The sequence below is a fragment of the Bacteroides sp. ET336 genome, from assembly GCF_024733815.1.
Classification (GTDB): domain Bacteria; phylum Bacteroidota; class Bacteroidia; order Bacteroidales; family Bacteroidaceae; genus Phocaeicola; species Phocaeicola cellulolyticus.
In genome coordinates this window covers 1-57671 of sequence record NZ_JANRHK010000004.1, presented here as the reverse complement: position 1 = coordinate 57671, position 57671 = coordinate 1, and the positions used below count along the sequence as shown (strand labels likewise).

The 57671-nt window shown below is 37.6% G+C and carries 43 protein-coding genes and 2 tRNA genes (1 of these 45 running past the window's edge); 34 read left to right on the top strand and 11 right to left on the bottom strand.

The window, feature by feature from the left end:
• Nucleotides 1–477, top strand: partial view of a GH92 family glycosyl hydrolase gene (locus NW213_RS05915; RefSeq protein WP_258322153.1) — the end only. The gene continues 1755 nt to the left of window position 1, outside the view; 477 of the gene's 2232 nt are visible here — the last part of the coding sequence; its start codon lies off the left edge, out of view; the stop codon is at nt 475–477.
• Between the two features lie 106 nt (nt 478–583).
• On the opposite strand, the gene NW213_RS05910 is transcribed toward NW213_RS05915, so the two are convergent.
• Nucleotides 584–1216, bottom strand: coding sequence for an HU family DNA-binding protein (locus NW213_RS05910; RefSeq protein ID WP_154043808.1), 633 nt, complete (start codon nt 1214–1216; stop codon nt 584–586).
• Nucleotides 1217–1900: 684 nt separating this feature from the next.
• Between NW213_RS05910 and NW213_RS05905 the strand changes: the two genes are divergently transcribed.
• From NW213_RS05905 to NW213_RS05885, 5 genes are all read left to right on the top strand, one after another.
• Nucleotides 1901–5194: a helicase-related protein gene (locus NW213_RS05905; RefSeq protein ID WP_258322152.1), complete on the top strand. Its 3294-nt coding sequence runs from the start codon at nt 1901–1903 to the stop codon at nt 5192–5194.
• 11 nt (nt 5195–5205) lie between these two features.
• Nucleotides 5206–8271 (top strand): Eco57I restriction-modification methylase domain-containing protein, encoded by a 3066-nt coding sequence (locus NW213_RS05900; protein ID WP_258322151.1) that lies wholly within the window; start codon nt 5206–5208, stop codon nt 8269–8271.
• 246 nt (nt 8272–8517) lie between these two features.
• Nucleotides 8518–9444, top strand: a complete 927-nt coding sequence (locus NW213_RS05895; protein ID WP_258322150.1) for a hypothetical protein — start codon at nt 8518–8520, stop codon at nt 9442–9444.
• A 16-nt stretch (nt 9445–9460) separates the two neighbouring features.
• Nucleotides 9461–10435, top strand: a complete 975-nt coding sequence (locus NW213_RS05890) for an AAA family ATPase (RefSeq protein WP_258322149.1) — start codon at nt 9461–9463, stop codon at nt 10433–10435.
• Nucleotides 10436–10444: 9 nt separating this feature from the next.
• On the top strand, nt 10445–11371 hold the full coding sequence (locus NW213_RS05885; RefSeq protein WP_258322148.1) for a DUF4435 domain-containing protein: 927 nt from the start codon (nt 10445–10447) through the stop codon (nt 11369–11371).
• A 249-nt stretch (nt 11372–11620) separates the two neighbouring features.
• On the opposite strand, the gene ribD is transcribed toward NW213_RS05885, so the two are convergent.
• Complete coding sequence (gene ribD / locus NW213_RS05880; protein WP_258322147.1) at nt 11621–12658, bottom strand: bifunctional diaminohydroxyphosphoribosylaminopyrimidine deaminase/5-amino-6-(5-phosphoribosylamino)uracil reductase RibD; 1038 nt, start codon at nt 12656–12658, stop codon at nt 11621–11623.
• A gap of 32 nt (nt 12659–12690) precedes the next feature.
• Between ribD and prmC the strand changes: the two genes are divergently transcribed.
• The 8 genes from prmC (at nt 12691) to NW213_RS05840 (ending at nt 17683) form a co-directional block, all read left to right on the top strand.
• Nucleotides 12691–13530: a peptide chain release factor N(5)-glutamine methyltransferase gene (gene prmC / locus NW213_RS05875; RefSeq protein WP_258322146.1), complete on the top strand. Its 840-nt coding sequence runs from the start codon at nt 12691–12693 to the stop codon at nt 13528–13530.
• Nucleotides 13527–13991: a regulatory protein RecX gene (locus NW213_RS05870; protein WP_258322145.1), complete on the top strand. Its 465-nt coding sequence runs from the start codon at nt 13527–13529 to the stop codon at nt 13989–13991. Before prmC ends, NW213_RS05870 begins: the two co-directional genes overlap by 4 nt.
• Nucleotides 13991–14683, top strand: coding sequence for a ComF family protein (locus tag NW213_RS05865; RefSeq protein WP_154043817.1), 693 nt, complete (start codon nt 13991–13993; stop codon nt 14681–14683). Before NW213_RS05870 ends, NW213_RS05865 begins: the two co-directional genes overlap by 1 nt.
• A 108-nt stretch (nt 14684–14791) precedes the next feature.
• Complete coding sequence (gene pyrE / locus NW213_RS05860; RefSeq protein ID WP_154043818.1) at nt 14792–15427, top strand: orotate phosphoribosyltransferase; 636 nt, start codon at nt 14792–14794, stop codon at nt 15425–15427.
• Nucleotides 15428–15532: 105 nt separating this feature from the next.
• Nucleotides 15533–15964 (top strand): SRPBCC family protein, encoded by a 432-nt coding sequence (locus NW213_RS05855; protein WP_154043819.1) that lies wholly within the window; start codon nt 15533–15535, stop codon nt 15962–15964.
• 37 nt (nt 15965–16001) lie between these two features.
• Complete coding sequence (gene argH, locus NW213_RS05850; RefSeq protein ID WP_258322144.1) at nt 16002–17342, top strand: argininosuccinate lyase; 1341 nt, start codon at nt 16002–16004, stop codon at nt 17340–17342.
• Nucleotides 17343–17509: 167 nt separating this feature from the next.
• Nucleotides 17510–17582: transfer RNA gene (locus tag NW213_RS05845), tRNA-Gly, on the top strand.
• Nucleotides 17583–17598: 16 nt separating this feature from the next.
• Nucleotides 17599–17683, top strand: a tRNA-Leu gene (locus NW213_RS05840).
• On the opposite strand, the gene NW213_RS05835 is transcribed toward NW213_RS05840, so the two are convergent.
• Nucleotides 17646–19187: a recombinase family protein gene (locus NW213_RS05835; protein ID WP_258322143.1), complete on the bottom strand. Its 1542-nt coding sequence runs from the start codon at nt 19185–19187 to the stop codon at nt 17646–17648. The genes NW213_RS05840 and NW213_RS05835 overlap by 38 nt on opposite strands.
• 226 nt (nt 19188–19413) lie before the next feature.
• Between NW213_RS05835 and NW213_RS05830 the strand changes: the two genes are divergently transcribed.
• The 3 genes from NW213_RS05830 to NW213_RS05820 all read left to right on the top strand — a co-directional run bounded on the left by NW213_RS05830 (nt 19414) and on the right by NW213_RS05820 (nt 23870).
• Nucleotides 19414–20004, top strand: a complete 591-nt coding sequence (locus NW213_RS05830; RefSeq protein ID WP_258322142.1) for a tyrosine-type recombinase/integrase — start codon at nt 19414–19416, stop codon at nt 20002–20004.
• 371 nt (nt 20005–20375) lie between these two features.
• The gene (locus tag NW213_RS05825; RefSeq protein WP_258322141.1) at nt 20376–21566 is read left to right on the top strand and encodes a hypothetical protein; all 1191 of its coding nucleotides are present in this window, start codon (nt 20376–20378) and stop codon (nt 21564–21566) included.
• Nucleotides 21567–21593: 27 nt separating this feature from the next.
• Nucleotides 21594–23870 carry a WG repeat-containing protein gene (locus NW213_RS05820; RefSeq protein ID WP_258322140.1) on the top strand — a complete coding sequence of 759 codons (2277 nt, stop codon included), beginning with the start codon at nt 21594–21596 and terminating at the stop codon, nt 23868–23870.
• A 298-nt stretch (nt 23871–24168) separates the two neighbouring features.
• On the opposite strand, the gene NW213_RS05815 is transcribed toward NW213_RS05820, so the two are convergent.
• The 4 genes from NW213_RS05815 to rsmI form a co-directional block, all read right to left on the bottom strand.
• The gene (locus NW213_RS05815) at nt 24169–25110 is read right to left on the bottom strand and encodes a hypothetical protein (RefSeq protein WP_258322139.1); all 942 of its coding nucleotides are present in this window, start codon (nt 25108–25110) and stop codon (nt 24169–24171) included.
• A 101-nt stretch (nt 25111–25211) separates the two neighbouring features.
• Nucleotides 25212–25379, bottom strand: a complete 168-nt coding sequence (locus tag NW213_RS05810) for a hypothetical protein (RefSeq protein WP_258322138.1) — start codon at nt 25377–25379, stop codon at nt 25212–25214.
• A 531-nt stretch (nt 25380–25910) separates the two neighbouring features.
• Nucleotides 25911–26765, bottom strand: a complete 855-nt coding sequence (locus NW213_RS05805; protein ID WP_154043830.1) for a hypothetical protein — start codon at nt 26763–26765, stop codon at nt 25911–25913.
• 5 nt (nt 26766–26770) lie between these two features.
• Entirely contained in the window at nt 26771–27466 is a 696-nt protein-coding gene (gene rsmI, locus NW213_RS05800) for a 16S rRNA (cytidine(1402)-2'-O)-methyltransferase (protein WP_154043831.1), read from the bottom strand.
• A 194-nt stretch (nt 27467–27660) separates the two neighbouring features.
• Between rsmI and NW213_RS05795 the strand changes: the two genes are divergently transcribed.
• Nucleotides 27661–28785, top strand: coding sequence for an AI-2E family transporter (locus tag NW213_RS05795; RefSeq protein ID WP_204394612.1), 1125 nt, complete (start codon nt 27661–27663; stop codon nt 28783–28785).
• Between the two features lie 54 nt (nt 28786–28839).
• Here the strand turns inward: NW213_RS05795 and NW213_RS05790 are convergent, their stop codons facing one another.
• Together NW213_RS05790 and NW213_RS05785 are read right to left on the bottom strand one after the other, a co-directional pair.
• Nucleotides 28840–30198: an MFS transporter gene (locus NW213_RS05790; protein ID WP_258322137.1), complete on the bottom strand. Its 1359-nt coding sequence runs from the start codon at nt 30196–30198 to the stop codon at nt 28840–28842.
• Nucleotides 30199–30256: 58 nt separating this feature from the next.
• Entirely contained in the window at nt 30257–31849 is a 1593-nt protein-coding gene (locus NW213_RS05785; protein ID WP_258322136.1) for a DUF6377 domain-containing protein, read from the bottom strand.
• Between the two features lie 248 nt (nt 31850–32097).
• Between NW213_RS05785 and NW213_RS05780 the strand changes: the two genes are divergently transcribed.
• The 14 genes from NW213_RS05780 to NW213_RS05715 all read left to right on the top strand — a co-directional run bounded on the left by NW213_RS05780 (nt 32098) and on the right by NW213_RS05715 (nt 55696).
• Nucleotides 32098–33951: a glycoside hydrolase family 13 protein gene (locus NW213_RS05780; RefSeq protein WP_258322135.1), complete on the top strand. Its 1854-nt coding sequence runs from the start codon at nt 32098–32100 to the stop codon at nt 33949–33951.
• Between the two features lie 190 nt (nt 33952–34141).
• The gene (locus tag NW213_RS05775) at nt 34142–36322 is read left to right on the top strand and encodes a glycoside hydrolase family 97 protein (RefSeq protein WP_258322134.1); all 2181 of its coding nucleotides are present in this window, start codon (nt 34142–34144) and stop codon (nt 36320–36322) included.
• A gap of 186 nt (nt 36323–36508) precedes the next feature.
• On the top strand, nt 36509–39526 hold the full coding sequence (locus tag NW213_RS05770; RefSeq protein WP_258322133.1) for a TonB-dependent receptor: 3018 nt from the start codon (nt 36509–36511) through the stop codon (nt 39524–39526).
• A 24-nt stretch (nt 39527–39550) separates the two neighbouring features.
• Nucleotides 39551–41104, top strand: a complete 1554-nt coding sequence (locus NW213_RS05765) for a RagB/SusD family nutrient uptake outer membrane protein (protein ID WP_258322132.1) — start codon at nt 39551–39553, stop codon at nt 41102–41104.
• Nucleotides 41105–41143: 39 nt separating this feature from the next.
• A complete protein-coding gene (locus NW213_RS05760) occupies nt 41144–42271 on the top strand; it encodes a SusF/SusE family outer membrane protein (RefSeq protein ID WP_258322131.1) in 1128 nt (375 codons plus the stop codon).
• Nucleotides 42272–42326: 55 nt separating this feature from the next.
• A complete protein-coding gene (locus tag NW213_RS05755) occupies nt 42327–43448 on the top strand; it encodes a SusF/SusE family outer membrane protein (protein ID WP_258322130.1) in 1122 nt (373 codons plus the stop codon).
• Nucleotides 43449–43531: 83 nt separating this feature from the next.
• Complete coding sequence (locus NW213_RS05750; RefSeq protein WP_258322129.1) at nt 43532–45907, top strand: alpha-amylase family glycosyl hydrolase; 2376 nt, start codon at nt 43532–43534, stop codon at nt 45905–45907.
• Between the two features lie 5 nt (nt 45908–45912).
• Nucleotides 45913–47835: a glycoside hydrolase family 13 protein gene (locus tag NW213_RS05745; protein WP_258322128.1), complete on the top strand. Its 1923-nt coding sequence runs from the start codon at nt 45913–45915 to the stop codon at nt 47833–47835.
• A gap of 33 nt (nt 47836–47868) precedes the next feature.
• Nucleotides 47869–49863 (top strand): type I pullulanase, encoded by a 1995-nt coding sequence (pulA, locus tag NW213_RS05740; protein ID WP_258322238.1) that lies wholly within the window; start codon nt 47869–47871, stop codon nt 49861–49863.
• A 127-nt stretch (nt 49864–49990) separates the two neighbouring features.
• Nucleotides 49991–51355, top strand: a complete 1365-nt coding sequence (locus NW213_RS05735; protein ID WP_258322127.1) for a hypothetical protein — start codon at nt 49991–49993, stop codon at nt 51353–51355.
• A 207-nt stretch (nt 51356–51562) separates the two neighbouring features.
• Nucleotides 51563–52450 (top strand): electron transfer flavoprotein subunit beta/FixA family protein, encoded by an 888-nt coding sequence (locus NW213_RS05730; RefSeq protein ID WP_235340548.1) that lies wholly within the window; start codon nt 51563–51565, stop codon nt 52448–52450.
• A 4-nt stretch (nt 52451–52454) separates the two neighbouring features.
• Complete coding sequence (locus NW213_RS05725; protein WP_154043844.1) at nt 52455–53474, top strand: electron transfer flavoprotein subunit alpha/FixB family protein; 1020 nt, start codon at nt 52455–52457, stop codon at nt 53472–53474.
• Entirely contained in the window at nt 53474–55180 is a 1707-nt protein-coding gene (locus NW213_RS05720; protein ID WP_258322126.1) for an acyl-CoA dehydrogenase family protein, read from the top strand. Before NW213_RS05725 ends, NW213_RS05720 begins: the two co-directional genes overlap by 1 nt.
• Before the next feature lie 114 nt (nt 55181–55294).
• On the top strand, nt 55295–55696 hold the full coding sequence (locus tag NW213_RS05715) for an FKBP-type peptidyl-prolyl cis-trans isomerase (RefSeq protein ID WP_258322125.1): 402 nt from the start codon (nt 55295–55297) through the stop codon (nt 55694–55696).
• A gap of 3 nt (nt 55697–55699) precedes the next feature.
• Here NW213_RS05715 and NW213_RS05710 read toward each other — a convergent pair whose 3' ends face one another.
• Both NW213_RS05710 and NW213_RS05705 read right to left on the bottom strand, forming a co-directional pair.
• Nucleotides 55700–56095, bottom strand: a complete 396-nt coding sequence (locus tag NW213_RS05710) for a hypothetical protein (protein ID WP_154043847.1) — start codon at nt 56093–56095, stop codon at nt 55700–55702.
• Nucleotides 56095–56646 carry an RNA polymerase sigma factor gene (locus NW213_RS05705; RefSeq protein WP_235340551.1) on the bottom strand — a complete coding sequence of 184 codons (552 nt, stop codon included), beginning with the start codon at nt 56644–56646 and terminating at the stop codon, nt 56095–56097. The genes NW213_RS05710 and NW213_RS05705 overlap by 1 nt, the downstream gene beginning before the upstream one ends.
• 146 nt (nt 56647–56792) lie before the next feature.
• On the opposite strand from NW213_RS05705, the gene NW213_RS05700 reads away from it, so the two are divergent.
• Both NW213_RS05700 and NW213_RS05695 read left to right on the top strand, forming a co-directional pair.
• Nucleotides 56793–57185: a DUF6249 domain-containing protein gene (locus NW213_RS05700; protein ID WP_258322124.1), complete on the top strand. Its 393-nt coding sequence runs from the start codon at nt 56793–56795 to the stop codon at nt 57183–57185.
• 94 nt (nt 57186–57279) lie between these two features.
• A complete protein-coding gene (locus NW213_RS05695) occupies nt 57280–57465 on the top strand; it encodes a type II toxin-antitoxin system HicB family antitoxin (RefSeq protein ID WP_154043850.1) in 186 nt (61 codons plus the stop codon).
• The last annotated feature ends 206 nt before the right edge of the window (nt 57466–57671 follow it).

Below are 57671 nucleotides of genomic sequence, written 5' to 3'. Positions count from 1 at the left end.
AAGAAAAAGTTTGTAGATAAGCTCCAGATGATATTCGACAAGGGATATTACGACCCTGCCAACGAGCCGGACATAGCCTATCCTTATCTTTTCAGTTACTTTAAAGGTGAAGAATGGAGAACGCAGAAGACTGTCAAAATGTTGCTTGAAAAATATTTCAAACCAACTCCCGACGGTATTCCTGGAAATGATGACGCAGGAACAATGTCGGCATGGGCGATATTCAGTATGATGGGATTCTATCCTGATTGTCCTGGAGTGCCGGAATATACTCTGACTGCTCCTACTTTCGACAAGATAACCATAACTCTGAATCCAAAGTTCTATAAACAGAAACAGCTTGTAATAGAGGTCGTGGATGATGAAAAGAATACCGACGGGTATATAAAACGTATCGAAATGGGAAATTCATCATGCGGATATAGAGTGAAGCATAATTCGCTGGTAGAATCTGGAACTTTAAGGTTCCACAAGTAATACGAACTAAACTTTATTGGACAGTATTTTCAGGAAAAATACTCATAAGGAGGAGGGCATGTCGCAGCAGATATGCCCTCTTCTCGTATCCTGTCTAATTATCAGTTTACTCTTCCTTAGTTTCGAAACTCTCCGGCGTCGGAATATACAGAGGATGATTCTCGAAACCTACATTGACCAGTTTCCCGCTTTCGGTCAGACGCTTGATCTGCCGCATGGCCATATATCTCGTCGTCGAGCAGATGTCTTGCAGCTTTGGGCGAGTGATAGCTTTATTTGTGCTGAAATAATTTGTCAGTATTCTATCGACTTTCTCGTCTGTGATAGCGTCTGAATGTATTGCCGTAACCTTTTCCATTCCGTTCTTTGCAGCCAATTCCTTTACCCTTTCCGTAAATTCCTTTTCCGGATTGATATTGACAGATTTCACCTCAATAGCCTTTCCTGTCTCTTTACCTGTACACGTCCCGTTGGCGGATTTAAGACTGATATTGAAACTGCATAGCCCTTCCAGTTTCACAATGTTTCCTTTTGCCAGCTGATTGGCTATCTCTTCCTGAAAAGCGAAGATTACAGCATTAATGTCCGCCGGTGTAAGAGTGCAGGCATTGTGTATCAATTCTACAATCCTCTTAGTGCTGATGGTTTGCTGTTCGCAGACTCTTATGTGGTATTCCGATTTGCTGTTTTCACTATTTACGTTCGGATTAGTGTAGAAATCATATTTTATTCTTCCCATATAGTATTTGTTTTATGTTTAAATGTTTTGGTGCTGACTGTAGTCGGCAGCACTGCTCACTGTTGTCGGCAGAGGTGTCCACTATAGTCGGCAGCATTGCCCACTGTAGTCGGCACCAAACGATGTCAGGCTTCTTCTCTATTAGCTTTCTGAACACAAAAGTACGTAATTGGTTTTTTATAATGTCTGCCTTTGTCAGTCTATTTTGATATTCCTTCATCGTTTTAGTGAAAACTCGGATTGTTTTATTACCTTTGCACAGTCCCGCGCCGCCGGACGCTTTATCATGGAGCGTAGGAAGGGAGGGACAAGACATATTGAAAGGCGTTTACTACGCTTTGGTTTTGGCGTTCTGAAATCCTGGAAAAATTTCAAATTGTAAGTCAAAAACAAGGCAGCGTGAATGCCCCGTGGGTGTGCTATATACATACCTGAACTATGCCGTACAGCCAATGGTGTATCCATACATTGTTAGCTAAGTTGCGGTATATAGGTGCGTTATACATATCGGCGTGGGGCTTCGGCGTTGCTCGTTTCGACTTACAGGGCAATTTCCAGGAGCCTCAGAACGTGGAGCGAGCGACAATGCAGGGCTTCACGCTTTTTTTATGTCTTTACGCGAAGTGGTATTAATGAAAAACATGGGTTGCCGGAGTCCTGAACCCTGAAACTTTGACAGACGCAGTGAGTACAAAGTTTTTCAACAACGGACAGGGCAATACACTTTTCGACAAACTCAAAGGTATAGCCTCTGAGATGACAGCATTCGACAGGTTTCTTGCCGTGGCAGGCTTTTTCCGCTCATCCGGTTATTTCAGGCTCCGAAAAGAGTTGGGTGACATATCGGAAATAAAAATCCTCGTAGGAATAAATATCGATGACATATTCCGCAGTCACAACAAGGCTTTGCTTATGCTTGCCGATGAAAATAAGGCGAAGGAAGTATATCAGACAGGTTTTAAGGAAGATATTGTCAGTGCGTCGTATTCTCCTGAAGTGGAGGAAGGCATACTCCGGATGTGCGACGACCTGCTGTGCGGAAGATTACAGATGCGAATACATGCCACAAAGAACCTTCATGCCAAGTTCTACCTTTGTCTGCCGGAGAAACACAGCCCTAACAGCGACGGATGGGTGATAATGGGTTCATCCAATATTTCAGAGTCAGGCATGGGCATATCCTCGGCGCCACGTTACGAACTGAATGTGGCAATGAAGGATTACGACGATGTAAGCTATTGTTACGACGAATTCTGTAAGTTGTGGGAAGAAGCCGTACCGTTGACTGCCGACGATATAGAGTCTTATAAGAAACATACATACCTTGGCTGTCAGCCTACACCATACGAACTTTATATAAAGGTACTGATTGATACATTCGGCGACCAGGTGGAAGACGATTTCTCCCTGCAGCTTCCCGACGGTGTGAAAGAACTGAAGTATCAGAAAGATGCCGTAATACAAGGCTTCCAGATGCTGATGAAGCATAACGGGCTGTTCCTTGCCGATGTTGTAGGTTTGGGAAAAACCATGATTGCCACGATGATAGCAAAACGTTTTGTCGAGGCAAACGGCAGGAACACCAATATACTTGTGGTCTATCCTCCGGCGTTGGAAGACAACTGGAAGAATACGTTCAGGCTTTTCGGGATATACAGGAAGGCGCAGTTTATCACAAACGGCAGTCTCTCAAAAGTACTTGAAGGACGCGACCAGTATAAAGACAAAGAAGAGTTCGACCTCATCATTGTAGATGAGGCTCACGGATTCCGTAGCGATACCTCAGGCAAATACGACGAGTTGCAAAAGATTTGCAAAGCACCTTGCACTAATATCGGACTTCTGAAATCCCTGCAGAAGAAAGTTATGCTTCTTTCTGCCACCCCTTTGAACAACCGTCCGGACGACTTGCAGAATCTTCTGCTTTTGTTCCAGAACAGCCGTCATTGTACCATCGACGGAATACCAAATCTCAAATCCTTCTTTTCGCCGCTCATTCAGGATTATAACAAGCTTATGCGTGAGCGCGACCATAGGGATGTCACTACAGATGTAGATGATATTTACGAAAAAATAAGAAGCAATGTCATAGACAAGATTACTATACGCCGCACAAGAAACAATATCCTGAACGACCCCGACTATAGGGCAGACATACGTTCGCAAGGAATAGTGTTTCCGGATATACTTCCTCCCAATGAGCTGGAATACCGTATGAGTGCGGCGACTAATAACCGTTTTTATGAAACCTTAAAGCAGCTGACCGACGGAAAATCGGAAAGAAATCCCGGCGGTACAGGACTTGACTATGCCCGCTATCGCGCGGTGGAGTTTCTGAAACCTGAACACCGAAACAAATACCGTAATGCCGAACATATAGGTCAGACCTTGGCAGGCATTTATCGTGTTCACATGGTGAAACGCCTCGAAAGCAGTTTCTATGCTTTCAGAAAATCGCTTCGCACACTTCAGCGTATCACTACCGATATGATAAAGATGTTCGGCGAGGATAAAGTCATCATCGCTCCCGACCTAAAGGTTAAAGACCTTCAGGCAAAGGATATGGAACTGGACCAGATTATCGAATATGCAGTGTCAAAAGGTTACGTGGTTGAGGATATAGTATTCCCTGCAGATGCCTTCAAGCCGGAATTCCTTCAGATGCTTTACCACGACGCCCGGATACTGGAGCAACTTAATGCTGACTGGGAAAACGAGACTGCTGACCCTAAATTCGACCTTTTCGCTGCAAAGCTGAAGAACGAGTTTATGAATAAGTCAATCAATCCGTCAGGCAAACTTGTATTGTTCTCCGAGAGTGTTGACACGCTGACATATCTCCACACCCGTATAACAGCGGAATTAGGCCGTAACGACGTTCTTATGGTAACGGCTGCCAACCGTAGCCGTCTGGGGCAGACCATTAAGGAAAACTTTGATGCCAACTATCCTGCGGATGCTGGCAGGTATAATATCATCCTGACTTCTGATGTACTTGCAGAAGGTGTAAACCTCCATCGCTCCAATGTCATAGTCAATTACGATTCCCCATGGAATGCCACAAGACTTATGCAGCGCATAGGACGTGTAAACCGTATCGGTTCTTCCGCACCGCATATCTATAATTATATGTTCTATCCTTCCCGTCAGGGAGATAAGGAAATACAGCTCTATAAGAATGCTCTGGTAAAATTGCAGGGCTTCCATTCCGCGTTCGGCGAAGATGCGCAGATCTATTCGCGAGAGGAAATTGTAAAGCAGTTCACACTGTTCGACAGCAACATAAAGAACAGTATAGACCGAAAAATAGCATTGTTGCGCGAGGTACGTGAAATCTATACCAACGACAGAAAACTGTATCACAAAATCAAGTCCTTGCCGATGAAAAGCCGTGTGATGCGAAACACCGGAAAGCACAGTAGTGAGTCGGTAATCTTCGTTTCGTCCGATGTAAAGACCGAATTCTATTTGGCTACAAAATCCGGAATCAGGGTAATAGATTTCCTTGATGCAGTGAAATACCTGAAAGCCAAACCGGAAGAACAGGCAGCACCATTCACGGACGATACGCTTCATTACCATCATGTAAACAAAGCTCTGCGGCAATATGCGCAAGAGTATATACAGGCGGCTGATACATCTACTGTCAACCGTCAGGACCTGGACCGTACATCCCTCGAAGCTATAAACTTCTTGCGTACTCTGAAACAGCAAATTACGGACAATGAACTCCGTACGAACTGTGATATCCTTACAGGCTATATCAACGAAGGAATCTATTCACAACTACCACGTTATCTGAAAACATTGGCACGCGAATATAGAAATGACCGTGCGGGCATTCGCAGGGATGAATACAAGTTACAGAATGAGATCAGCAGTCTGCTTGACCGGTATCGTACCAACGGAAAAGAACAGCAAAAAGATAACCGTGAAATCTCAGATCCGCGAATCATAATATCCGAAACATTCATTTAAAAATCATTATCATGGCAAGCACTTATACCAAAGATACATTGAGAGAAATGTTCCGTTCGGCATTCGACATGACCGGATGGTATTCTTTTGTCCGTGACTTTTTTCACGCTACCGAACTGAAACTTACTCCTGAAAGATTTTCCACTGCTCATTCCACAGAGGAAGGCTATTACATTGGCAGTATTGATACATCGGATTACTTCCGCATCGGACTGTTCTGCTACAGCATAAATCAAGGCTCTGTGGCCAACAGGCGTGTTGGACTTCGTAATCTGGTCAGATCATTCATAAATCCCCGTTGGGGAGCGTTTGATGCCGCTTTGGTGGTGTTCTACAGCCATGATCACTGGCGTCTCTCATTTATATGCGATATCAAGGAGGAGTCAACATCGCCCAAACGATACACCTACGTTTTCGGTAGCAGAGAACTACTGTACAGAACACCTATCGAACGTCTTCTTAATCTTCAGAAAAAAGGTATATCGTTCGAAAATCTGAAGACCGCTTTCTCTGTTGAGGCTCTCTCCGATGAGTTCTTCGACCGTTATCGTGAGCAGTATGCCGATTTCATTCAGTATGTCACCGGCAAGCGTTTCGTAAAATCCGGCAGTAAATGGGTGGAAAAGGATATGGGAAATCCCAGTCCTGCTCTGATGCGTGCATTCGGCAATGATGAGAAGAAAATACGCGATTATATAAAGAAGATGATGGGGCGTATCACCTTCCTGCATTTCCTACAGCGCAAAGGATGGATGAATGGCGACCTCAACTATATGCAGAACCTCTTTGAACGTTCACGTTATAAGGATGATTATCTGGATTCCGTGCTTGAACCATTGTTTTTCGGCATACTGAATACTAAGCCTTCGGAGCGTGAAAGCCTTTTCGATTATTATAGTTGGGACAAGACTCTGCTGATGGAGTGGAAAGACATACCGTATCTGAATGGAGGACTTTTTGAACGTGATGAAGATGATGAACCAGAGAGTGTGTTTCCTGCGGAATATTTCAGACGTCTGTTTCAGTTCTTCAGCGAATATAATTTTACCATCGACGAGAACGACCCTAACGATGCCGAAGTAGGTGTGGACCCGGAAATGCTCGGAAAGATATTCGAAAATCTTTTGGAGGACAATAAGGATAAAGGCGCATTCTATACTCCGAAAGAGATAGTGAGATATATGTGTCAGGAATCGCTGATAGCCTATCTTGAAACAAATACCAAAGTGGCAAAGGACAAGATACGTGCTTTTGTTCTTTCGCCCGAAGAAGCTGTTTCGGATATTCCGGAAAGCAAGAAACCCAAACTACAGACAGCACTGGAGGAAGTAAAGATATGTGATCCTGCCATTGGCTCCGGTGCTTTCCCTATGGGATTGCTAAACGCCTTGTTGCGCTGTCGTGAAGCATTGAGCGGAGAACGTTATGACCGTTCCGAACTGAAAAAGAGTATCATACAGAACAACATCTATGGTGTGGACATAGAGAAAGGAGCTGTCGATATTGCCCGTCTCCGTTTTTGGCTGTCAATAGTAGTGGATGAGGAAACACCGTCGCCGCTCCCAAACTTAGACTATAAAATCATGCAGGGAAACTCTCTGATAGAAAGTTTCATGGGTGTTGATTTGAGCAAACTGACTTACGAGAAGGAACATAAAAAGGACAAAGGCGAAATCTCACTATTCGACAATGAGAAAAACCGACTTCAGAAAACGGTCTCAAACCTCTTGAAAGTATATTATTCATGTTTCGACCATAACCGAAAAGTCAAGTTGCAACGTGAAATATCGGAAACTATAAACAGGCAGTTGGAAGTTTGTTTTGTGGATAGTGCAATCCTTGAAAAGCTGAAAGGTATAAACCTCGCAGAGAATAATCAGTTTTTCCTCTGGCATACTTGGTTTAGCGATGTGTTTAGCCGTGAGGATGGAAGGAGTGGATTTGATATTGTGATTGGGAATCCGCCGTATATTGACTCTGAAACAATGACATTATTAGGACAAACTGAATTACGTGAATATATAGCGCGAAACTATAAATATATTAAAGGAAATTGGGATATATACATGGCCTTTCTTGAATTTGGATTGTCTATATCAAATAATTGTTTGTGCTTTATAACCCCAGACAAATGGCTTTCTAAACCTTTTGGTAGTAAATTTAGGGAATATTGTATGATTCCTAGAATGAGTAAGATTGTACATACTGGTAATAAAACTTTTGAAAGTGCAATGGTTGATGCTATTATTACACTTTTCGTTGAGAGAACTGATAATATAAGTTCTTATAAATTTGTAGGAAATAAAGATATAGTACATGTTAATACTGTTTCATCATGTTCAATAGCCAAACCTTATTATATTGATTCTTTATTTAGTGAAAATCATTATTTGATAAAAAAGATTGAAGATGGAAAAGCTATGCTAAACACAATAGCAGAGTGTGAAAATGCTTGTTCAACGCATGATGCTTATGAATTATCGTCGTTTGTGCACAATCAGACTTCTGATTCTAATGTAAGTGGAAATTTACGATTAGTAAACACTGGTACTATTGATAAATTTTCAAATAAATGGGGAATAAAAGAAATAACATATTTGGGTTCTAAGTATATTTATCCCGTTGTTAATAGATGCGCTTTTACTAACTATTTTGGTAATGCTTATGTTCGGAAAGGGACCTCTCAAAAATTGATTTTCAAGGGCTTAAATTTACTAGATGGATTTATTGATTTTAATGGTGAATATCTTCCTGGTAAATCTACTCTGGTAATTTGTTCCGAAAATATTGATGATTTGAAATTTTTATGTGGGTTACTAAACTCTAAAATGGCTATTTTTTACATTAAATCGAAATATGCATCAAGTAGTTATTGTGGTGGTATAACATTCTCCAAGGATATGATTAATAATTTCCCTATTGTGACCAAACGTAGTTTCGTGAATGATATTGTGGAAGTTGTTGATAAGATTTTAAATGTTGGTTATTCTAACCAATTAAGTAATAGATTAAATGAGATTATATATTTAGGCTATAATTTGTCATCAACTGATAAGAGGATTATAGAACAAATATAATGGTGTTTTAATAATTAATGAATCATTACATTTATGTTGTATAAAATTGTTTATCAACAAAAGAAACCTAATTTTTATTGATAAAGATAATTTTGAGGATTTGTAATTAGTAGAAAAACATGTAAAAAAGTGAAAAATGATATTGTAAATCTGTTTGTTTAATTAGTGAGAATTGTGTAGTTTTGTAGTCAAATTATCTATGTTGTATATACGTGATATATAAACCAATTAACGAATGATAATATTATGCTGCGAATAGATGACGATTCGATGTTGATTCATTATGAACTCAGTGATTCTTCAACCCACATAATGAGTGCGAAGGTTGAAGCGGAATCTTCTTTGCAGTATATAAAGGCAATGAACTATATTTCAAAGGTTCTTTGTGTTGAGAATGAATTGCAGACTGGAGCCCTTTCACAAGGTAGCGTAGTAAAAGTCTTCTGGTTGTCAATAAACAAAGGTGAAGATACGAAGTGGATTCGATATATCATTACAATTATATTTCGTAGTTTGTTCTTCGAGAAAAAGATAATTAGATTAGATGATTTTACTAAATTGTTAGATGCCCATGAAGCGGATAAGGTTCGAGATGTCTTGACCCAAATGGCTATTGATAAGAAGATAATTAATAGATTAAATTCGCATTTAAGTATTAAAAAAGCAAGGTCAGAATATTTCAAACAATTGTTAACCGATAAAGGAATAAAAGCTATAAGTATAAAGCATAATGACTTTGATAATCTGGACATGGCAGATGTTAGAATTGAGTCCTCAAGATTTGCTGACTTTATTGAAACTTTTGAGCCTGAAACTAAAGTTATAGAACATGCACAGGTTTTTATTGTTAGTCCTGTAATAGTGAAGGGAAAGGCAATAAAGTGGAATGGTAGTTACGAAGGACAGGATATTAAGTTTGAAATGATGTCTAACCAGTTTAAAACTGAAGCACAAAATGCAGAGATTGATTTCCGTACTGGGTTCTATATTGATAGTCGATTACAATTTGATGAAACTGTTGACGAAGACGAAAAGATAATTCGTAATAATTTTAAGGTATTAGAGGTCTATGGTCATGGATATGATGAAAACTTTGTAGAAACACCTGCTGGAAAGAAAAAAAGATTAGAAGACAACCTACCAACCTTGTTTGATGGAATGGAGGATTGGTAACAAATAACTCTGTAACATGAAAATAAATAGTATCAAGATAGAAAAGTTATATGGTAAGTATGATTTTTATTGGAAACTCAATAAGGATGTTAATATTCTTGCTGGAGACAATGGATCATACAAGACAACTTTATTGAAGATTTTAGCTTCAATGTGTGAGCCGGACAACTTTGCCGATTATTTAAATGTGAAGAGTGTTGTTATGGATATGACTGATGATGTCGTAATCAAGTATCGAAGTTTTCATGATAGTTTACTTAGACTGAAAAAAGAGTCAGAGAATGATGAATTACTCAAGGAGTTGGCAACAAAAGTAAGTTCGGATTTAAAAACTGGTGAAGATAAAAGTCTTGCTGAATTGACATTGAATGCGAGTATTATAGCTCTTCGAAAAGCGAATGCAAAGATTTCTGCAGCGACTTATAAGGAGTCAAGAAAGTATAATCTTATTGCTACCTTTGATGTCCCTTCAAAAACTGATAAAGGTAGTGCACTGGATCAACAGTTGGAGGCTTTGGAGAGTGATTATGCCTATTACCTTTCAGATCTTTCGAAGCAATTGAGTGAGATGATTATGAAAGCTGGTAAAGTTGACATGAATGACATGAAAAAAATTTATGCTCAGAACGAACTTTTTATAGACATTGTCAACAAAGCTTTTAAAAACACTGATAAGGTTGTAAATACGGAACAAAGTAAACTTCAGTTTAAGATTGGCGAGGAGGTTCTCGAGAACAATAAGCGATTGTCATCGGGTGAAAAGCAATTCCTGATAGTTATGCTAACTGTTCTGTTACAAAGAAAAGAGGAAAGCATACTGATTATGGATGAACCTGAAATTTCTATGCACATTGACTGGCAACGTTCTCTTTTGAGTAATATAAAAGCATTGAATCCTAATTGTCAGATTATTCTGGCTACACATTCTCCTGGTGTGATAATGGATGGCTGGCAACAACTGGTTACAAACATCGAAAATCTTAAGCTATAAAATTAGGGTATGAGCGAACTTGGCAAGAATGTATCGGGGGATTGGATTAGAGCTACTGCCTATTTTGGTCATACTCCTCATTTGGTACCTGTTCTACTGTTTGTCGAAGGTGATGATGATGTTCCTCTGTGGACAGAAGCTGTTAAGCCTTACAGGAGTAAGTATGATATTAGGGTGGTGACTAATAAAGCTGTGAATCCGACAGAAGAAAACGGCAAAACAAAACTATTGACTATGGATGGTTTGTGTAGTAACAAACTTGTAGCTGTAGATGCTGATTATGATTTATTAGTTGACAACTATTCTGATTATACTAATGATGTGAGAACGGGACAGTTTGTGGTGAATACAACTTGGTATTCTGTGGAAAATATACTATTGCAGAAGACGGATAAGATTTCTCTACTTGAGTCCTTCTCTTCTGCAACTCATGATTTGTTCACACATCACATCGCGATGATAGTAAATGGGATTGAACAAAATCCTATTAAGAATTTTGGTAAAATGCTTAATCAACTACATGTGCAACGTTATGCACTCATGGGGGATTTCAATCCAATAAAATCTGAATATCATAGTCAACATGGTGAAGATATGATTATGAACAAAGAAATCATAGATACTATAAAATCAAAATTAGCGGGACTTGGATATACGGAATTTAATGTGTGGAAGCTGATGAGAGGACACAATCTATGGGATACCCTTATTAAACAATTAATTGTCAATGAACATGAACAAAAAGTGAAAGAGGGTATAAAAGAGCAGCTTAAAGAAGGAAAGCCAGTTAATAAAGTCAAAGTAATGAATGATTTAGGGATAATGAGTTCTGTTCGCGAATATGTTGAACATGAGTTCTATTATGGTGATATGTCAAGCATCGAAATGCCTAAACCTACTAGGGATAAACTTGATATATTATTCCCTATGAATTAGAACCATAAATGATAATAATAGGGGAATGATACCTGTTATTAAATTATGTTATGGATCATTTTATGAAAGAGTCAAATCCCAACTTTATGTTACACAAAGCATCGGAAGATGATAGAAGTATATCTTATAAGTTGGCAAAGCTTCTTTGAGTATTAGTATAAGGTTCCTTATTGTTATGTTTCATATGTTCACTGTCTATTCGTAAAATGGTCTTTGAACAGGCAGTGAACAATTCTTTTTCCTTTAAAATTAATTGGCTACATAATGACTGACACAGATTCCGTCACGCATTTCAGTTCTTATCACTGTCCCTTTGGGAATATTAGGCGATTCCACACCTTCTCCCAATACTTTTACAGAGTGTTCAACAAACATTTCATCCCACAGACCTGAATCGATGAATGACTGAAGCAGGGTAGTGCCACCCTCTATAAGCAGAGACTGTATTTTCCTTTCATAAAGGACGGTAAGCATCTGTGGTAATATGTCCTTTGAGAAATCTAATGTTATGTATTCCAGATTTTCCTCTCCGGCTTTTTCCTTTTCGGTGAATATCAGTGTCGGTGTAGTATGGTCAAACAGTCTGAGATTGGAAGGCAGCGAGAGAATACGGTCTATGACTAATCTTAATGGATTGGCACCGTACCAATTGCGTGTGGTCAGCGAAGGATTGTCAAGAAGAGCCGTTCTTCTGCCTACGAGTATAGCCTTATGTTCTGCCCTTTGCTTGTGAACGTACATTGATGTGATTGGGGTTGACAATACTACAGGAGAGCCGTTTTCATGGTTAATGTCGATAAATCCGTCTGCCGATTCTGCCCATTTCAGCGTGATATACGGACGTTTTTGTGTGTTGAATGTAACGAAGCGTCTGATGAGGTTCTTGCATTCATCTTCCAATACTCCTACTGTTACGTCAATACCGGCATCGCGCAGTTTCTGTATTCCTCTGCCTGATACTTGCGAGAAAGGGTCGATGCAGCCTACCACTACTCGAGGAATACCCTTGCTGATGATAAGGTCGGCACATGGAGGTGTCTTCCCATAGTGTGAGCATGGTTCCAGGCTTACGTATATGGTGGATTCCTTGAGCAGGCTTTCATCTTTTACGGAACGTATGGCATTGACTTCGGCGTGACCTTCTCCGCATCTGGCATGATAGCCTTCGCCGATAATCTTTCCGTTGTGTACTATCACTGCTCCTACCATCGGATTGGGAGCTGCATTGCACAGTCCGTTTGATGCAAGTTCTATACATCTGCGGATATATTTCTCATCTGTAGTCATATTCTTGAGCTTTTTTCTTACTTTTGCATATTATGCATCCAATATATACTTATATACGACAAGAACTTTCCGGCTTCTATCCGGATGCCGAGGCTACTGCCATGGCAAAATATATACTGACAGAGAAATACCAACTGTCGGCTCTTGACTTATATGCAGGCAAAGATATGAATTTTTCGTCAGAAAAACTTTCGGAGGTAAATGATATTCTGGCGCGTCTGAAGTCGTACGAACCCTTGCAATATATTATCGGTGAAACATGGTTTTGCGGCTATCGCTTTAAGGTGACGCCTGCAGTTCTTATTCCACGACCTGAGACTGCGGAATTGATAGACTGGATAGTGAAGGACAACAAACGTGAAGGTGCACATGTCCTTGACATCGGTACCGGAAGCGGATGTATCCCTGTTTCGTTGGCTTTGATGATGGATTCGCCTGTAGTGTCGGCATGGGATATTTCGGAAGAGGCATTATCAGTAGCATCTGAGAATGCACGTATAAATAATACGGATGTAGCTTTCAGTCGTGTAGATGTGCTTGGAACAGATATTCCCGATATAAAGGTTGACATTCTTGTAAGCAATCCTCCTTATATTACGGAAAGTGAAAAGAAGGATATGGAGAGAAATGTTCTGGAATGGGAACCGGATCTGGCACTTTTTGTTCCTGACGACGATCCATTGCGTTTCTACAGACGTATAGCTGAGATAGGGCTGGATATATTGAATGACGGAGGGTTGATATATTTTGAGATAAACAGGGCATACGGTAGTGAGACAGTAGAGATGCTGGCTTCGATGGGATATAAGAATATTGAATTGAGGAAAGACTTGTCTAGTAATGACAGGATGATTAAGGCTTTGAGACCATGAAAGAATATACGGAAAAAGAAATATTGAACAAGGCTGAGGCTTATTGCTCGGCGGTGGAGAGATGCCCGTCGGATGTTGAGGCAAAACTTAAAGGCTGGGGAGCGAGTCCGGAAACAGTTGCTGCGGTTATGGCTCATCTGTTCAAGGATAAGTATCTTGACACAATAAGGTTTTGCAGTGCATACGTACGCGACAAATATCGTTTCAACCAGTGGGGCAGGGTAAAGATTGCCCAGTCGTTGCGTATGAAAGGTTTGACATCGGAAGAGATAAATGCAGGTATGGAAGATATAGACGAAGATGAGTATAACTCCATTCTTCAAAGTCTTTTGAAACAGAAACTTAAAAGTATCAAGGCGGAGACAGATTATGAGCGCAATGCCAAACTTATCCGTTTTGCTGCTGGCAGGGGATTTACCATGCAGGAGATAATGAGATTTGTTAAAGCCGATTTCGATTAATGAATATTCTTGGTGACATACGTGATTTCTTTTTTCCACGCACCTGTGTATGTTGTGGAAAACTTCTTTCATCACAGGAAGAGAGCTTGTGTATTTCATGTATGGTATCACTGCCAAAAACCGGATTACTGAATACTCCAGGGAATGAGATGGAACGATATTTCTGGGGAATATTTCCTATAGAACGTGCCACAGCATTGTATTATTACGCAAAAGGAGGCAGTGTAGCAAATATACTTCATGGAATGAAATATCATGGAAGGAAGAGATTATGCCGACAGATGGGATGTATTATGGGGACTGAATTGCTGGATTCTGGATTTTTTGATGGAATAGATTTTATTTTACCAGTTCCGTTGCATAAAAACAGATTGAGAACCAGAGGTTATAATCAGTCGGAATTGTTGGCAAGAGGTATTTCTGATATAACTTCGATTCCTGTAGTTACGGATGCTTTGATAAGGACCCACAATAATGCCACACAAACTCATAAATCAGCTTTTGAAAGGTGGGGAAATGCCGAAGGATTGTTTGAAGTTACCGAAAAGGCTTATTCATTAAGTGGCAGGCATATACTTCTGATAGACGATGTGCTTACTACAGGCGCTACAATCTCTGCCTGTCTTGATGCGCTGAAAAAGATAGATTTCGTAAAAATCAGTGTTGTAACATTGGCGTGGACAAAATCATAATATATGATGCTTTATGTCGGTTTTTAGCAAAATTAATACATATAAATTTTCAAATACCGATGTATTTCTCTACTTTTGCACAAATGTTTATCAGATATTAGTAAAATTATGAAAGCTTTGGAAAAATTATTCGCAGAGAAATTGTTGAAAGTAAAAGCTATTAAAATTCAGCCGGCTAACCCTTTCACTTGGGCTTCAGGTTGGAAATCTCCTATTTATTGCGACAACCGTAAGACTTTGTCTTACCCTGCACTTCGTAACTTCGTGAAGTTGGAACTTTGTCGTGTTATTCTTGAAAAATTCGGTCAGGTTGACGCTATTGCCGGTGTGGCTACAGGAGCTATCGCTCAGGGTGCATTGGTTGCAGAAGAACTCAACTTGCCATTCGTATATGTTCGCTCAAGCCCAAAAGACCATGGATTGGAAAACCTTATCGAAGGTGAATTGCGTCCGGGTATGAAAGTAGTAGTTGTAGAAGACTTGATTTCTACAGGCGGTAGCAGCTTGAAAGCTGTTGAGGCTATCCGTCGTGACGGTTGCGAGGTTATCGGTATGGTAGCTTCATTCACTTATGGTTTCGATGTGTCTGTAAAGGCATTCCTCAATGCAAAAGTAGAACTTTTTACTTTGACAAACTACAATGCTGTGCTTGATGCTGCATTAAAGACTAACTACATCGACGAAGAAGATATTCCTGTACTTCAGGCATGGAGAGAAGATCCTGCACACTGGACAGGAAAATAATGAATATTAATTTATAATTGAAGACACGGATTCTACTGGTCTCACGGTTCCTGATAGCGAATCGTGTCATTCGGTAAAATCCGTGTTTTTTATATTTTAAAGGATATGGCAACATTACAATACGAAAGTACTGTGAAATATGTTCCTTACAGTCAGGAACGAGTATATAACAAACTGTCGGATTTGAATAATCTTGAGTCTGTACGCCAGCGCCTTGATGCAGTAAAAGATAAACTTGAGGGCAAGTTGGAGGATATGACGTTCGATCAGGATTCAATCACTCTGAAGGTGCAGGGTATAAGTCTGACACTTAGAATAATCGAACGTGAACCGATGAAGTGTATCAAGTTTGAAGGTGACAAATCGCCTGTACCTATGAACTTGTGGATACAGATGCTTCCGGTGTCTGACGATCAGTCGAAAATGAAGGTTACAATACGTGCTGAAGTTAATATGTTTATGAAGGCTATGGTTTCAAAACCGCTTCAGGAAGGAGTGGAGAAACTGGCTGACATGCTTTCGGCTATACCTTATTAATCTCTTTTTATTTTAGAACTAAAAATCATACAGGAATATGGCTCAGAAACTTTGGGAAAAAAATGTTCAGGTAAACGAGGAGATAGACCGTTTTACTGTGGGACGAGACCGTGAGATGGACCTCTACCTTGCAAAGCATGATGTACTGGGTTCAATGGCTCATATAACTATGCTCGAGAGTATCGGACTTTTGAAGTCTGACGAACTGAAAGTGTTGCTTGAAGAACTTAAAAACATATATGCTTCTGCTGAGAAAGGTGACTTTGTGATAGAAGACGGTATTGAAGATGTACATTCTCAGGTTGAACTTATGCTGACAAGGAAACTTGGAGATGTCGGTAAGAAAATTCACAGCGGACGTTCAAGAAATGATCAGGTTCTTGTCGATTTGAAATTATTTACACGCGCACAAATAAAAGAAATTGCTGAGGCTGTAGAAGATTTGTTCAAAGTCCTTATTTCCCAAAGTAATAAGTATAAGGATGTATTGATGCCAGGATATACACATTTGCAGATAGCCATGCCGTCGTCGTTCGGTCTCTGGTTTGGAGCATACGCCGAAAGTCTTGTTGACGACATGATGTTCCTGCAGGCTGCGTACAAAATGTGTAACCGCAATCCGTTAGGCTCTGCTGCCGGTTATGGCTCTTCTTTCCCCCTGAACAGAGAGATGACTACACGTCTGTTAGGATTCGACTCAATGAATTATAATGTTGTTTACGCACAGATGGGACGTGGAAAAATGGAACGTAACGTAGCTTTTGCTCTTGCGTCTATAGCCGGAACATTATCTAAGATGGCTTTCGATGCTTGTATGTTCAGCAGTCAGAATTTCGGTTTCGTGAAACTTCCGGATGAATGTACCACAGGTTCAAGTATCATGCCGCATAAGAAGAATCCTGATGTGTTCGAACTTACTCGTGCAAAATGTAATAAGATACAGGCGCTCCCTCAGCAGATAATGATGATAATGAATAATCTGCCTTCGGGATATTTCCGCGACTTGCAGATAATAAAGGAAGTGTTCCTGCCTGCTTTCTCCGAACTCAAGGACTGCCTGCAGATGGCTACATACATTATGGACAAGATTTATGTGAACGAACATATTCTTGACGATGACAAGTATCTGTACATTTTCAGTGTTGAGGAAGTGAATCGCCTTGCAACAGAAGGAATGCCATTCCGCGATGCATACAAGAAGGTTGGACTTGATATTGAAGCAGGAAAGTTTACACATAATAAACAGGTTCATCACACTCATGAGGGAAGTATCGGTAACCTGTGTAACGACCGCATCACAGAACTGATGGATAAAGTTGTGTTAGGTTTTGATTTTGCTGTGGTTGAAAATGCTGAAAAGGCCCTTCTTGGAAGATAACATTGAAACTTGCAAATGCTTTGCAAAGACTTTTAAAATGTTTTGCAAATATACCCTGAAGCTATGCAAAAAGGCTTTTGAATATATTAAAACGGATATTTTTTTAATAAAAACGGGCGAAATGTTTGGAAGTTATACAAAAACTCCATACATTTGCACCCGTTAACGCGGAAATAGCTCAGTTGGTAGAGCATAACCTTGCCAAGGTTAGGGTCGCGAGTTCGAGTCTCGTTTTCCGCTCTCTCTTTGAAAGGATGCTCGAATGGTGGAATCGGTAGACACGAGGGACTTAAAATCCCTTGGCTATTGCAGCTGTGCGGGTTCAAGTCCCGCTTCGAGTACTCTAAGGGACAAATCGTTGTTTTGACGGTTTGTCTCTTTTTTTATACCATCGCAAATAGTTGGATATGAGTACTTTAACTCAAAGAATGAATTGATGCTGACAGGTTCAATATGCTCATTATTTTTGTTATAGTAAAATCCGTTCGGGAATACTAACTTTTGAAGTTTTCTTTTCCCTTCTAATCCTTGTAACTCCCATAGCATGAATAGGTTACGTCTCATTGAAAAGGCATAATCTATGAACTTATCGAGGTTCAATATTTCAGTATTATATTTCATGTACTCAATGCTTAAATCCTTAATTTCTTGTTCCAATCTTGTTATAACTTTCTCAAAAATGCTTTGTCTCTTTGTGTCTGAACAAAGAGTGTAGTTTATTTCTACCTGTTCTAATTCTTTTTCTTTCTTTTTGATGTTTTGCCGTATGGATGAGGCTGTATCTTTGTTTTCTTTATTCATTTGGTCAAATGTCATTTTAAGTTGGAGTTTTAGTAGTTCTGATACTTTATCAGATAAAATGTATTTATTTAATTCATCTTCAAATGATTCATGTACTTTCTTTGTAGAACTATTGTATTTGCATCCCTTACGGCTACAGACATAATATCCTATATCTGTTCTACCGAATTTCTTTCTCATCTTGGTTGATATACTAGCTGTTAGATTACCTCCGCAGCAAGGACATTTTATGCTGCCTATTAATGGTGCATATTCTTTATCTATCTTTTGTTCATATCCACTATGATTTTTTGATAATTCATTATTTACCTTCAAGAATATTTCTTTAGAAATCAAAGGTGGATGATTACCTTGTACTATTTCTCCTTGTAAGAACTTATGAGCCATGTAACCACAGTAGAAAGGGTTCTTAAATACCTCTGATAATTTTTGCTTGCATATTATAAGTCCTTCATTTGCTAATTTTAGTCTTATTTCTTCATTGCTTAATCTGTTGTTTGCTTTCCATAAGAATGCTTTTCTTAATAATTTACCTTCTTCGTTAATAGTTATTATTTGCTCTTTTTTAGTCGTTCTTTGGTCATATCCTCTTGGTGCTTTTCCTATCCAACGTCCTTTTAATAGGGCTTTTATACTATTTTCTATGGTTGTTGCTCGCTTCTCATCATTCTGAAATCTTGCATTAGCAAGTTCCATGAGCTGCATATATTTTCCAACGGCTGTACGTGGGTCATAGCTTGATGTAGCTGATACTACATAAGCTCCTCTTGCTTCTACTTCTTCAATTATTGTAGTACTTCCTGTGCGGCTAAATCTTGATGTACTGAATACGATAACAACATCTACTTTCTGTGTACTTCCTTTCTTGTTGAATTTTTTAATGTAGTCCAACATACGGTTAAATTCTTTTCTCTCTTTGTCACTCTTTGCGGATTCATAAGTTCCCCCAAATTCTCCGAGAATGGTGTAGGAATGCTTTGCAGCATATTCCCTACACTTGAACTTCAAGGCTTTGACCGTCCACTTGCTCGCTTGAACTGACACGTGTGTAAATCAACGCATTACCGCTTTCTGCTTTCTTATTCTCTTTTTTCCCTTTGGCGAAATTTTTTAATTCAAATACTTCACTGATGCTACAGCTTTATTATAAATGTTAAACACTAAAATCGAATACTCATAAAGTGTATCTGCTAACACTTTTGCCTTCTCATTATCTATATCTGAAAAGTTTCTATCTTCCTTTATAGTATCAATATTAATTTTGAATATTATGAAGCAAGTGAATCACAAATATCAGACTTCGGATTACATGGAATGGGACACAATGTTAAGCCTCATCCGTAAACTATACAAGGATGGTAATTACCGTATGTCTTTGTTGGTCGGTTGTGGCTCATTCTTTGGGTTACGTATCAGCGATATACTTACCTTGACTTGGGAAATGTTATTGAATGATGATAAGTTTATGATTAATGAGAAAAAGACGAATAAACGGAGAATAATCAAAATTAATTCGGATTTTCAGCAGCATATCCGTAAATGCCATGATGCATTGAACATAACGAATGATGCGGAAAAATGCTTTATCAGCCAAAAAAAGATGGTCTATTCCACACAACGGATAAATGTTTTGTTCAAAGAAATCAAAAAACGGTATAATTTGAAGATAGAGCATTTTAGCACCCACACTATGCGTAAGACATTTGGCCGCAAAGTCTTTGAGTCAGCAGGTGAGAATGCTAACATGGCTTTGATGAGGCTTTCGGAACTGTTCAATCACTCCAACGTGTCAATAACAAAGATATATTTAGGGCTTAGGGAACAGGAATTGTTGGAAACATACGATTTATTGGATTTTTAAGGGCTAAATTTCAAATATTTGTATCTTATTGAGCGTCTTTCCACTGAAAATGCCTATATTTGTTGCACACTGAAAATCAGTGTGCAGACATATTGAAAGAAAGCGCATTTTCGCTTATTCCGACTGCGTAAAATTGGACACTTTACTAAGTAATATCGGAATATGTGAGAAGGACGCTCTCTTGGCGTGTATTCGTATATCAACACGAAATACATCCAAGTGGGGCTGTCCGTTCTCCTTATCCGTATTACGGGGAGTCCAACCCTACGCAGCAGATGAGGCAGAATGGTGGCCTCGCTTTTTTATGTTTTTTATTCTAATGACTATTAACGCATCATAGGGTCATAGGTGCAGGAGTTTTTACTATGATAATGAGCAAGTTAAGAGAAAATGTTATTAGATTGCTATGTCTTACTTATATGCTAACCTGTGAGACAGCATTTGCGCAGCAAAGTAATTATTCAAATCTTGTTAAGCCCAATGAAGAACAATTTACTGAAGCACAAATAAATTCATTAAGGGAACGATTTATACAAGCAGGATATAGGAATAGATTATGTCAGTTGGTTGGTAATGATTATATGTATTGGAACATCCCTATGTCTAAAGACATATCGGCAAATCAACTTTCGGAAAGATTGAAAATTCCTACAGACACGTTATACATACTTACTAAATCAGCAGTTAAATCTTTGTTTGGAGAAAATATAGGAGACATTAAAAAGTACGACAATATATATTCAACTCTATTTAATAATCCATCTTTTACTATAAACGAATTAGAAGAAAAGAAAATGTTTATATCTAATTTTTATGTTTATAATCTCTATATTGCCTATGACCCCAATATTATATTAAAAACAAAAAAAGAAATAGAAGCAGATAAGGAGAAACAGTTTTACGAAGCACTAAATTTCTCTGATAATCTAAAGACTTATTCAGGAAAATTTAATCTTGGAGCGTTACATGGCAGTTATGCAAATCCAACATCATGGAGAAATGGTACTGCTATTTATCAATATAAAGACGCTTCTGATGGTAGTCGTATTTTTGAGGGTAAATTTAGCTTTAATCAAGATGATAAATATAAAGCTTATGGATTCTTTAAAGATAATCGACAAATCGGGAAATGGACATGGGAGCATGGTAATAATATCATAACAATTATCAATTTTGACAATGTTGGAAAGAGTATAGAAGGTGAGTTTGTTGTTCATAATCCAAGTAAAACTTCAGTCTTTGTAAAAGGAGAATTTAAAAATGGGTATATTACGCATCTTACCTATGTGCAAGATAATGTAGAAGTTAATGGACGCTTTGATAAGGATAAACCTGTGGGTCGGTGGTATTTTAAAAATGAAAAACATTTTTATTCAGTATTTTCAGATTATTCAAATGATGGAAATTTGATAGAGAATTGGCATTATATAGAATATGATAACAGTACGGGAGATAAAAGAAAAGTAAGACTTTATAATATGGAAAGATATTCTCCTGATACATTGAAAGATTTTACAATGGGATTAATAGGACGCTATATAATGCGTTCTACTTTAGAATAAAGATTAATCATTTAAAGTGTTAGAATTATGACGACTCTTAATAATACTCATACAAAATATAAAACTAAATTATTGTTGACAATTATAATTGCATTATGCTTTATTTTTGGAGGTTGTCTTTATATATTAAAACAATCCAATGTAACCAATAATAAAGATACCATTGTTGAATTAACACCCGATTTTATAAAGGCAATACAAAAGTATGATGAATTAGATGTGTTTAATGAGGGATATGCGGCAGTTTGCAAAGATGGTAAATGGGGATTTATTAATATAAAAGGGGAAGAAATAATTCAATGCATATATTCTAAAGTAAATCCGTTCCATGAGGGATATGCGGCAGTTTGCAATGATGAAAAATGGGGATATGTTAATACTGATGGGAAAGAAATAGTTCAATGTATATATTCAGAAGCATCTCCCTTCAGTGAGGGATATGCAGTCGTTGTTAAAGATGATAAATGTGGATTCGTAAACACAAAGGGAGAAGAGATAACCCAATTCCAATATTCAGGTGCATCTTATTTTGGTGAGAAATGTGCCATGGTTCGAAAAGATGGTAAATGGGGATTTATTAACAAAGATGGTGAAGAGATAGTTCAATGCCAATATTCACAGATATTGCCTTATATTAATGGATATGCAGAAGCTCGAAAAGACGATAAATCAGGGTTCGTTAATGCTGAAGGCAATGAGATAGTCCCATGCCAATATTCAGAGGTGTCTTCCTTTAGCGAGGGATATGCAGCAGTTCGTAAAGACTTTGAATGGGGGTATATAAACACAAAAGGCGAAGAAATAGTCCCATGTCAATATTCTCATGCTTCTTCCTTTAATGAAGGATATGCAGCAGTTTGTAAGGATGATAAAGATGAATGGGGATTTGTTGAAAAATGGGGGTTTGTTAATACCAAAGGAGAAGAGATAGTCCCATGCCAATATTCAGATGTATCTCCCTTTAGTGAAGGATTTGCAGCTGTGTGTAAGGACAAAAAATGGGGATATGTTGACACGAATGGAAAAGAGGCTATTCCAATCAATATTGAAGCAAAATTTGTGGGTAATTTTTCAGAGGGGTTAGCGTTTGTCTATAAAGAAGATGGAAACAGCTTTTCTGTTATAGATACTATAGGAAATACTGTTTTCAGTGGTTATGTAGATTTTTCATGGACTTTTGAAGAGGTTGATAAAAGTGAAATGCCACGATATTTTAGAGGGAAACTGTACGTCCCAATGGGAGAGTTCAAATCAATTGTTTATGACAAACAAGGTAATAAGATAAAAGAAACTTATGACTACGCATGTGATAATAAATACTTTACAGATAAAAATAGTGATAAAGAATATTTTATTTTTCAGAAAGGAAACGGTGACAATGAAAACTATAAGTACTTAACTGTTGGATTGAAGAATAAAGATGGCAAAGAACTGACTCCTGCTATTTATGCTTATATTAATGGTTATAATGCAGGTCATAATATTAAAGTTTCCAACGGAGTTGTGTTGGTAACTTTATGTGAAGTGGGCGAGGACGTTGAGTGGAATGCAAATGAAACACATTTTACCCCTATTGAAGGTAAGTTATATTATGGCTATGCAGACCTCAATGGGAATGATACTTTTTCAGAAGAATTAAAAAAGAAATGTAAGGAATCGTATGAACAGAGGGTTAACGAATTCTATCAAAAAGACCTTGAAGAAAAGCAACGTTTAAGAGCGGAAGGACCTGATTGGTTGCAAGGAGCATGGAGAATGCAACTGACTGATGATTACGGAAGACATTTGGGATATATGTATGAAGTGTTTAATCATGGAACTTCTAAAACTTATGCTAATGGTAGCCTTATTTCTGAACGTAATTATACAGTTTCTGATGATATGGTAATATATGACAATAATGGTTACTATCAGTTAGATAATGACAGGCAAATAGTTATTAGTGCTGATGGGCTGAAAATGCAAAAGGTATCAAATGACACATCTTATTCACCAACATCATATTCTTCAAGTCGTTCTTATTCAGACAACGGCAACTCAAACAATCGTCAAGAGAGGGAATATATGCTTAAATTATCCAAACTTAGTGATAAAGGTAGAGAACTTGTAAATGAATTGTCTTCAATGCGTGCTAATGGGAATATTGACCCATTTAGAGTAATGTACATAAAACAAAACTTAATTAGATACAAGGATGAGCAGATTGATATAGCGGCAAATAAATTGCATGATAGCCAATTGGCAAGAGAGTATATGGAACAAAAAAGAAAATTGTTATTGGCTTTTAAACAGATGGGTATATGATTAATGAGTCTCATCGATGATTGATTATAATTGAGGTTGGTCACAGCAACGGCCAACCTTTCCTTTTTTTGCTCCCAAATATTCAAAAATATGCAGAAGTGAATATTTAATTTTATCGTAACTAATTGATATACTGAATTATATGTCGGTTTTGTCTGAATACATACATTACATATATTCATTAATAATTGAATATGACTGTTTTTGAATATAATTAAGTGCGGAATGCGGAGTGCGGAGCGTTTTTCTTATTTTCAGAAATTGATACTTTTAACTCCGCATCTCCGCATTTCCGCAGTCATACTAAACTTACCAACTTTTGCAGTTTGGATAAGGAAAATGTAGGGTCGCTCAAATTATTTAGAAGTTGCTTATATGGTCGTATTCTTCTACTAATAACGGTGTTCGTTGATGACAAAGCTCTAATCTTAGCCTCAACCTCTGCCAAATTAAAACTACATTCTTTCAAAAGTAAATATCGTAGATAGTTCTGAACATTTTTTATGTATGGTGTTGTTTCCGTTTCCTTTATAGCTTCATTGATTATTGTAGCTAATGGATTGGTAGTTGAAGTCAATACTTCATTTAATGAATTGGTTGAGATTTTGAGGAAGGTTCTAATTTGTGTTTTTGTATTAATATTAAATTCAAAACGTATTTTGCTTTTGAAGTAATTTAGTAATGCGTTTTGATTGGATAATAGATTAAGAAAATCTTTGTTCCCAACAAGTTTAAGCTCCTGTTCTTTATTATAAATAGTGAGCCGCTTCCGATGACGTGGCGTATCGGCAGAATTTTCTAATACTATTCCATTGTGTTTTTCTTTTATAATCCATTTTCTATAATTGACAAGATGTTGCTTAATGTAATCAGTGATATTATTTAGGTCATCATAATCTACATCTTTCGTTATATCACATTTACTTACTTCAGAGTCTTGTAGAATATCATTTATTGATAAGGTGCAGATTCCTAATTTATTGATTTCTTCAAAACATTTTCTAATGTTCGTTTGATTAATAAGGTTGACATATTCATCTTTGAGGATTTTTCCTGTAAATTCAATAGAAAGTTCGTGAAGTTGATAGTTGGCTATGATACATAAACAATAAGGCTTCTTTATGCTATATTTATAATATTGAAGATTGCCATTTATAGTTTGCGTTGCGAATGCTTTGTCATTTATGTTAGAAATATATTTTATGTTTGTAATAATCTTGAGTTTGTCAAAACGAATCATTTTTAATTTAGAATATGAATTTATTTAGCTTGTCATTTGACAAGTTTTGTCTCCTTGACAATTAGTGAAGTTAAAAAAGAAGAGAACTAAAGTCTCTCCACCTAATCCTTTTCTATTGGTTTATGTGGTATATTTTTCCAATATGATTTTAAACCGTTTGAAATGGCTTCTTTGTGAGAAATGCTTTTGCCTCTACCTCTCATAGATTGACTGATTTTTTCTTTTGTTTCGGGGTTTAATTCCCTGTACTGTCTTTTGTTTGTATTCATTTTTTAAGGTTTATATATAATAAATATTAGGTTAGAATAGAAAGTTCTGCAAGACTAATAAGTTTAATACAAAAAATTTTCTGAAAAAATTTTTTTTGAGAGATACGGCAAACCGTTCATGTCCTACTGTACTTATCTCTTGAAAGTCTAATAAGAGCCAAGATACATAGGTTAAGGCGTACATTTTCAGGAATATACGCCTTATACAATGACTTAATACGCTACTTAAAGTAAAATTAGATTCATGGGATAAGTATCAGATAGAGTTAATGAGTTTGATTACTCCTTCTACGCATTGTAGATATTCTACTATGCATCTAAAATCATTCCAAAGGTTCAATATTTCATCCTTTAAGGGTACGAGAAATAACGCTAATTGCTTGAAAATGAGTAGTTAGCGTTTTTCTTTTGTCGGTTTTTGGCGTGAATCCCTTACTTTTATGCGGTTTTGATAACAAAATCCTGTTATGTGTACAAAAAAAGGTGTACCCGATAAAAGATACACCTGAATATTTAAACTTATTTGATTATTTATCTTACCTGAATAACCAGATATCTTGAAACACTCCAGAAATCGTTTGGTTTTGTAATTTCCAGTACGTACTGTCCTTTATCATCTTTTTCCAGCTTATATGAGCCTTCAGGATGATTTGTAAGCAGTTCTGCACGCTTAGAGTATAACTTGATAACCTTGTCTTTACGAATGTCTATTTCAGTGAAATACTCTTTGTTGAAATCGTTGTTCTTTAGTACGTCGCCACCTTTTAAGATCTTTTGGTCTTTAAGTTCGCTTTTTGTACCGAATACGTACCATGCAGTGTTCAGGGCTTTGTCTTGAGCTGCAACGGTTTTGCTCTTTTCTTCGTTTTCAGCAGAAAGCTGATCTACATTTTTAGTCAGATCTGTAACAGCTTCGTCAAGTTCTGCTATTCTGATATTTTTTGAAGCAAGTTCTGTCTGTAATGTTTCTATCTGTTGCTGTTTGGCTGCAAGTTCTGCTGTCAGGTTTTCAAGAGCGCGTTTTAGCTGAGTACTTTTATAGTTACTGTTTTTCAGCTGTTTTTCCAATTCAGCTATTCTTTCACGATTGTCCTTTAGTTTTTGGCTGATGAACTTGATATCATCTTTTATCCTGTCGGCAGCTGACTGGTTTTCAATAACACTACCGTTTAGGTCAACTCTGTTTTCAGCTTCATTTATTTCACGAAATCCTTCTTGTATTTCATTGAATGCTCCCATGATTTCGTCCAACTCATTGTTGCGGTTAGACAGCTCGGACATTAATGAATCGTTTTGCGCTTGAAGCGCATCCTTTTTTTGACCAAAATTGTTACATGATGTCAATAATGCGGCAAAGCACATTGAAAATAATACAATCTTTTTCATGATAGTTATTTTTTAGAGTTATTTTTCTGTTCTTCTTTTCCTCCCAGCACTATTACTATTTCACCTCGAGGCTCTGTTTCTGTAAAATGCTTAATCACTTCTTCCAATGTTCCGCGTACGCTTTCTTCGTGAATTTTGGATATTTCGCGACATACTGATACGGGACGCTCTGGTCCGAAGATTTCAGCAAATTGCATTAATGTTTTCACCAACCGGTATGGTGATTCATAGAAAATCATTGTACGGCTTTCGTCCACCAAAGAATTCAGTCTGGTCATTCTGCCTTTCTTTTGAGGCAGGAAACCCTCAAAACAGAAACGTTCATTTGGTAATCCTGACGAAACAATTGCCGGGACAAATGCTGTTGCACCTGGAAGACATTGTACTTCTATTCCGTTGCGTACACATTCTCTCACAACCAAGAAACCGGGATCGGAAATCCCCGGTGTTCCAGCATCAGAAATAAGGGCAATGGTTTCGCCTGCTTTGATGCGTGATACAATATTTTCTACAGTTTGATGTTCATTGAATTTGTGATGAGACTGCATGGAATTCTTTATTTCAAAATGTTTTAAAAGAATTCCGGATGTGCGAGTGTCTTCGGCAAGAATCAGATCCGCTTCCTTCAGAACTCGAATGGCTCGTAAAGTCATATCTTCCAAATTTCCTACCGGAGTAGGAACTACATATAGTTTACCCATATTATCTTTTTTGACATCGAATATAGCAAAGGTAGAAAGTTTTTGGTCTTGTCGTTATTTTCATGTTAATATTTAACAGATGTTTTATTTTAAAAAGTATATTATTGTACGTATTTCTAATTTTATGTACTTAATTTTAGATTTTACAAACAAGAATTGTATTTTTGCAATTATAGAAAACAAAAATATTTATCATGAACGAGCAGAAGAAAATTACATTCGATAGTTTTATACGCGGAGTTATAGGCGTGGCTATTTTTATTGCAGTCCTTTATATGCTGAATAGGCTCAGCGGTGTTTTGCTTCCTTTTTTCATAGCTTGGATTATAGCCTATCTTATGTATCCTATGGTGAAATTTTATCAGAACAGACTAAAGATAAGAAACAGGGCGTTGGCTATTTTTGCTGTCATGGTGAGTCTGATTGTTTTGGTCACTGGTGCAATATTCCTTATTGTACCTCCGATGATTGATGAGTGTGTTAAACTGAAATCATTGATAGAGGTATATTTCTCAGAAGGTGGTAAGTTTACCTCCATTCCAAAAGATATAACTGATTTCTTGCATAATAATGTCGATTGGGCATGGATGAAAGAAAATCTTAATTCGGAGAATATCATCGGAGCGGTAAAAAGCGTATTGCCTAAAATGTGGTCATTATTATCAACTTCATATAATATAGTGCTGACCATATTTACCTTATTTATTATTGTCCTATATCTATTCTTTATATTGCTGGATTACGAGGAGATCGCCGATGGATGGGTGACTCTGTTACCGGCAAAATATAGAAATATGGTACTTGGAATAATAAATGATATAAAGGACAGTATGAACAAGTATTTCCGTGGTCAGGCTTTGGTGGCGTTCTGTGTCGGGATATTGTTCAGTATCGGTTTTTTGATAATAGATTTTCCTTTGGCGATAGGTCTTGGCCTCTTCATTGGGCTTTTGAATATGGTGCCGTATTTGCAAATCATAGGCTTTGTTCCTACTATCATATTGGCTTTGCTTAAGGCGGCAGATACCGGTGAAAGTTTCTGGGTAATATTAGGATTGGCGTTAGTTGTATTTTGTGTTGTCCAGGCTATTCAGGATATGTATCTGGTTCCTAAGATAATGGGTAAGATAACAGGATTGAATCCGGCCATAATATTATTGTCTCTTTCTGTATGGGGGGCATTGATGGGTATGTTGGGAATGATTATTGCATTGCCGTGCACCACATTGTTGCTTTCATACTATCAACGGTTTATAAAGGGCAGGGATATGCTTTATATGCAACAGAAGGATGAATCTCCGGATAATAATAAGGAATGATACATTAAAGGCATAAATGAAAGTGGATATTCATTTATGCCTTTAATTATTTTTCTATTCTTTCTCTTTGATTATTCCTACGAATAAAGCTCCAAAGATAAGAAGTACTCCAGCCAATACCAGCATGTTTACTTCAGGAGGAACGCTTCCTGGAGTAGTGAACATCCGGAGAATCCAACCTCCGGCTACTGCTGCTACTATTTGAGGGATGCATATTGTACAATTGAACAATCCCAAATATGTTCCCATATGTCCTCCTGTCAGTGAGTTGGTGAGGATTGTAAAAGGAAGAGCCAGCATAGCCGCCCATGCACAACCTATCAACAGGAATGAGACGAAAAGACCATATTGGTTAGTTATGAACATGGTTGATATAAATCCTATACCTCCAAGAACCAGACTCAATGAATATGCCAGTTTGCGGCTCTTTATCAGAGGTAATATTGTTGCCCATATAACAGAACCTATTGCCTGTACGGCAAACAAGATTCCCACCCAGTCGCCTGCATTCTGGTATTGAATTGACTGTGTGTCAAGAACAAGATGTTTTGTACCGTCTTTTATTATTTCTATCGAAGGCGTATCGAAAACTCCGGCTGCAACAGTTCCATTTGTATATGTCCACATAAACATGAATGCAGCCCAACAGAAAAACTGTACGAGTCCGACAGTCCAGAAAGCTTTGGGCGCTTTGGCCAATAGAATGAAAATATTTGATTTCTCTTCTTTGGGATCGTTGCTGATTCCATGATATTCAGCATATAACTGTGGAGGATACTCTTTTACTTTTATAGTAGTATAAATCACGCATAAAATAAGTATTGCAGCTCCTATATAGAACGAATAAATCACTGAATCAGGAATTACACCTTTAGGGGCAACATTACTTATACCTATTGCTGCAAAAATGAAAGGGAACAAGTATCCTGCCAAACTACCGGCATTGCAAAGGAAGCTTTGTATAGAATAAGCCAGTCCTTTCTGCTTTTCGTTTACCATGTCGCCAACCATCATTTTGAATGGTTGCATTGCGATGTTTATTGATGTGTCAAGGAACATTAATGAGAATAACCCAAAAATCATTGCAGCCGAGACGGACATACCGAAACTTCCGGCATTAGGCAACAGACACATTACAAGAACTGCTATAAGTGCACCTACAAACAGATATGGTATTCTTCGGCCGAAACGGCACCATGTCTTGTCGCTTAAAGCACCAATGATAGGCTGTACGATAATTCCTGTAAGAGGTGGCAATATCCAAAAATAGCTCAGACTGTGCGGGTCTGCTCCCAAGGTAGAGAATATTCTACTGATATTGGCACTTTGCAAAGCGTATGCTATTTGTACGCCAAAAAATCCGAAGCTTATGTTCCATAGCTTCCAGAAACTCAAATCAGGTATTTTTTTCATGATATGGTTATGTTTTTTATTGTTTTGTTGGTCTGTAGGTTAATGAAATATCTATTGGTTATAAGTTCATGACATCCTGTTCAAATCTGTCTTTGTCTCCTTTGGCTTTATTCCTGATTTTGCTTCTGTAATTATATACCGTAGCCAGTGAGTATCCAAGGAAATGTGCTATGCGGTTTGCATCTGTAACTCCCAGTCTTATCAAGGCGAAGATTCTTAGTTCTGTATTCAGATGTTCATCCTTTTTTGGATATATTTTACTGTCATCTGTAAGCAGATTGTTAAAGTCTTCTACGAAATTTGGGAAAAGATCCAAAAATGAACGGTCAAATTCATCGTAGAACAGTTTTCTTTCGTCTCGTATGAATTCTTCCGATCTTATGGTTTTGAACAGTTGGTCTATTTTTGATGCCATTGCAAGCTTTTCAAGCGAACGTCTGTATTGTTCCAGCTTTTCCAGATATACAACGCATCGGTCCAGATATTTAGCTATATAAACTTCCTTTATTTTACCTGTTTGAGCAAGATTTCTGTTAGCTTCAACAAGTTTCTTGTTGGCCTTGTACAGATTTCTTCTCATAACAGATAGTTTTTTCATCCAATAATAAAGGTAGAAAGTAGCTATGATAAGAAGAAATGCCAATACGCTTATGCCAATTAGCAGTCGTCTTGTCGCATCTCGTTTTTCGGCTTCTTTTTTCTGGTATGCATTATCTATAATAGGGTATATCTGTGTTACTTCAAGAAATCGTAGCCTTGCATTGGCAGCTACCGCATCTTCCATAGAACATGACAAATAATTGTAAGCTCTGTCCAGATTTCCTTGATGGTACATAAGTAATGCCAGTTTCTGTAGCGAAGCATATTCACGTTCAGCCATTTTTATATCCATTATAGCTGTACTTGCAAGATACTTTATTTGGCTTGATGTATCTCCTATAGCCTCATAAGCATCTGATAAAGTATAGTTCACATATACTTTTCGTTTTAAGTTTATTGAATCAGACAACAGCGGTAACAAAGCTTTTATAGCATTCCTATAGTCGCCGTCATGAATCATTCTTTCGGCTTGATTTATTTTGAAGTTAATGTCTGTTATTCCCAGTTGTGAAATGGAATCTCTGTAGATTTCAGTTTTTAAGTAATAACATTTGCTGGCATTGTCGTCAGCAGTATAATCGGCAAGCCATCCGTAGTATGCTCTTCGAGTTCTATAGTAATATCCTAAAAGTCCTTTATTGGTTATATTGGCTTTATTAACTTTGTCAAGTTCATTTTTAGCCTCATTATACATTCCCATAACTCCGAATACTTCAGCTCTGTTTATTAGTATCTCGTCTTCAAGTTCCGGATTGTTAAGTAACGGAAAGTATTTGTGCTTCATATTAATATAATATAATGATGAATCTGCCTGATAATGCAAGTATTCATAGAAAAGAGCACCACTAATGTTATATTTTTCAGTTATATCATTAGAACGCTTGAGACTGTCCTTTAATTGGGACAACTTCTCTTCTCTCAGATTATGATAATATTTTTTGTTTGAAATGACTTTATCGAGTTCTTTCAACAACTTTTCATTCTCCGGATTGGCTTTTAATACAGTAGGTATGATAAGAATATAAATAAGTATTATAAATATGTTTTTCATGACATTAAATTTAGAGCTGATACAAAAATATGTTTTTTTATCAATAAGTACAAAAACATGACTATTATTTTACTGATGTTTGAATACGTTTTTATTTATATTTTTTGAATAACATAATCTGCCTAATATGCTTATTAATAATGATATAGCTATTTTACATATTTATATTTTTATTGTGTCGGTGATAAAATGTCCACAATAATCTTAATTTTGCAATATAACAATATTTAAATGTAAAAATCAATATCATGAAACAAACACTGTTAACCGTTATGGCTGTATTGTCATTATTATTTCCTTTTTCTTCAAAATCGTATGCAGTAATTAAGAAGGTTGCACCTACATTCTGGTGGGCCGGAATGAAAAATCCGGAATTACAAGTTTTACTTTACGGCGATGACATATCTTCCTCCGAAGTCTCTATTTCCAGTAAAGATATTTATCTGAAGGAAATAGTCAGACAGTCCAATTCCAATTATCTTATCATTTATCTTGACCTGAATGAAGCGAAGGCACAGAATTTTGATATAATACTCAAGAAAGGTCGTAAGATTACTAAGGTACCATATGAACTTAAGGAACGTATACGTAAAGGTTCCGATATTGAAGGATTTACAGCAAGCGATGTGCTTTATTTGATAATGCCGGACAGATTTGCCAACGGAAATCCTGAAAACGATGTAGTGCCTGGAATGTTGGAAAATAAAGTTGACCGTAATGAACAGTATGCCCGTCATGGTGGAGATTTTAAAGGTATATCAGAACATTTGGACTATATATCAGATCTTGGTGTGACAGCTGTCTGGCTTAATCCTACACAGGAAAACGACATGAAAGATGGATCATATCATGGATATGCCATAACTGATTACTATCAGATAGACAGACGTTTTGGTAGTAACGAAGAATTCCTTCAATTGGTAAACGAGGCCCACGGTAAAGGATTGAAAGTTGTTATGGATATGATTTTCAATCATTGCGGAAGTGAGAACTATCTGTTCAAGGACAGACCTCAGGATGATTGGTTTAATTTCCGTTCCAATTATGTACAGACATCGTTTAAGACAGCAAGCGTAATGGATATTCATGCCTCTGATTATGAAAAGGCCATAGCTACAGACGGATGGTTTACTCAGGTTATGCCTGATTTGAATCAAAGAAACCGTCACGTTGCCCGTTATCTTATCCAGAGCAGTATATGGTGGATAGAATATGCAGGAATAAACGGAATACGTCAGGACACTCATCCATATGCTGATTATGATTTTATGTCAACATGGTGCAAGGAGGTTCTTGAAGAATATCCTCATTTCAATATCGTAGGCGAAACATGGCTAAACAGCAATGTTCTAGTTTCTTATTGGCAGAAAGATAGCAAGCTTGCCGCTCCAAAGAACTCTAATCTTCCTACAGTAATGGATTTTCCTCTTACAGATCTTATGACAAAAGCTTTTGATGAGGAAACTACCGAATGGTCAGGCGGTCTTTACAGATTATATGATTATCATACTCAGGATTTCGTATATGCCAATCCTATGAGCCTTTTGACATTCCTTGATAATCATGATACATCTCGTTTCTGTAAGAATGAAGAAGATTCAAAAAACATCACACGTTATAAACAGGCAATAACATATTTGCTAACAACAAGAGGAATTCCTCAAATATATTACGGAACAGAAATCCTTATGGCAGCCGATAAGAGTGAAGGAGACGGATATCTGCGTCGTGATTTTCCTGGTGGATGGGAAGGAGATAAAGTAAATTGTTTTACACGTGAGGGTAGAACAGAACTTCAGAACGAAGCATTCGATTATACTCGTAAGCTTTTGAATTTCAGAAAAGGTAACGATGCTATATGTAAAGGTACGATGAAACATTTCGCTATACGTAATGGAATTTATGTATATGAAAGAAAGTATAACGACAGCTCTGTAGTAGTTGTTATGAATGGAACAGACGAAAATCAGACTTTGAATCTGGCACCATATAAGGAAGTACTTCCGAAATCTGAGGCTACTGACTTTATTACAGGAAAAAAAGTGGCTTTAAATGATGAATTACTTCTTGAAAAACGTGGAATACTACTTTTAACCTTCTAAAAATCATTTATAAAATCAGTTATTGCCCTATAGATATAAATGTCATATAATCAGATGTTTATGTGATACTTTCTGCAATATGACATTTATATTTTATTTCTAAATCAAGAAAAGCGTTACTAAGAACCATACTTTTGCAGCAGAGAGTTTTTCTAACCTGAAATTTTAAAACTTAAATACCTGAAAAGCTATGAACCTTAAAAGTATTTTTTCATTAACATCATGTATTTGTTTCGCTATGGCAGTAAATGCCCAGAAACTTACTTCTCCTGATGGTAATTTTGTTATGAATTTTAGTCTCAGTCCTGAGGGGGCACCGGTTTATGAACTTTCTTATAAAGATAAGCCGGTTATTAAGCCAAGTACATTGGGACTTGAACTTAAAAAAGAAGATGCAAACAAGAAGACAACTTTCGAATGGACGGAACGTACAGACAAAGATCAGCTTGATGCAAAAACCAATCTTATGACTGGTTTTAAAATAAAAGATACAAGTACTTCCACTTTTGATGAGACTTGGAGTCCTGTTTGGGGAGAAGAAAAAGAAATTCGTAATAACTATAACGAACTGGCTGTTACACTTGACCAGCCGTCAAACGACCGTTACATAGTAATACGTTTCCGCCTGTTTAACGATGGTTTAGGTTTCCGCTATGAGTTTCCTCAGCAGAAGAATCTTAATTATTTCATTATCAAGGAAGAACATTCTCAATTTGCAATGGCTGGTGACCATACTGCATTTTGGATCCCGGGAGATTATGATACTCAGGAATACGATTACACTACATCACGTCTGAGTGAAATTCGTGGAAAAATGAAAGACGCAATTACTCCTAATTCATCTCAGTATGTATTTTCGCCTACAGGAGTTCAGACGGCTCTTATGATGAAAACAGATGATGGTCTGTATATTAATCTTCATGAAGCAGCATTGGTGGATTATTCATGCATGCACCTTAATCTTGATGACAAGAATATGATTTTCGAATCATGGCTTACACCTGATGCTAGGGGTGATAAAGGTCACATGCAGACTCCATGCGTATCTCCTTGGCGTACTGTGATAGCAAGTGACGATGCACGTAATATATTGGCTGCTCGTGTTACACTAAACCTTAATGAACCATGTAAGATCGAAGATACATCATGGATACATCCTGTGAAGTATGTCGGTGTATGGTGGGATATGATTACCGGAAAAGGTTCATGGGCTTATACTGATGAAGTTCCTAGCGTCAAACTTGGAATTACAGATTATAAACAGACCAAACCTAACGGAAAACATTCTGCCAATACAGAAAATGTGAAGAAATATATTGACTTTGCAGCTGCACACGGATTTGATGCAGTACTTGTTGAAGGATGGAATGAAGGTTGGGAAGACTGGTTTGGTAAAACAAAAGATTATGTATTTGATTTCGTAACTCCTTATCCAGACTTTGATGTGAAAGAACTTCACCGTTACGCAGCCGGCAAGGGTGTTAAGATGATGATGCACCATGAAACATCTTCTTCTGTAAGAAACTATGAACGCCACATGGATAAGGCATATCAGTTTATGGTAGATAACGGATATAACTCTGTTAAGAGTGGATATGTGGGCGATATTATTCCTCGTGGAGAACATCATTACGGACAGTGGATGGTTGACCACTATCTTTACGCAGTTAAAAAGGCTGCCGACTATAAAATTATGGTAAATGCTCATGAAGCAGTACGTCCTACAGGTTTGTGTCGTACATATCCTAATTTGATTGGTAATGAGTCAGCTCGTGGAACAGAATATGAAGCATTCGGTGGAAGTAACGTAAATCATACCACTATACTTCCTTTCACTCGTTTGATTGGAGGTCCTATGGATTATACTCCTGGTATATTTGAGCTTGATTGCAGTAAGATGAATCCTACAAATACATCTCGCGTACGCAGTACATTGGTACGTCAGTTGGCACTTTATGTCACTATGTACAGTCCTCTCCAGATGGCAGCAGACATTCCTGAAAACTATGAACGCTTTATGGATGCCTTTCAGTTTATAAAAGATGTGGCTATAGATTGGGACGAAAGCCATTATCTTGAAGCTGAACCGGGGGAATACATTACTATTGCACGTCGTGCCAAAGGTACAGACGACTGGTATGTAGGATGTACAGCAGGATATAACGGACATAAATCCGATCTTAAACTTGATTTCCTGACTCCTGGCAAGAAATATGAGGCTATTATATATGCTGACGCAAAAGGAACATCCTGGGATAATAATCCACAGGCATATACTATCACCAAGAAAAAAGTGACAAACAAGTCAAAACTTAAACTTACTGCTGGTGTAGGTGGTGGCTATGCTATATCAATTAAAGAAATCAAATAGTCATACAAAATCTGAATAATATATTTTTGAAGGTAAAAACTAGGTTTATACAGTTACTTAAAGGTAGGAACAGCCTGTTAGGTATTGTAAAATCAAAATATGAAAGATGTTTTTATTAGGGTAAATCTAAGTTTTCAATAGGTATATTTTATTTAGGCTATTTATTAACACTTAATTAAATAACAAATGAAAAGTAAAATCTTAAATTCTAATGGAAAATTCCTGCTATTATGTTTGGTAGGAATGCTGATGGCTGTACAAGGCTTTGCACAAGCTATAACAGTCAATGGTATTGTGAAAGACAAAACTGGAGAACCCGTAATTGGTGCAAATGTTATTGTAAAAGGTACTACAAATGGTACGATCACTGATTTTGACGGTGTTTTCACTCTTCAGGCTAATAAAGAAGATGTTATTGTAATTTCGTTTATAGGCTATCAGCCTCAGGAACTTCCTGCAGCTGAGCAGATGAATGTTATTCTACAGGATGATACTCAATTGTTGGAAGATGTTGTGGTTATCGGTTATGGTACTGCAAAGAAAAATGACCTTACAGGTTCGGTTACTGCAATTAAGCCGGACGAAATGAATAGAGGATTGGTGACAAATGCACAAGACATGATGCAGGGTAAGATTGCAGGTGTTAGTGTAATATCTGATGGTGGTACACCTGGTGGTGGTTCAACAATACGTATTCGTGGTGGATCTTCATTAAATGCTTCTAATAACCCTTTGATAGTTATTGATGGTTTTGCAATGGATGATAAGGGAGTGCAAGGTCTTTCAAACCCACTTTCAATGGTTAATCCAAATGATATTGAAAGCTTTACAGTATTGAAAGATGCTTCTGCCACAGCTATCTACGGTTCTCGTGCTTCTAATGGTGTAATCATTATTACTACAAAGAAAGGTTCTAAATCAGGAAAAGTTAAAGTTTCGTATAACGGAAACGTTTCTTTGAGTAATGTGAAAGAAACTTTGGACGTAATGGATGGTAATGAATATCGTGAATTCATTGCTGGTATTTATGGTAAGGACAGCGAACAGTATGGAAAGTTGGGCTCTGCCAATACAGACTGGCAGGATCAGATCTATCGTGCAGCATGGAGTACTGACCACAATATAACCGCAGCTGGTAATATCAAAGGTGCACCTTTCCGTGTTTCTATTGGTTATACTAATCAAAACGGTATTATCAAGACATCTAATTTTGAACGTTATACAGGTTCTTTTAGTATTGCACCTACATTCTTTGATGATCATCTTAAAATTAATGCCAATCTGAAAGGTATGATTGCAAAGAACAGATATGCAGATGGTGGAGTAGTAGGAGCAGCTGCTACATTTGATCCAACTCAATCTATATATAATAATGATCCTGATTATGTAACTTCTTTTGGTGGATATTTCCAATGGACAGGAAACAATGAGTACAACGACTCATCATGGCCTTTGGCATATAACTCATTGGCACAACAGAATCCGGTAGCTACTTTGGATTTTCAGAATAACCGTGCCACTTCCAAATCATTGATAGGAAATATTGAATTGGATTATAAATTCCATTTTATGCCTGAATTTAATTTCCACGTTAATGCAGGTATGGATTTGTCAACCGGTAAACAAACTAATGATATAGATCCTCGTTCAGCTAGCAATAACTATTATGGAAGACATAGTTTCGATGTAATAGATAAATCTAATATGTTGCTTACATCTTATTTACAATATTCTAAAGAATTGAAGAACCATGACATAAACGTGATGGGAGGTTATGAATGGCAGCATTTCTATAGAGAAGGTACAAGCGATAGTTGGGGATTTTATCAGGCTACAAACAATAATACTGAACTTGCAGGACAAAAGTATGACGTGAAAACTAATGAATGGGCTAACGAAAGTTACCTCGTATCTTTCTTCGGACGTGCCAATTATACTCTTCTAGACAGATATATGCTTACAGCCACAGTACGTGCCGATGGTTCTTCTAAATTTAATAAGAATAACAGATGGGGTACATTCCCTTCATTTGCTTTTGCATGGAGAATTAATGAAGAAGCTTTTGCTAAGAAATATGATTGGATGTCTGATTGGAAGCTTCGTTTAGGATGGGGTATTACTGGTCAACAGGAAGGTATTAGTGAATACAGTTACTTTGTTTCATATGTTGAAAATAAAGAACACGCATATTACCCTATAATCGGTGATGGTTCATTGTCAAGACCTAATGCTTATAATACAAATCTTACATGGGAAAAAACTACTACATGGAATGCCGGTATGGATTTTGGAATCTTGAATGGTAGATTTACTTCTTCTATTGATTTCTATAAACGTCAGACGAGAGATTTGCTTCAGACTGTAAACGTAGCTGCTGGTTCTAACTTTAAAAATACAGTTTTGAGCAATGTTGGTACGTTAGAAAATACAGGTATTGAATTTACCATTGGTGGAAAAGTTATTCAGACCAATGATTTCATTTGGGATTTGAGTTATAACTTGACATGGAATAAGAATGAAATTACCGAGCTTACGACAGGTGATCAAGAAGGATACTATATTGCTACTGGAGGTATTTCCGGTGGAACTGGTAATACTGTTCAGGCTCATGCAGTAGGACATCCTGCCAATTCTTTCTATGTATATCAGCAAGTATATGATGAAAAGGGTATGCCTATCGAAAATACATATGTCGATCGTAATGGTGATGGTATAATAAGTGATCAAGACAGATATTTCTATAAGAAACCTGCAGCTGATGTATTGATGGGACTATCATCAAAGATGATATATAAGAATTGGGATTTCAGTTTCACTCTTCGTGCTAGTTTAAATAATTATGTATTTAACAATGTAGAGTCTAATAACTCAAATATAGGTAAGGCTGCTGTTTATGCACAGTCCGGATTCTTTACCAACTATGCAAAACCGCATTTGGAGAAAAATTTCCAAGGTATAGGAAACTATTTTATGTCAGACTATTTTGTTCAGAATGCATCATTCTTGAAGTGTGATAATATAACTTTGGGATATTCTTTCAATAATCTTATTGGTAAGTTGGGAGGTAGAGTTTATGCTACTGTACAGAATGTGTTTACCATTACAAAATATAAAGGACTTGATCCAGAAGTGAGCGGTGGTATTGATAATAACATTTATCCACGTCCTTTGGTTTCAATGATTGGATTAAGCCTTAATTTCTAATAACTTAACTTTAAAAGGAAAATTATGAAATTCTATAGATTAAAACATCTGGTTCCTGCAGTAGCTTTTACACTGGCCATGGGAACTAGCTCATGTATCGGTGACTTGAATGTTGACCCTACAATAGATAAAAGTACTTCTGTTGAATTTAACAGAGATCCTATTTTTGCAAAGATATATGCTAATATGGCATTAACAGGTAATATCGGACCTGCAGGTAATGGTGACATTGACGGTATAGACGAGGGAACATCAGATTTCTTCAGACAATTATGGAATATGAACGAGCTGCCTACCGATGAGGCTGTATGTTGTTGGGGCGATGCAGGTGTGCCTGAATATAACTTTGCTCAGTGGGATGCTTCACACGGAATGATGACGGCCATGTATTACAGATTATATTTTGGTATAACAATGGCAAACTATTTCCTTGAGAATACCGTAGATGATGCAACTGCAGCAGATCTTAGGGCAGAAGCCAGATTCCTAAGAGCATTATATTATTATTATGCAATGGATTTTTATGGTAATATACCTCTTATCGTAAAGGTTTCTACAGAGCAAGCAGAACAGTCTGACAGGAAAACCATATATGAATTCATAGAGAAGGAACTCTTAGAGTGTGTGGATGATATGAAAGAACCTAGAACAAATACATATGGTAGAGCAGATAAGGCTGCTGCATGGTTATTGTTGGCAAGACTTTATCTGAATGCTGAAGTTTATACTGGAACTCCACAATGGGGATTGGCAGTTACTTATGCAGAAAAGGTACTTGAATCCGGATATACTCTTTGCAAACCATATAAAAATCTGTTCATGGGTGATAATGATACCAATGGTGCGCAGAACGAAATCATTCTTCCGATACTTCAGGATGGTATAGATATACAAAACTATGGTTGCGGTACGTTCTTGATTGCTGCAACTCATAAAACAGATATGAATAATGCAGGAACAAGTGAAAACTGGGCAGGTAATAGAGCTAGAAAACAGATGATGTCTATGTTCTTTCCTAACAATGATGCACCAAATGTTGATGAAAATGAAATGGTGAGACAGGCTAAAGACGACCGTGCTTTGTTCTATGGAAAAGACAGGGAACTTGAAGTTGAAGACATTTCTAATTTTACTCACGGATATTCTTGTGCAAAGTTTACAAATAAATATTCTACAGGTGCAACACCTAAGGATGCTAAGTTTGTAGATATGGATGTTCCTTTCATGAGAGTAGCTGAAGCTTATCTGATTCTTGCAGAGGCAAAAACAAGGCTTGAACTACCTAATGAGGCAAAACCTTATATTGATGACCTTAGAGATAGAGCAAATGCTACAAAACAACCTACATATTCATTGAATGATATTTGTGACGAATGGTGTAGAGAATTTGCTTTCGAAGGACGTCGTCGTATAGATCTTATCAGATTTGGTAAGTTCGGTGGAAATACTGACTATGTTTGGGATTGGAAAGGTGGTACAAAGGAAGGTACAAACTTTGATGCTTACAGAAATCTTTATCCTATACCAACAAAAGAAAGGGTAGCAAATCCTAATCTTGAACAAAACTTCGGATATTAATATTATGTTGTTTTTAATGACATTATAAAGGTATAAATTATGAAAAATAAGATATTTACATTATTACTTGCAGGAATGGCCATTTTCTCTTCTTGCGATAGCGATAGAGACTCCAATCCTGTATATAACCAGCCGGAAACGTTTACTTTAAATAAGCCGGCTTTGTCTGATAATATTTTCGACTTGAACAGTTCTTCACATATTTGGCTGACTTGTTCACAGCCTGATTATGGTTTTACTGCAGCCGTTACATATACTTTGGAAATTTCTTTGACTGATGATTTTGAAAAAGTACAAGTGTTGCCTACACAGTTTACTACTGCTAAAATGGAGGTAAAGACTAATGAGTTGGCAGTTTGTGCTACAAACCTTTTCATAGCAGAAGGTAAGGTTAAAGATGATTTCCCTCTTCAGACTCCTTTATATTTAAGACTAAAAGCTGTTGTAACAGATCTTAAAGAGCCTGTTTATTCAAATTCTATCGAGATAAAAACAGAATTGGAATATACTTTACCGCCAATTGAGATTCCAAAGAAATTGTATATCGGTGGTGACTTCTGTGAATGGAATTGGGATAATACTTTGGAAATGGTTCCTGTGAATGGAACAGAAGGTATGTTCTGGAGAGTTATTTATATACCTGAAAATAGTAGTATTAAGCTTAGTAAAACATCTACAGAAGAAACGAGTGCCGGATTTGCAGAAACAACAATTAATGATAATTATGAAGCTGTTGTAACAGATAATTCTGGAAAGATTGGATTTACTAAAGGAGGATGGTATCTATTGGTTGTTAAGGCAGCAATAGAAGGTGCTGAACTTAGATATACGATGGATATTAATGAACCTGCTGTTTATATTGTTGGTCCTGTAACAAGTAATAATGAAAGTGATAGATTTAATGTTGCGCCAGAAAAGAAATTTACCGTACCTGTTAATGGTGATGATTTCTTTGTATCTCCTCCATTTAAGTTTGGAGTTAGTGGAGATCCTGGAGTTCGTGCATGTGTTTCAATAGATGGAATAGATTGGTGGAAGACAGAATTTATGGTATTTGATGGAATTCTGAAATATCGAGGAAACGATGGAGATCAGGCTCGTGTTAGTGCCAATGCAGGTCAGAAGCTGTATATTAACTTCACAGCCGGAACTGGTAAAATTGAATAATATAAAAATGTTGTCGGGGATATTTTTCCCCGACAAGCTAAATTAAAATGCATTTATGAAAAAGAAATTTTTATATACAGCTATATTTGCTGCAATGATAGGTTTGGCTTCATGTAATGAAGATTTCAATGCAGATGTTGCAGCTCCACAGACTTGGGAACAGGAAGAGATTCTTGCAACAGCAAGTATGACAATTACTCCAGCAACAGGTGTAAATCTTGAAACAACAACAGAGGAAACTGTTAAACTCTTTGATTATCAAGTAGAAAATCAATTGGAAGGTAGCACAATAGAAAATCTTACAGCTTATATATCTAAACAAGATGTTGAGGCATGGCAGAAGATAGAGGTTGATGCTAATGGTAAGGCCAATGTTGAGTCTTTGCAGTCTGTTATGGAGGAGTTATTCGGTAAAAGTGCAGAAATGCGTACATTGAATATTAAAGCAGAGGCAAGTATGAATATCGATGGTGAGGCTTTGTACTTAGGCTCGGAAAAAGTATTAATTGAAATAACTCCTAAAAAGCCATTGGTCTTAACCCTTCCTGAATATTATTTGGTGGGTAATATTCAAAATTGGAGTCCTGTTGAGAAAACTGCTCCATTGTTTCCTACTGAGACAGATAACAAGTTTACAGTTACTACAGATTTTTCTAACTCAAATGCAGGAACACCTAATTTTAAAATTTGGGCTTCTGATGATTTTGGAACTTGGGAGAAGGCTTTAGGAGCACAAACTGACGGTGACACTAGTCTTAACGGTATATTAAAAGAGAATGGTGGGGCTATTCTAACACCTGATAATGGTATTTATACATTTACTGTAGACTTTACAACGAATAACTATTCTTTAGTCAAGGAAGCTAATCAGACTCCTGCTGAATTTTTAACTATTGGTCTAATAGGTGAGTTTAATGGTTGGGGAGATGATTTGGATATGTTGCCATCTTCTCCACATAATTGGTATTATCCTGGGTTTGTCATAGAAACAGAAGGACAAATTAAGTTTCGTGCAGATGATAAATGGGATAATAGCTGGGGGGGAGTTATTAATTTAAGTGAAACTCCATTTGGTATTTCTCAGTTTAAGAGTAATGATAATATGACTATTCCTGCTGGTACATATGATGTATTATTCAATGATATAACTGGTAGATATGCTTTTTATAAAAAGTAATTACAATTTATAATCCATGAATTGCCATTCGGAGGAATACAAAAGTTCCGATGGGTGGCAATTCTTTTTTTAACCTGACTACCATGAAAAAGACTCTTCAAATAGGTTTCTATATATTAATCTCATTGTTCATATTTACGCAAAGTTCATGCCAGGACAAGACTTTTGATGATGAATCGAATAGTGAAAATTCAGGAAATGATTCAAGTGATGAAGGAGATGACAATGAAGAGACATTAAAGGAAGGACTCACCTGGTCACCTGAAAATCCTGATGCTGACTCTGAACTTACTATTAATTTCAAGGCTCCTGTAAAATCAAAGCTTTACGGCTATACCGGCGATGTTTATATTCACACCGGAGTTATTACTGAGGGTGTATGGGCTTTTGTTCCTGCCGAATGGAACGAGAACATTGCCAAATGTAAAATGACGAAGAAGGAAGATAATTGCTGGTCTATCTCTCTTACTCCGTCTATAAGAGAATGGTTTGCTTCGGGTGAGACTGCTATTAATAAACTTGGTATAGTAATACGTAGTTCCGATGGTAGCAAGAAAGGAATAGAGGAAGATTCTTTTATAGAGGTAACCGATAATAAATACACAGCTTTCCAACCTGCTCCTATAATTGAACAGACTATGCCGGCAGGGACGGTAGAAGGTATAAACATTTCAAGTGGAAGCAGTGTGACTTTTGCTTTCTATGATAAGGATAAGAATGGAAATCATAAAGATTTTGCATACATATTAGGTGATTTCAATAACTGGACATTAGCCAATGACGGCACTTCTCAAATGTATAGGGATAATTCAGCCGGATGCTGGTGGATAACTGTTGAGAATCTAGACCCGGCAAAGGAATATCGTTTCCAATATTATACAGGAACTAAAGACGGTGATGTAATCAGACTGGCTGATGCATATTCCGAAAAGATTCTTGACCCTGATAATGATAAGTATATCCCTGAATCAACATATCCTTCATCTGAAATGGTTTATCCGGAGAAAGGTATAGGAATAGTTTCTACATTCAAGATTAATAAGGATGAATATTCATGGCAGAATAATGATTTCAAGATAAAGGACATAGATAATCTCCTTATATATGAGTTACACCTCAGAGACTTTACTTCAACATCCGATCTTAATGGCGCGATGAGCAAGCTTGACTATCTGGAAGGGCTTGGAATAAATGCCATAGAACTGATGCCGGTACAGGAATTCGATGGTAACGACAGTTGGGGATATAACCCATGCTTCTTCTTTGCCATGGACAAAGCATACGGAACAAAGGAAATGTATAAGAGATTTATTGATGAATGTCACAATAGGGGAATAGCTGTTCTATTTGATGTGGTATATAATCATGCTACAGGAGCACATCCTTTTGCAAAATTGTATTGGGACAGCAAGAATAATAAGACAGCTGCCGAGAATCCTTGGTTTAATGTTGACGCACCTCATCCTTATAGTGTATTCCATGATTTCAACCATGAATCAGAGCTTGTAAAGACTTTCGTAAAACGAAATCTCAAATTCTTACTTGATGAATACAAGATAGATGGTTTCCGTTTTGACCTTACGAAAGGTTTCACTCAGCGTCAATGTAATGAAAGTAACGCATCTGACTATGATGAAAATCGTATAGCTGTTTTGAAAGATTATTATGACGCTATTCACGGGGCAAACGAAAATGCCGTGGTTATATTGGAACATTTCTGTTGTGATAAAGAAGAAAAAGAACTCGCAGACTATGGTCTTAAACTATGGCGAAATGGTAACAATGCGTATTGCCAGTCTGGAATGGGATGGCAAGACGATAGTGGTTTTGAAGGAATATATACAGGCACTAATGATATGAAGTTCGGTGGTTATGTAAGTTTTATGGAGAGCCATGACGAAGAGCGTACCGCTTTTAAGGCAAAGGAGTACGGTAATGGTGACTTAAAAACTAATCTGGCAAACCGAATGAAAAGTATGGCTACAAATACGGCTTTCTTCCTTACTGTGCTAGGACCGAAGATGATATGGCAGTTCGGTGAAATGGGTTATGATGTTTCTATTGAAGAGAATGGTCGTACAGGACGTAAGCCTTTACATTGGGAATATCTGAATGATCAGTATAGAAAGAAACTTACTGAGACTTATACTATGATTCTTAAACTTAGAAATGAACTGCCACAGCTTTTCTCTTCTGATGCTACATTCAGATGGGAAGTATCCGAAAGTTATTGGGAAGGATGCCGTAATATTTCAATTGAAAGTATAGACGGAAAGAAACTTTTCATTGTGGGTAATTTCACGACAGAAGAACAGACCTCTTCGGCTCAAGTTCCGTCGGGTTGGAGCGGATATTATAACTTTATCAGTGCTGAACAGGTAAGTAATGTTGCCGGAACACAGCCGATTGTAGCTCCACATGACTTTGTTATATATTCTAATTTCCTCGTTAATAACTAAATGATATGATAAGAAATTTTCTTTTTACACTGATGTTTTTCAGCTCAATTGGGACTGTATCATATTCTGCAGACAGATTGACCGAATATTCTATATCCGAATCTAATGGTAGCTGTTCTTCATCTCAACTTTTGGGGGATGAACGTAAGGAGTCAATATCAAGAATTGACCCTCTTTTCTGGTGGACAGGAATGAAGAATCCAGAATTACAACTAATGGTGTCAGGGTATAATATTGCTGATTATTCATTGTCTATCAATTATCCCGGGGTTAAGATTAAGTCCGTACATCCTATGGAAAGCCCTAATTATATGGTGGTATATCTGGATGTTAAGGACGCAAAGCCTGGTAAGTTTACTCTAAACTTCAGTAAAGGACGTAAAAAACTGAAATATGATTACGAACTGAAAGCTCGTGTAGGAGCCCCTGAAGATAGAGTAGGTTTTGGTTCTGAAGATGTGGTATATTTGCTCATGCCTGACAGATTCGCTAATGGTGATGAAGCAAATGACCATTTGAAGATGAAATATCCTTATATTACAGACCGTAATAACCGTGGAGCTCGTCACGGGGGTGATATTGCAGGTATAATTGATAATCTGCCTTATTTGGATGATTTGGGAATAACAGCAATCTGGACAACACCGGTTCTAGAAAATGATATGGGAGAGATGTCATATCATGGATATGCGGCAACAGACTATTACCGTATAGATCCGCGCTTGGGAAGTAATGAGGATTATGTCAGATTGGCTTCTGAAATGCATAAACGAGGCATGAAGCTGATTATGGACATGGTATTCAATCACTGTGGTAGCCGTCATCCATGGGTTATTGATCCTCCTATGAGAGATTGGTTCAATAATTATGACCGTAAGGTTTATACTAATCACAATAAAGGAGCTTATTATGATCCATATGTAGCTGATATTGAAAAGTATGAAATGACAGACGGTTGGTTTGTCGATTCAATGGCTGATATGAATCAAAGAAACGATTTCCTTGCCGATTATCTTATTCAGAACTCTATATGGTGGATAGAATATGCTCAGCTTGACGGTATCAGACAGGATACTTATCCTTATCCTGATGTAGATATGATGAAACGCTGGTGCGATGCTGTAATGACTGAATATCCTAATATGAATATAGTGGGAGAAATATTGATAACCAATCCTATTGGTACTGCTTTCTGGCAGAGAGGAAGTAAACTTAATCCGGTTGATACCGGTTTGAAATCTGTTATGGACTTCCATTTACAGTCAATAGCCACTAAGGCTTTCAACGAAGAGACTTCATGGAATACAGGATTGCAGACTATATTCGAACATTTTTCGCTTGATTTCTGCTATCCTGATATTTATAATGTAATGCGTCTGTATGAAAACCATGATGTTGACCGCTTCCTCCATACCGATCCGGAAAATCTGGGAGCATATAAGCAGGCCGTTACAGTATTGTTGACAGTTCCGGGAATACCTCAACTGTTTTATGGGCAGGAAATACTTTCTTCAGGTACAACTATTAAACATGGGTACGAAGGCATACGTCCTGACATGCCTGGCGGTTGGAAAGGTGATAAAATAAATGTCTTTAAGGGAGAAGGCCTTACGGATATGCAGAAAGAAGCACATCAGTTCATGAAAACCATTCTTCAATGGCGTAAAGGAAACGAGGTGATTTCAAAAGGTACTATGAAACATTTTATGCCTAGAAACGGAGTTTATGTTTATGAACGTCGATGTGGTGATAAAAGCGCTGTAGTAATATTGAATGGCATAAGCAAGGATAATGAACTTTCGTTGGAACATTATAAAGAGATTTTAGGAGACAAAAGATCCGGTCGTGATGTAATAACCGGCAGAAAGGTTAATCTTGATAATACCTTAAAACTTTCTCCTAAAGAAGTTTTAATATTGGAGTTGTAGATTTTTTTACTTTATTTTGACGATAATATCATGATAAAACTAAAACAATTGATGACATTACCACTGATAGTAACTACTATAGGTTGTGGAGAAACTAATAAGTATGAGTCGTATGCAGACTATCCGTCTTTCACTTCTGAATGGACGGAGATGGTATATACTCCAAAATCGACTAACTTTATGTTGTGGGCACCTACTGCCGAGGCTGTAAAGGTTAATATCTTTGACGAAGGACTTGACAGTAAGGTTGTTAATTCTGTGAAAATGCGTCGTGGCGATAACGGCCAATGGATGGCAGAGATAGATGAAGATCTGAACGGCAAGTTCTATACATTCAATGTATGTATCGACGGCAAATGGCTTGACGATACTCCAGGAGTAATGGCAAAGGCCGTAGGTGTGAACGGTAAGCGTGCTGCCATATTGGACTTGAACAGCACTGATCCTGAAGGTTGGGAAAACGACAAGCGTCCGGAACTGAAGAGTTTCAATGACATTATTCTGTATGAAATGCATCATCGTGATTTCTCATTGGACAGTTTGTCGGGTATAAATAACAAGGGAAAATTTCTTGCGTTGACTGAAGAAGGAACCAGGAATATTTATGGACAGACTACAGGTATTGACCACTTGAAGGAGCTGGGTATCACTCATGTTCATATTCTTCCATCATACGATTATGCGTCTGTAGATGAAACTAAGCTTGATACACCTCAGTATAATTGGGGATATGACCCTCAGAACTACAATGTGCCTGATGGCTCATATTCGACAGATCCGTACAAGCCTGAAGTCAGAATACGTGAGTTCAAGCAGATGGTGCAGTCGCTCCATAGGGCTGGCATCAGGGTGATAATGGATGTGGTATATAATCATACTTTCAATGCAGAACACAGTAATTTTGAATTGACTGTACCTGGATATTTCTATCGTCAGAATGAGGATGGAACATTTGCCAATGGTTCAGGCTGTGGAAACGAAACAGCCAGCGACCGTGAGATGGTACGTCGTTATATTGTGGAATCAGTGAAACATTGGGTAAACGAATATCATGTAGATGGTTTCCGTTTTGACCTTATGGGGATACACGATATAGAGACTATGAAGGCCATCCGTGCGGAGCTTGACAAAATTGATCCTACAATATTCATCTATGGCGAAGGATGGGCTGCAAGTGCTCCTAAATATCCTAAAGAAAAACTGGCGATGAAGGCCAACACATGGCAGATGCCTGGTATTGCTGCATTCAGCGATGAATTCCGCGACAGTTTGCGTGGCTCATGGAGTGACGATACTAATGGTGCTTTTGTCACTGAAGGTAAGGGATATGAGTCGGGTGTGATGTTCGGTATTGCTGCTGCACTACCTCATCCGCAGTTGAAAGAGGCTTTGAAAGACTATCCTGCGTCATGGACAGCACAGCCTACTCAGATGATAAGTTATATCAGCTGTCATGATGATCACTGTATAGGGGATCGTCTTATAATTACTGCTCCAAAGGCTGACACCAAGCAGCGCATGCGTTTATTGAAATTGGCAGAAACAGCAGTATTTACATCGCAGGGTGTTCCTTTCATCTTTACAGGTGATGAACTTATGCGCGACAAGAAAGGGGTAAAGAATTCTTTCAACAGTCCTGATTCAATAAATGTCATAGACTGGCGTCTGAAAAAAGAACATAACGACTCGTACGAATATATAAAGGGACTTATAGCTTTACGAAAAGCGCATCCTGCGTTCCGTTTAGGTTCTGCGGAAAAGGTTTACGAACATCTTGAATTTATCAATCCGGGAAGAGAAGGTGTAGTGGCATTCCGTATCAAAGGTCAGCCTGCAGGAGAGGAGTGGAAAGATATAACGGTAATCCTCAATGCTAAAACCGAGACTGTAAGAGTTGAGGTGCCTGAGGGTACATACAGGATGGTGTGCTATGACGGAAAGATTTCTCCAGAAAAAGGTTTGAAAGATACTAAAGGAAAGACTCTTGTTGCAGCACCTCAATCTGCAACTATTGCTTATAGAAAATAATATTTACTTTTTTTATAATTAAACCGATTGCTATATACCGTTTCTTGTGGGCGGTATATAGCTTTTTTTATATAATAGGGGTACAATCGGTGACATATACAGTTATATATTAAAATATGGACTTCTTATGAAACTGAATATATTTCTACTCCTTGTTGCGTCACTTCTTTTTTCATGTAGCCGATATGCCATCAATGAAGATGGTACAGATGGCACAGACAATATAAACGTATATATAAATTTTCAAAAGAATGCGGTGGGCGATATTCTTGATATAGACTATCCTGTCAGGATATATTGCGTTGATAAGACCAGTTCAGTTGTTACAGACTTTAATTATTTGGAAGGTGAGGGTATAGTGGCTACACTTATCCCAGGTGAATATTCAATAAATGCATTTTTAGGTATAGGAGAAGAGAGTTATTCGAAAGTAAATGATATTTCAGGGAAACCTATAATCTCAGTCAATGGAAGTGGTGTCTCGGACATACCTTTAATGGCAGCACATTCTTCGATAAATCTGGAGAAACAGACTGAAATTAATCTTATCCCATCGTATATAGTAGCGTCTTTAGAGTTTGAGTTTACAAATATACCTTCCGAAGTAAAGAAAATCCAGGTGGAAGTATCTCCGGTTAGTTGTGGCTATCAGATTGAAGGAGGTTTCTCCGACAGAACACAAGCTGCCTCTTTGGAATGTAATTTAAATAATGGTAAATGGCTTTCCGGTCAGAAATTTATATTCCCGGCCGAAGGAGTAAAGACCAGTGTTATTGTAAATCTTGATTATGGTGATGAAATAAAGAAATATTCTTATACGTTTGCCGAAGGATTGAGTGTCGGACAACCTTATAAGTTTACGGGTGGATATGATGAGGATTTGAGTATGGACGGAGATTTTCAGATTAGTGCCTGGAAAATGGAAGAGGAAATCGTTATGGATTTTGAAAATGAAAAACCGGCAGATGATGAAAATGACGAAAATGAACAGGATGAAGAAGATGAGGAGTCCGATGGGAGCTCATTCGATGAGGATATTGATGTGTTTTATGTAGAAACTATGCCTTCTGCCAATAAAATTTGGGGACCTTTCTATTTATGGAAACTGGAAGAGATTGGTGTCGGGGAGGCGCAAGCTACTATTATATCTCCTGACCAATGGTATCAGATTTATGAAGAGGGAGAAGCTATGGAAATACTGAATGGATACGAGATTGATGGTATTTCCGGATGGAGAACTTTTACAAAAGATGAGGCTCAGGAATTTTTTAAGGAATTTTCTACTGAACTGGACGAACTTAATCCTTATCTGGAAGAGAATGGTCACAATATTTTTTATACCCCAAACGATAATGCAGGAAACAGATATTTATGCGATAATGGGGAATATGCATTTAATATGTCTGGAAAGATAGAAATAAGACCTGCCGGTAAGACTGTGAAATATTATCTTCGACCCGTCAAAATAATAGGTTTAAAGGTCAAAAATTAAATGAACTGTCGTTTAATGTAAAGCGTGCGCACGCTTTGGATCGAATGGACGCACGTTTTAAACCGAACGTGCGCACGTTTTTTTTATTGTTTTAATTTGCTCATTTCTACTCATTATGTGCATATTTTGTGGTATTTCGTTTTGTAGTATAAATGCTTTCATTAAATTTGCCGTCAGAAAATTACTAATACCAAAATATTTTATCTAATGAGTTTAAAAATTGTAGTATTGGCAAAACAAGTTCCTGATACTCGTTGTGTTGGGAAAGATGCCATGAATGCAGACGGAACAATTAACCGTTCTGCTCTTCCGGCAATTTTCAACCCGGAAGACTTGAATGCCTTGGAGCAGGCTCTCAGACTGAAAGACGCTCATCCTGGTTCTACTGTGACTATGTTGACTATGGGTCCGGGTCGTGCTGCAGAAATCATTCGTGAAGGTTTATATAGAGGTGCTGACAACGGCTATCTGCTTACAGACCGTGCTTTTGCAGGTGCAGATACACTGGCAACTTCTTATGCTCTTGCAACTGCCATCCGTAAAATTGGCGAGTATGACATCATAGTTGGTGGTCGTCAGGCTATCGATGGTGATACTGCTCAGGTTGGTCCTCAGGTAGCTGAAAAGCTGGGGTTGCCTCAGATTACATATGTAGAGGAAATCCAGGAAGTGAAAGACGGACGCATCCGTGTTAAACGTCATATCGACGGTGGTGTTGAAACTGTAGAAGGTCCATTGCCTATTGTGTTGACAGTAAACGGTAGCGCTGCTCCTTGCCGTCCGCGTAATGCAAAACTGGTTCAGAAATATAAACGTGCTCTTGGCGCACAGGAAAAGGCTGCCATAACAAAAGATGGTGCTGAACTTCCATACGCTTCGCTTTACGAAAGCCGTCCGTATCTGAATATCACTGAATGGAGTGTAGCCGACGTAAACGGTGATACAAAGCAGTGCGGTCTGTCAGGCTCTCCTACAAAAGTTAAGAAGATTGAAAACATTATCTTCCAGGCTAAGGAAAGCAAGACTATCACAGGAAGTGATGCTGATGTAGAAAACCTTATTGTTGAACTTTTGGCTAACCACACTATAGGATAAGACTATGAATAATGTATTTGTATATTGTGAGATGGAAGGCAGCCATGTTGCCGATGTAAGTCTCGAACTTTTGACTAAAGGTCGTAAGTTAGCCAATGAGTTGGGATGCCAGCTTGAAGCTATTTGTGCCGGAAGCGACCTTACTGATGTAGAAAAACAAGTTTTGCCGTATGGAGTTGACCGTGTTCACGTGTTCGATGCTCCGGGGCTGTTCCCTTATACTTCTCTTCCTCATTCATCTATTCTCGTAAATCTTTTCAAGCAGGAAAAACCTCAGATCTGTCTTATGGGTGCCACCGTTATCGGTCGTGACCTTGGCCCTCGTGTTTCTTCTGCATTGACAAGTGGTCTGACTGCCGACTGTACTCAGTTGGAAATAGGTAGTCATGAGGATAAAAAGGCAGGTATTACATACGAAAATCTGCTTTATCAGATTCGTCCTGCTTTCGGTGGTAACATCGTTGCTACTATCATCAATCCTGAACATCGTCCTCAGATGGCTACAGTGCGTGAGGGTGTGATGAAGAAAGAAATTCTTGATGAAAACTATCAGGGTGAAGTGATTCGTCATGATGTGGCTAAGTTTGTTCCTGAAACAGACTATGTAGTGAAAGTAATCGACCGCCACGTTGAAAAAGCCAAACATAATCTGAAAGGTGCTCCTATCGTTATCGCCGGTGGTTATGGTATGGGTTCTAAGGAAGGTTTTGACATGTTGTTCGAACTTGCAAAGGAACTCCATGCTGAAGTTGGTGCAAGCCGTGCAGCTGTTGATGCCGGATTCTGCGACCATGACCGTCAGATTGGACAGACAGGTGTAACTGTTCATCCTAAATTGTATATCGCATGTGGTATCTCAGGACAAATTCAGCACATTGCAGGTATGCAAGATGCAGGTATCATCATCTCTGTAAACAATGATGAGAATGCTCCTATCAATGCGATAGCCGACTATGTGATTAACGGAACAGTGGAAGAAGTGATTCCGAAAATGATTAAGTATTATAAGAAAAACAGTAAATAATGGCAAACTTTTATACAGAACATCCGGAACTCAAGTTTCACTTGAACAATCCGTTGATGGAGCGTATCTGTCAGTTGAAAGAACGCGATTATAGAGATAAGGAAGAATTCGATTATGCACCACAGGATTATGCTGATGCTATCGATTCATACGATAAAGTGCTTGAAATAACAGGCGAAATAACAGGTGAGGTGATTGCTGCTAATGCAGAAGGCGTTGACGAAGAAGGTCCTCACTGTGCAAACGGACGTGTGGAATATGCATCTGGTACAAAAGCTAATCTTGATGCTATGGTTAAGGCCGGACTTAACGGTATGACTATGCCTCGTCGTTACGGTGGTCTTAATTTCCCTATCACTCCATATACTATGTGTGCAGAAATCGTAGCACAGGCTGATGCCGGTTTCGGTAATATCTGGTCTCTTCAGGACTGTATCGAAACTCTTTATGAGTTTGGTAATGAAGACCAGCACAGTCGTTTCATACCTCGTATCTGTGCAGGTGAAACAATGTCTATGGACTTGACAGAGCCGGATGCAGGTTCTGACCTTCAGAGTGTGATGCTTAAAGCTACATACGATGAGGCTAATAACTGCTGGCGTCTGAACGGTGTTAAGCGTTTCATCACTAATGGTGATGCTAACTTGCACCTTGTGCTTGCACGTTCAGAAGAAGGCACTCACGATGGTCGTGGCCTTTCTATGTTTATCTACGACAAGAACGATGGTGGGGTAGATGTACGCCGTATAGAAAATAAGCTTGGTATCCACGGTTCTCCAACGTGTGAACTTGTATATAAGAATGCCAAGGCTGAACTTTGCGGTGAACGCAAGTTGGGACTTATCAAGTACGTTATGGCTCTTATGAATGGTGCCCGTCTTGGTATTGCAGCTCAGTCAGTAGGTCTGAGCCAGGCTGCGTACAATGAAGCTTTGGCTTATGCAAAGGATCGTAAGCAGTTCGGTAAGGCTATCATCGAATTCCCTGCGGTATATGATATGCTGGCTACTATCAAAGCTAAACTTGATGCAGGTCGTGCTCTGTTGTATCAAACTGCACGCTATGTGGATATCTATAAGGCTCTTGATGATATTGCACGCGAACGCAAACTTACTTCGGAAGAACGTCAGGAGCAGAAGAAATATGCTAAGTTGGCCGACAGCTTCACTCCTCTTGCCAAGGGTATGAACTCTGAATATGCCAACCAGAATGCATACGACTGTATTCAGGTACATGGCGGTTCTGGTTTCATGATGGAATATGCTTGCCAGCGTATTTATCGTGATGCACGTATCACAAGTATCTATGAAGGTACTACTCAGTTGCAGACAGTTGCAGCTATCCGTTATGTAACAAACGGTGCTTATGCAGCTACTCTCCATGAATATGAACTGATTCCTTGCGCTCCTGAATTCGAAGGCTATATGAACAGAATTAAGGATATGACTCGTAAACTTGAGGCTTGTACTAATGCTGTGAAAGAAGCTATGAACCAGGAATTGCTTGATTTCGTTTCACGTCGTCTTTACGAAATGTCTGCAGTGTGCGTAATGAGTCATCTGTTGCTGCAGGATGCTACTAAGGCTCCTGAACTGTTCGCTCAGTCACTTAACGTATATGTTAATTATGCTGAGTCGGAAGTTGAAAAGCATTTCAACTTTATCCGTAAGTTCAGTGCTGAAGAGCTTTTAAACTACAGAAAATAATATTTGAAGAATAAATAGTTTTCGGAGGACTTGGTATTGTAAATATCTTGTTCTCCGATTTTTTTTGTTTTTACTGCTCTGTTTATATCTTTGTACAGAATAAAAAACGTATTTATGGCAAAAAAAGAAGAGTACAAGATAAAGAATCAGGAATTTCTGAAGGAAATGTCTGCTGAGGAAGGTGTGATGCTACATCCTTCGGGCATACTTTATAGAGTTATCAACAGTGGAGACGGAAAGGTATCGCCGGTTGACAGAAGTATAGTTTCTGTACATTATCGTGGTACGCTTATAAATGGCAGAGAGTTTGATAATTCATGGAAACGTAACTGCCCTGAGGCGTTGAGACTGACTGATGTGATTGACGGTTGGCGTATAGCCTTGAAACTGATGCATGTGGGCGACAGATGGATGGTGTATATCCCATATAATCTGGGATATGGAACACGTACATCAGGGCCTATACCTGGGTTTTCGACATTGATTTTTGAGATAGAACTGTTGGGTATAGCTTGAATATTAACGTTTAATAAGGTGCCCGTATTTTTTTCTTAGCCAGAAATTGAATCCTAATAATAATGGCAGGGAAATCAGCATTGGCAGATAGAACAATGTTTCCGAAGGAATTGAGACATTCGAAATTCTGTTGGTAATATCTGTCAATGTTATGTTTGTATAACTTATAATGATTAATATACATGCTGTGAGCATTAACAATGATGTAATTATTATGGCAACGAATGTTCTTTTTTCACGTTGCTTTTCCTCAAGTAGGATTTTTTCGTTTATTTTTTCCATCATTTTATAGCTGAAGTTGCTTGGCAAACGGAATTTTTGCTGCATGCCAACAGCTTTTCTAATACATCTGTCTGTGCTTTCAACTTTGAATTTATCTGAATTTGTTGCTTTTCCCATTATAGTTCCTCCTCTTTCTTCATTAGAATATATAGCTTTTTTCTGATCCTGTGGAGTTTTACTTTTATAAAACTCTCTTTTACGTTTAGTATCTGCTGTATTTCCTGGATTGTTTTCTCCTGCTCGTAGAATAACGTTATCAATGCTCTTTCGTCAGGTTGTAACATTGTCAATGCTTTATATAGTTTATTGATGTTTTCTTCTGACTCGTCATTCATTGTTTCATCTATTTCTGTATCAGATATGGTGTTCCATATCTTTTCGTCATATACGTTTACCTCAGGTTCTTTTTTTCTGGTGAATGATATTGCTGTGTTGTAAGCTATTCGATAGAGCCATGTAGAGAAACTGCTTTTTGCATTAAATGATGAAAGGTTTTCAAAACATTTCATGAATGTGTCTTGTGTCAGCTCTTCGGCGTCTGCTTCTGATCTGACAATTCGGACAATAAGACTATATACTTGTTGTCCGTATGTGTCAAGGAAATACGTGAACTCATCTGTTTTTCCTGACAATATTCTTGTTATAATATTTAATTCCTCATTTTTCATTTGTTTATTTAGACGCAAGAACAGCTTTAAGGTTACATCTGGTATAATTTTTTTCTTTTTTGTAGTAACTATATTGTAACCTTTAGCTTGAACTGTCGTCTAATATGGCAAAGGAACAAATTTTTTAATATTTAAATATCACATTTATGGAAGAATTAATGATTGTGGCAAATGTAGCCATCGTTTTCGGAACAATTTACAAGTTGTTCGAATTGTTTGTAGGAAAAAAGGAACGTCAGATGTTGATAGACAAGCTCTCTGAAAACTCTTTGACAGAGGGAAAGTTTAAGGGAATTAATATGTCGTCTTCATATTCTGCACTCCGTTTCGGGTGTCTGTTGCTTGGTTTAGGACTTGGTATCTTGATTGGATATATCATCATATGTAATTCCTTGCCTGAGTATTGGATTGATGAGGCGAATAGACAAGTTAGAGAAACTGCTTCAATTATATACGGGGCCAGTACTTTGTTTGGTGGCGGATTAGGTATGATTGTAGCTTTCTTGGTAGAGGTGTTTCGAAGTAAGGATAGAAAGTGAAAATTTAAATTAATATCATCGTAACATCCTGTTATTCTGATTGTAATACGGCGTAATTAATTTTGCAGTGTCTTAAAAAACAGGAGGACTGAATATGAATGAAGTTAATTATGTAATAGAAAGTTTGCCAAATGGTGAGTTTTATGCTTACTTGCTAGATTACAATCAATGTTGTGCTTATGGCGAAACTGAAAATGAAGCTATAGAAAATCTTCAAGATATATCACATGATTTCTTTAATGAAATAAGTTCTGTTTTCACTCTTGAAGATATGGCATAGTGATGATTATGCTAAATTATTAAATTAATAAAAACACTCTCTTTCTTTCCTGAGGTCGTGTCTGTGTGATACAGGTATGGCCTTTTTTATTTATTATAATGTGTGTAAATTTTATCCTTCTATCTGTCTTTTATATCCAATTACTTTTTCAATTGCTTTTTTATTTTGATTTACAGTATATTACGCCAAAAGTGATATTTTTTTTG

Coding starts and splice junctions, on each gene's coding strand:
- NW213_RS05855 (WP_154043819.1), top strand. CDS start 15,533: ATGGCAACATTACAATACGAAAGTACTGTGAAATATGTTCCTTACAGT.
- ribD (WP_258322147.1), bottom strand. CDS start 12,658: ATGACTACAGATGAGAAATATATCCGCAGATGTATAGAACTTGCATCA.
- rsmI (WP_154043831.1), bottom strand. CDS start 27,466: ATGGGTAAACTATATGTAGTTCCTACTCCGGTAGGAAATTTGGAAGAT.
- NW213_RS05770 (WP_258322133.1), top strand. CDS start 36,509: ATGAAAAGTAAAATCTTAAATTCTAATGGAAAATTCCTGCTATTATGT.
- NW213_RS05760 (WP_258322131.1), top strand. CDS start 41,144: ATGAAAAATAAGATATTTACATTATTACTTGCAGGAATGGCCATTTTC.
- NW213_RS05885 (WP_258322148.1), top strand. CDS start 10,445: ATGAGCGAACTTGGCAAGAATGTATCGGGGGATTGGATTAGAGCTACT.
- NW213_RS05895 (WP_258322150.1), top strand. CDS start 8,518: ATGCTGCGAATAGATGACGATTCGATGTTGATTCATTATGAACTCAGT.
- NW213_RS05775 (WP_258322134.1), top strand. CDS start 34,142: ATGAACCTTAAAAGTATTTTTTCATTAACATCATGTATTTGTTTCGCT.
- NW213_RS05825 (WP_258322141.1), top strand. CDS start 20,376: ATGAGCAAGTTAAGAGAAAATGTTATTAGATTGCTATGTCTTACTTAT.
- NW213_RS05805 (WP_154043830.1), bottom strand. CDS start 26,765: ATGAAAAAGATTGTATTATTTTCAATGTGCTTTGCCGCATTATTGACA.
- NW213_RS05720 (WP_258322126.1), top strand. CDS start 53,474: ATGGCAAACTTTTATACAGAACATCCGGAACTCAAGTTTCACTTGAAC.
- NW213_RS05820 (WP_258322140.1), top strand. CDS start 21,594: ATGACGACTCTTAATAATACTCATACAAAATATAAAACTAAATTATTG.
- NW213_RS05755 (WP_258322130.1), top strand. CDS start 42,327: ATGAAAAAGAAATTTTTATATACAGCTATATTTGCTGCAATGATAGGT.
- NW213_RS05780 (WP_258322135.1), top strand. CDS start 32,098: ATGAAACAAACACTGTTAACCGTTATGGCTGTATTGTCATTATTATTT.
- NW213_RS05865 (WP_154043817.1), top strand. CDS start 13,991: ATGAATATTCTTGGTGACATACGTGATTTCTTTTTTCCACGCACCTGT.
- NW213_RS05810 (WP_258322138.1), bottom strand. CDS start 25,379: ATGAATACAAACAAAAGACAGTACAGGGAATTAAACCCCGAAACAAAA.
- NW213_RS05730 (WP_235340548.1), top strand. CDS start 51,563: ATGAGTTTAAAAATTGTAGTATTGGCAAAACAAGTTCCTGATACTCGT.
- NW213_RS05890 (WP_258322149.1), top strand. CDS start 9,461: ATGAAAATAAATAGTATCAAGATAGAAAAGTTATATGGTAAGTATGAT.
- NW213_RS05725 (WP_154043844.1), top strand. CDS start 52,455: ATGAATAATGTATTTGTATATTGTGAGATGGAAGGCAGCCATGTTGCC.
- NW213_RS05790 (WP_258322137.1), bottom strand. CDS start 30,198: ATGAAAAAAATACCTGATTTGAGTTTCTGGAAGCTATGGAACATAAGC.
- NW213_RS05695 (WP_154043850.1), top strand. CDS start 57,280: ATGAATGAAGTTAATTATGTAATAGAAAGTTTGCCAAATGGTGAGTTT.
- NW213_RS05910 (WP_154043808.1), bottom strand. CDS start 1,216: ATGGGAAGAATAAAATATGATTTCTACACTAATCCGAACGTAAATAGT.
- NW213_RS05785 (WP_258322136.1), bottom strand. CDS start 31,849: ATGAAAAACATATTTATAATACTTATTTATATTCTTATCATACCTACT.
- NW213_RS05700 (WP_258322124.1), top strand. CDS start 56,793: ATGGAAGAATTAATGATTGTGGCAAATGTAGCCATCGTTTTCGGAACA.
- NW213_RS05705 (WP_235340551.1), bottom strand. CDS start 56,646: ATGAAAAATGAGGAATTAAATATTATAACAAGAATATTGTCAGGAAAA.
- NW213_RS05750 (WP_258322129.1), top strand. CDS start 43,532: ATGAAAAAGACTCTTCAAATAGGTTTCTATATATTAATCTCATTGTTC.
- NW213_RS05765 (WP_258322132.1), top strand. CDS start 39,551: ATGAAATTCTATAGATTAAAACATCTGGTTCCTGCAGTAGCTTTTACA.
- prmC (WP_258322146.1), top strand. CDS start 12,691: ATGCATCCAATATATACTTATATACGACAAGAACTTTCCGGCTTCTAT.
- NW213_RS05870 (WP_258322145.1), top strand. CDS start 13,527: ATGAAAGAATATACGGAAAAAGAAATATTGAACAAGGCTGAGGCTTAT.
- argH (WP_258322144.1), top strand. CDS start 16,002: ATGGCTCAGAAACTTTGGGAAAAAAATGTTCAGGTAAACGAGGAGATA.
- NW213_RS05830 (WP_258322142.1), top strand. CDS start 19,414: ATGAAGCAAGTGAATCACAAATATCAGACTTCGGATTACATGGAATGG.
- NW213_RS05710 (WP_154043847.1), bottom strand. CDS start 56,095: ATGGGAAAAGCAACAAATTCAGATAAATTCAAAGTTGAAAGCACAGAC.
- NW213_RS05745 (WP_258322128.1), top strand. CDS start 45,913: ATGATAAGAAATTTTCTTTTTACACTGATGTTTTTCAGCTCAATTGGG.
- NW213_RS05815 (WP_258322139.1), bottom strand. CDS start 25,110: ATGATTCGTTTTGACAAACTCAAGATTATTACAAACATAAAATATATT.
- NW213_RS05715 (WP_258322125.1), top strand. CDS start 55,295: ATGGCAAAAAAAGAAGAGTACAAGATAAAGAATCAGGAATTTCTGAAG.
- NW213_RS05735 (WP_258322127.1), top strand. CDS start 49,991: ATGAAACTGAATATATTTCTACTCCTTGTTGCGTCACTTCTTTTTTCA.
- NW213_RS05795 (WP_204394612.1), top strand. CDS start 27,661: ATGAACGAGCAGAAGAAAATTACATTCGATAGTTTTATACGCGGAGTT.
- pyrE (WP_154043818.1), top strand. CDS start 14,792: ATGAAAGCTTTGGAAAAATTATTCGCAGAGAAATTGTTGAAAGTAAAA.
- NW213_RS05900 (WP_258322151.1), top strand. CDS start 5,206: ATGGCAAGCACTTATACCAAAGATACATTGAGAGAAATGTTCCGTTCG.